At 60.5% G+C, this 41,446-nt stretch carries 35 protein-coding genes and 1 riboswitch (1 of these 36 running past the window's edge); of the genes, 17 read left to right on the top strand and 18 right to left on the bottom strand.

All coding sequences use genetic code 11. The annotated features are described in order from the left end of the window. The first annotated feature begins 297 nt into the window (after nucleotides 1-297). Together ACSQ83_RS26925 and ACSQ83_RS26920 are read left to right on the top strand one after the other, a co-directional pair. Nucleotides 298-1,776: an NAD-dependent succinate-semialdehyde dehydrogenase gene (locus ACSQ83_RS26925; protein ID WP_436230260.1), complete on the top strand. Its 1,479-nt coding sequence runs from the start codon at nucleotides 298-300 to the stop codon at nucleotides 1,774-1,776. A gap of 65 nt (nucleotides 1,777-1,841) precedes the next feature. Further along, nucleotides 1,842-3,227: an aspartate aminotransferase family protein gene (locus tag ACSQ83_RS26920; RefSeq protein ID WP_436230257.1), complete on the top strand. Its 1,386-nt coding sequence runs from the start codon at nucleotides 1,842-1,844 to the stop codon at nucleotides 3,225-3,227. A gap of 176 nt (nucleotides 3,228-3,403) precedes the next feature. Here the strand turns inward: ACSQ83_RS26920 and ACSQ83_RS26915 are convergent, their stop codons facing one another. Continuing rightward, complete coding sequence (locus ACSQ83_RS26915; RefSeq protein WP_436230256.1) at nucleotides 3,404-3,691, bottom strand: DUF6723 family protein; 288 nt, start codon at nucleotides 3,689-3,691, stop codon at nucleotides 3,404-3,406. A gap of 397 nt (nucleotides 3,692-4,088) precedes the next feature. On the opposite strand from ACSQ83_RS26915, the gene ACSQ83_RS26910 reads away from it, so the two are divergent. Next, complete coding sequence (locus tag ACSQ83_RS26910; RefSeq protein WP_414949921.1) at nucleotides 4,089-4,586, top strand: DUF421 domain-containing protein; 498 nt, start codon at nucleotides 4,089-4,091, stop codon at nucleotides 4,584-4,586. A gap of 237 nt (nucleotides 4,587-4,823) precedes the next feature. Further along, entirely contained in the window at nucleotides 4,824-8,063 is a 3,240-nt protein-coding gene (locus ACSQ83_RS26905) for a PAS domain S-box protein (RefSeq protein ID WP_436230255.1), read from the top strand. Between the two features lie 47 nt (nucleotides 8,064-8,110). On the opposite strand, the gene ACSQ83_RS26900 is transcribed toward ACSQ83_RS26905, so the two are convergent. The 10 genes from ACSQ83_RS26900 to ACSQ83_RS26855 form a co-directional block, all read right to left on the bottom strand. Further along, complete coding sequence (locus ACSQ83_RS26900; RefSeq protein ID WP_436230254.1) at nucleotides 8,111-8,602, bottom strand: low affinity iron permease family protein; 492 nt, start codon at nucleotides 8,600-8,602, stop codon at nucleotides 8,111-8,113. Nucleotides 8,603-8,770: 168 nt separating this feature from the next. After that, nucleotides 8,771-10,024, bottom strand: coding sequence for an MFS transporter (locus ACSQ83_RS26895; RefSeq protein ID WP_436230253.1), 1,254 nt, complete (start codon nucleotides 10,022-10,024; stop codon nucleotides 8,771-8,773). A 258-nt stretch (nucleotides 10,025-10,282) separates the two neighbouring features. Continuing rightward, on the bottom strand, nucleotides 10,283-10,423 hold the full coding sequence (locus tag ACSQ83_RS26890; RefSeq protein WP_414949925.1) for a YlcI/YnfO family protein: 141 nt from the start codon (nucleotides 10,421-10,423) through the stop codon (nucleotides 10,283-10,285). 186 nt (nucleotides 10,424-10,609) lie between these two features. Next, a complete protein-coding gene (locus tag ACSQ83_RS26885; RefSeq protein ID WP_436230252.1) occupies nucleotides 10,610-11,116 on the bottom strand; it encodes a 6,7-dimethyl-8-ribityllumazine synthase in 507 nt (168 codons plus the stop codon). 85 nt (nucleotides 11,117-11,201) lie between these two features. After that, nucleotides 11,202-11,396, bottom strand: a riboswitch (FMN riboswitch). A 116-nt stretch (nucleotides 11,397-11,512) separates the two neighbouring features. Next, nucleotides 11,513-12,364: an ABC transporter permease subunit gene (locus ACSQ83_RS26880; protein ID WP_414949927.1), complete on the bottom strand. Its 852-nt coding sequence runs from the start codon at nucleotides 12,362-12,364 to the stop codon at nucleotides 11,513-11,515. Then, nucleotides 12,364-13,155, bottom strand: coding sequence for a taurine ABC transporter ATP-binding protein (locus ACSQ83_RS26875; RefSeq protein WP_436230251.1), 792 nt, complete (start codon nucleotides 13,153-13,155; stop codon nucleotides 12,364-12,366). Before ACSQ83_RS26875 ends, ACSQ83_RS26880 begins: the two co-directional genes overlap by 1 nt. Beyond that, nucleotides 13,152-14,171, bottom strand: coding sequence for a taurine ABC transporter substrate-binding protein (tauA, locus tag ACSQ83_RS26870; protein ID WP_414949929.1), 1,020 nt, complete (start codon nucleotides 14,169-14,171; stop codon nucleotides 13,152-13,154). The genes ACSQ83_RS26875 and tauA overlap by 4 nt, the downstream gene beginning before the upstream one ends. A 145-nt stretch (nucleotides 14,172-14,316) precedes the next feature. Beyond that, nucleotides 14,317-15,129, bottom strand: coding sequence for an amino acid ABC transporter permease (locus tag ACSQ83_RS26865; RefSeq protein WP_436230250.1), 813 nt, complete (start codon nucleotides 15,127-15,129; stop codon nucleotides 14,317-14,319). After that, complete coding sequence (locus ACSQ83_RS26860) at nucleotides 15,119-15,862, bottom strand: ABC transporter permease subunit (protein ID WP_436230249.1); 744 nt, start codon at nucleotides 15,860-15,862, stop codon at nucleotides 15,119-15,121. Before ACSQ83_RS26860 ends, ACSQ83_RS26865 begins: the two co-directional genes overlap by 11 nt. A 1-nt stretch (nucleotide 15,863) precedes the next feature. After that, the gene (locus ACSQ83_RS26855; RefSeq protein WP_436230248.1) at nucleotides 15,864-16,700 is read right to left on the bottom strand and encodes a transporter substrate-binding domain-containing protein; all 837 of its coding nucleotides are present in this window, start codon (nucleotides 16,698-16,700) and stop codon (nucleotides 15,864-15,866) included. A 318-nt stretch (nucleotides 16,701-17,018) separates the two neighbouring features. On the opposite strand from ACSQ83_RS26855, the gene ACSQ83_RS26850 reads away from it, so the two are divergent. The 9 genes from ACSQ83_RS26850 to ACSQ83_RS26810 all read left to right on the top strand — a co-directional run bounded on the left by ACSQ83_RS26850 (nucleotide 17,019) and on the right by ACSQ83_RS26810 (nucleotide 27,084). Further along, a complete protein-coding gene (locus ACSQ83_RS26850) occupies nucleotides 17,019-17,912 on the top strand; it encodes an amino acid ABC transporter ATP-binding protein (protein WP_436230247.1) in 894 nt (297 codons plus the stop codon). Nucleotides 17,913-17,944: 32 nt separating this feature from the next. Further along, on the top strand, nucleotides 17,945-18,571 hold the full coding sequence (locus tag ACSQ83_RS26845; protein ID WP_436230246.1) for a cysteine dioxygenase: 627 nt from the start codon (nucleotides 17,945-17,947) through the stop codon (nucleotides 18,569-18,571). Beyond that, nucleotides 18,571-19,758, top strand: coding sequence for a cystathionine beta-lyase (gene metC / locus ACSQ83_RS26840; protein WP_414949936.1), 1,188 nt, complete (start codon nucleotides 18,571-18,573; stop codon nucleotides 19,756-19,758). The genes ACSQ83_RS26845 and metC overlap by 1 nt, the downstream gene beginning before the upstream one ends. Before the next feature lie 33 nt (nucleotides 19,759-19,791). Further along, entirely contained in the window at nucleotides 19,792-21,414 is a 1,623-nt protein-coding gene (locus ACSQ83_RS26835; protein ID WP_436230245.1) for a rhodanese-like domain-containing protein, read from the top strand. After that, nucleotides 21,411-22,232 (top strand): transporter substrate-binding domain-containing protein, encoded by an 822-nt coding sequence (locus ACSQ83_RS26830; RefSeq protein ID WP_436230244.1) that lies wholly within the window; start codon nucleotides 21,411-21,413, stop codon nucleotides 22,230-22,232. The genes ACSQ83_RS26835 and ACSQ83_RS26830 overlap by 4 nt, the downstream gene beginning before the upstream one ends. 131 nt (nucleotides 22,233-22,363) lie before the next feature. After that, a complete protein-coding gene (locus ACSQ83_RS26825; RefSeq protein ID WP_436230243.1) occupies nucleotides 22,364-23,806 on the top strand; it encodes an NAD(P)-binding domain-containing protein in 1,443 nt (480 codons plus the stop codon). Nucleotides 23,807-23,984: 178 nt separating this feature from the next. Further along, nucleotides 23,985-25,076, top strand: a complete 1,092-nt coding sequence (locus tag ACSQ83_RS26820) for an ABC transporter permease (protein WP_436230242.1) — start codon at nucleotides 23,985-23,987, stop codon at nucleotides 25,074-25,076. Continuing rightward, nucleotides 25,070-25,954 (top strand): ABC transporter ATP-binding protein, encoded by an 885-nt coding sequence (locus ACSQ83_RS26815; protein ID WP_414949942.1) that lies wholly within the window; start codon nucleotides 25,070-25,072, stop codon nucleotides 25,952-25,954. The genes ACSQ83_RS26820 and ACSQ83_RS26815 overlap by 7 nt, the downstream gene beginning before the upstream one ends. A 74-nt stretch (nucleotides 25,955-26,028) precedes the next feature. After that, the gene (locus tag ACSQ83_RS26810) at nucleotides 26,029-27,084 is read left to right on the top strand and encodes an ABC transporter substrate-binding protein (RefSeq protein ID WP_436230241.1); all 1,056 of its coding nucleotides are present in this window, start codon (nucleotides 26,029-26,031) and stop codon (nucleotides 27,082-27,084) included. A 1,129-nt stretch (nucleotides 27,085-28,213) separates the two neighbouring features. Here ACSQ83_RS26810 and ACSQ83_RS26805 read toward each other — a convergent pair. Further along, complete coding sequence (locus ACSQ83_RS26805) at nucleotides 28,214-29,695, bottom strand: PLP-dependent aminotransferase family protein (RefSeq protein ID WP_436230240.1); 1,482 nt, start codon at nucleotides 29,693-29,695, stop codon at nucleotides 28,214-28,216. A 160-nt stretch (nucleotides 29,696-29,855) separates the two neighbouring features. Here ACSQ83_RS26805 and ACSQ83_RS26800 point away from each other — a divergent pair, with 160 nt between their 5' ends. Beyond that, on the top strand, nucleotides 29,856-30,578 hold the full coding sequence (locus ACSQ83_RS26800; protein ID WP_436230239.1) for a GNAT family N-acetyltransferase: 723 nt from the start codon (nucleotides 29,856-29,858) through the stop codon (nucleotides 30,576-30,578). 304 nt (nucleotides 30,579-30,882) lie between these two features. After that, complete coding sequence (gene ggt / locus ACSQ83_RS26795; RefSeq protein WP_436230259.1) at nucleotides 30,883-32,505, top strand: gamma-glutamyltransferase; 1,623 nt, start codon at nucleotides 30,883-30,885, stop codon at nucleotides 32,503-32,505. 109 nt (nucleotides 32,506-32,614) lie between these two features. Here ggt and ACSQ83_RS26790 read toward each other — a convergent pair whose 3' ends face one another. The 3 genes from ACSQ83_RS26790 to ACSQ83_RS26780 form a co-directional block, all read right to left on the bottom strand. Continuing rightward, entirely contained in the window at nucleotides 32,615-33,925 is a 1,311-nt protein-coding gene (locus tag ACSQ83_RS26790; protein ID WP_436230238.1) for a UDP-N-acetylglucosamine 1-carboxyvinyltransferase, read from the bottom strand. Nucleotides 33,926-34,056: 131 nt separating this feature from the next. Continuing rightward, nucleotides 34,057-34,797, bottom strand: a complete 741-nt coding sequence (locus tag ACSQ83_RS26785; protein ID WP_436230237.1) for a hypothetical protein — start codon at nucleotides 34,795-34,797, stop codon at nucleotides 34,057-34,059. Nucleotides 34,798-35,014: 217 nt separating this feature from the next. Further along, on the bottom strand, nucleotides 35,015-35,575 hold the full coding sequence (locus ACSQ83_RS26780; RefSeq protein WP_436230236.1) for a TetR/AcrR family transcriptional regulator C-terminal ligand-binding domain-containing protein: 561 nt from the start codon (nucleotides 35,573-35,575) through the stop codon (nucleotides 35,015-35,017). A 133-nt stretch (nucleotides 35,576-35,708) separates the two neighbouring features. Between ACSQ83_RS26780 and ACSQ83_RS26775 the strand changes: the two genes are divergently transcribed. Continuing rightward, entirely contained in the window at nucleotides 35,709-36,914 is a 1,206-nt protein-coding gene (locus tag ACSQ83_RS26775; protein ID WP_436230235.1) for an MFS transporter, read from the top strand. A gap of 51 nt (nucleotides 36,915-36,965) precedes the next feature. Here the strand turns inward: ACSQ83_RS26775 and ACSQ83_RS26770 are convergent, their stop codons facing one another. Both ACSQ83_RS26770 and ACSQ83_RS26765 read right to left on the bottom strand, forming a co-directional pair. Beyond that, on the bottom strand, nucleotides 36,966-38,192 hold the full coding sequence (locus ACSQ83_RS26770) for an MFS transporter (RefSeq protein WP_436230234.1): 1,227 nt from the start codon (nucleotides 38,190-38,192) through the stop codon (nucleotides 36,966-36,968). A gap of 4 nt (nucleotides 38,193-38,196) precedes the next feature. Continuing rightward, nucleotides 38,197-39,162: a helix-turn-helix domain-containing protein gene (locus ACSQ83_RS26765; RefSeq protein ID WP_436230233.1), complete on the bottom strand. Its 966-nt coding sequence runs from the start codon at nucleotides 39,160-39,162 to the stop codon at nucleotides 38,197-38,199. A gap of 211 nt (nucleotides 39,163-39,373) precedes the next feature. On the opposite strand from ACSQ83_RS26765, the gene ACSQ83_RS26760 reads away from it, so the two are divergent. Then, a complete protein-coding gene (locus tag ACSQ83_RS26760) occupies nucleotides 39,374-40,255 on the top strand; it encodes an NAD(P)H-binding protein (protein ID WP_436230232.1) in 882 nt (293 codons plus the stop codon). Nucleotides 40,256-40,462: 207 nt separating this feature from the next. Here ACSQ83_RS26760 and ACSQ83_RS26755 read toward each other — a convergent pair whose 3' ends face one another. Next, on the bottom strand, nucleotides 40,463-41,446 hold the final stretch of the coding sequence (locus ACSQ83_RS26755; RefSeq protein WP_436230231.1) for a 2Fe-2S iron-sulfur cluster-binding protein. The gene runs 1,101 nt beyond the window's last position; 984 of the gene's 2,085 nt are visible here — the last part of the coding sequence; the start codon falls outside the window, past its right edge — the gene reads right to left on this strand; it ends in the stop codon at nucleotides 40,463-40,465.

The raw sequence follows: 41,446 nt of genomic DNA, 5'->3' as shown, positions 1-41,446 counted from the left end.
CATTCATAGGTGCCCCAAAAGCACGGTGCTCGCCAGAGCGGAGGATGTGTGAACCCCTCTTTCTCGCGAATCCTGACAGTAAAACGCTTCGCCCCGTACGCTCTCGGGCTAGCACTTCATTCGTTGGTAGGGTCGTTGAGCAGAAACCCACTCAGCATCAATCCCCGGTTCATCAAAATATATCGCGGAAACAACCCGCAACACAGAAAAAACACCACGCATAACGGTTTAGATCGAAAAAATCGCATGGCCACGAGGGCGAAAATGGACGTCATACAGCGCAATCAGGAGACACTCATGTTGCTGGGTCATCCCGTTCTCTTTAAATCACTTTGCTATGTCGATGGCCGATGGATTCATAGCGACAGCGCCGCATCCATCGCCGTGCAAAATCCCGCCGACCAAGAAGTAATCGGTCACGTACCCTTGCTAGACCGCGCGCAAATTGAAGCTGCAATCGGCGCCGCGCACCGCGCATTCGAGTCCTGGCGATGGGTCCCGCAAGATCGCCGCAGCGCAATCCTGCTCCGCTGGCACGAACTGATCCTGCGCCATCAACACGACCTCGCCGGCATCCTGTCGCTGGAACAAGGCAAACCTCTAGCCGAATCAAAGGGCGAGATCGCCTACGCAGCAAGCTTCATCGAGTGGTACGCCAACGACGCAAAACGCCTCTGCGGCCGCACCATTCCAACGCACATCAATGGCGCTCACCTAGGCACCGTCTTGGAGCCCGTCGGCGTCGCCGCGCTGATCACGCCGTGGAATTTTCCGGTCGCAATGATCACGCGTAAAGCGGCTGCCGCACTTGCCGCAGGGTGTACGGCCATCGTCAAGCCCGCGCACGAAACACCTTTCTCAGCACTCGCGCTGGCGCAACTCGCGGAAGAGGCAGGTTTTCCCGCAGGCGTGTTCAACGTGGTGCTGGGCGAACCGCAAATGGCCATGGAAACACTGGTACGCGACGTGCGCGTGCGGGCAGTCAGCTTCACAGGGTCTACTCGGGTAGGCGGCCTCGTCGCGCGCGCGGCTGCCGAGTCTGGCATCAAGAAATTGGCGCTGGAACTGGGCGGCAACGCACCGTTCATCGTGACGGAAGACGCTGATCTCGATCAAGCCGTCAAGGTCGCAATTGGCGCGAAGTTCCAGACGTCAGGACAGGATTGCTGCGCCGCAAATCGCATCTTCGTGGCCGCGCCTTTGTATGAACAGTTTGTCCAGCAATACAGCGAAGCAGTGCGCGCGCTGAAAGTTGGACCAGCCTTCGAGGCAGGCGTGGAGGTGGGGCCCCTTATGCATCAGGCTGCCTTCGATACCACCGCCGCCCGCGTCGCCGACGCCCAGGCGAAGGGCGCGCGCATTACCGCAGGCGGGCAAGCACATGCGCTTGGCGGATGGTTCTTCGAGCCGACCGTGGTGGCGGACGCAGCACCCGGCATGCGTATCTACGATGAAGAAAACTTCGCACCGACATCGGCAATATCGCCGTTCAACACGCTGGATGAAGTGGTGTCCAAAGCCAACGATACGGAGCACGGGCTGGCTGCCTACGTCTGTGCCACGCGCATGGACACGATCTTCCAACTGGTACGCCGGCTCGACTTCGCGATGATCTCGGTCAACGGCGTCAAGTTCACGGGTGCCCCCATCCCGTTCGGCGGCATGAAGGCGTCGGGCCTCGGCCGTGAAGGGGGATCGGAAGGTTTCGAACCGTTCGTCGAAACCAAATATTTTTGCCTCGGCAACCTCGGCCTGCCGCTGAGCGTCACGGCTTAACGGCATCGCGCAAGTTACACGAACCACACGAACAACCCGAATCACAGCAATCCAAGGAGCAACTCATGACACCACAACTCGAGCAACAGTTCAGCGAAGACCGCGCACACTTCATGCACCCGTCGACCCACGCGCACGATCACGCGAGCGGCGCTCTTCCGGGCAAGATCATTCGTGGAGCAAAGGGTATTCGCATCGAGGATCACGAGGGCAAAAGCTATATAGACGCCTTCGCAGGCCTGTACTGCGTGAACATTGGCTATGGCCGCACCGAAGTGGCCGATGCGATCTACGAGCAAGCCAAGAAGCTGGCGTATTACCACACGTACGTGGGCCATTCCACCGACACCATCATTGAGCTGTCGTCGCGGATTATCGACTGGTCGCCAGCAGGGATGAAGAAGGTTTATTACGGCATGTCCGGTTCGGACGCGAACGAAACGCAGATCAAGATCGTCTGGTATTACAACAATGTGCTGGGCCGTCCGAACAAGAAGAAGATCATTTCCCGCGATCGCGGTTATCACGGTTCGGGCATCGTGACGGGTAGTCTGACCGGCCTGCCGAGCTTTCATCAGCATTTCGATTTACCGATCGATCGCGTGAAGCATACGGTCTGTCCGCACTGGTACCGGAAGGCGCCGGACGGCATGAACGAAACGCAGTTTGTCGCCTATTGCGTGGAAGAACTCGAGAAGCTGATCGCGCGCGAAGGCGCCGACACCATCGCGGCTTTCATCGGCGAACCGGTAATGGGAACGGGCGGCATCATTGCTCCGCCGGAGGGCTATTGGGCCGCGATCCAGCAGGTCCTGAAGAAGCACGACATCCTGCTGATCTCCGACGAAGTGGTATGCGGCTTCGGCCGCCTCGGCTCGAAAATGGGCGCGCAGCACTACGGCATGCAACCCGACCTGATCACCGTCGCGAAGGGTCTAACGAGCGCCTATGCGCCGCTGTCGGGCGTGATCGTGGGCGAGCGGGTGTGGGACGTGATCGAGAAGGGCTCTCAGGAACATGGTCCCATGGGACACGGCTGGACCTATTCGGGCCACCCCATTTGCGCGGCTGCCGCTATCGCCAACCTGAATATCCTCGAGCGCGAGAACCTGACGCAAAAGGCGGCCGATGTGGGCGCTTATCTTGGCGCGCAGTTGCATGCTGCATTCGACCAGCATCCGCTAGTGGGTGAAGTCCGTCAGACCGGCATGCTGGCCGCGCTTGAGTTCATGGCGGACAAGGCAGGACGCAAGCCCTTCGATGCCGCGCTGAAAGTTGGACCGAAGGTGTCGGCGGCTGCGTTGCGTCGTGGAGTAATTGCGCGGGCCATGCCGCACGGCGATATTCTCGGTTTCGCGCCACCGCTCGTGACCACGCGGGCAGACGTGGACGAGATCGTCGGTATCGTGCGCGAAGCCGTGGATGAAGTCGCCGCGCAGACGATTGCCTGACACTAACGCCAAACCCACGCAAACCGGTTCCACAAGCATCGATAAATCTTGCCGCCGGCTTCGTGCCGGCGGTTTTTTTGCTGCATCAGACCAGCTCGGCACAACACGGTTCAGCGCAGCCAAGCCATGCTCGATTTCAACCGAACATCCACATAACGCCGCGACGCCCTTTCCTCTCAATCCTCCGGGTTCGCGATATCACTGGCGACAATCTGTTCGCCATGCATGACTGCCGCCTCGCGCGCGGCTTCCCGCGAGGGATACGGCCCCAGCACCGGAGATCCCTGAAAAGGGAACAACATGCGGCCGTCGGTTTTTCTAACAACCTTTAGTGTTCCTACGAACAATCCGCCGGCATTGATCTGATACGACGCATACACCGCGAAGTCCTCGGGGCTCATGCTTCCGGGCGATCCCCGGCTTTGCAGCTGGGTCATGGATAAGACAAGTTTCGGTTTTTTCATGGCTTTGTACGTGTTTCAATCGTGCCCGTGTAAAGGCGTGGCGTGCGTCCAGTCAAGCGCTGAAGCGGTCGATTTTTCCGGGTGCTGAACATCACGACGTTCACTTAAATTTCACAGCACTCAACGTTTAGCAATTCCTGGTCCGCTCGCGCAGTACGCTTCTTGCGAAGGAAAGCGGAACCAGCACAAAGCGCTTTCCGATGGCGCAATGCAGCACGTCCCAAGTTCTTTGCTTGTCCAGAATCCACGCCATTTGGACGAATGCGGCGTGGTGCCTGGCGTGAGGATCGAGGAACAGTCATCGTCAAGCCGGGCGGACACGTGTCAGCATGCGCGCAACTTGAACGCGTTTCGGCCCACGTGAAGTCATGCTCATTTGATAAGAAAAGGAAAGCACATGGACGCCTTTATCGCAGTGTTCGGCACCGGCCAAGACCTCGACTCGCTACAGATGGCCGCTCGCGCGGTCGCGGTCTTCATCGGCGCGCTGGTCTGTATCCGAATCTCCGGCCGACGTTCTTTCGGTCAGCGCTCTCCGTTCGACTATGTCGTTGCCATTCTTCTTGGCGCGACGCTGAGCCGCGTGATCGTTGGTGCTTCGCCCGCAGTCCCCACGGTGGTCGCCTCCTTCGTGATTGTGTTGCTGCACCGGGTGCTTGCATGGGGCTGCCTGCATTCACCGATGCTGGAGCGGCTGGTGGGCGGGACCGAGCGGGAGTTGTATCGCGACGGACGCTTCGACGAGAAGCAGATGTCCGCTGCCCTCATCACGCGCACCGACCTGCTCGAAACAGCGCGGCAGCAACTAGGCGCCAACGACCTTTCCGGGATCCGCGCGGCAACACTCGAGCGCAACGGAGAGATCAGCCTGATTCGTGACAAGGACACCCGCTAGGTACCTCCGCGAACCCCGGCCTTACGCGGGCCAGGAGCGAGGAAAGCGGGGCCAAGAGATCAGAGCCAGCAAGAAATGTCCCCGACAGGTGCGCTTGAAAAGTTTGCGCTGGAAACGTTGATGACGTCCTGCGAGCGGGATTTTGGAAGGTAAAATAAGCGCCTATCTATAGACGTTTAGAACTCTGCAACGCTGACGAGCGTCGTACGGTCAGACGTTGCTTATCGACCCCCGCACATGAACGAAAGACAACCGACCAATGGCCTGGGCCACGCCTTCCTGGAGGGCGGCGGCGAGGTCGCCAGGATCATCGCTTCAAGAGACTGGTCCACTTCGCCATTGGGACCGATCGAAGGCTGGTCGACCACGCTGACCGGCACCATCGCCCTGATTTTGCAGTCGCCTGTTCCCATCGTGACGCTCTGGGGTGTCGATGGCGTCATGCTCTACAACGACGCCTATTCCGTTTTCGCGGGCGGCCGCCATCCTCAGCTTCTCGGCTCCAAGGTACGGGAAGGGTGGTCGGAGATCGCGGACTTCAACGACAACGTGATGAAGGTCGGGTTAGCCGGCCGGACGCTGCGATACGAAGACCAGGAACTCACGCTGCACCGGCACGGACGCGGCGAGCAAGTGTGGATGAACCTGGACTATTCGCCCATTCGCGACGAACGGGGCGTGCCGGTCGCGGTCATCGCGATCGTCGTGGAGACCACCGCGAAGGTGCGCGCGGAGCGCTGGCTGAGCGGCGAGCGCGAACGATTGCGGCGGATGTTCGAACAGGCGCCCGGGTTCATGGCCATGCTGACCGGTCCCGACCACGTCATCGAACTGACGAACGCCTCCTTCACGCAACTGGTCGGCGACCGCACGATCCTGGGCAAGCCGGTGCAGGAGGGATTACCCGAACTGCGCGGGCAAGGGTTTGTAGAGATCCTGGACCGGGTCTACGCCTCTGGAATGCCCGTCTCGGGCAGCGCGCAGTCCATCGTGCTCAACCGGCTTCCTGGCGCCCCTGCGGAGCAGCGCTACGTCGACTTCGTTTATCAGCCGGTGCGCAACGAAGCCGGCGCCGTGATCGGCATCTTCATTCAGGGAACCGACGTGACGGATCGCCTCGTGGCGGAGCGCGCGGTTCATGAAAGCGAGCAGAAATTCCGCACCTTCGCCCAGGCCATGCCGAACCATGTCTGGTCGGCGGACCCCAACGGTCAGCTCGACTGGTTCAACGACCGGGTCTACGAGTACAGCGGTGCGGCGCAGGCCACGCTGGACGGTCAGGCGTGGGGCAACATCATTCATCACGATGACCTGCCGGCCACCGTTGGACAGTGGGTGGACGCAGTGGCATCGGGCACGACTTACGAATGCGAGTTCCGGATTCGACGAGCCGATGGCGTATACCGCTGGCATATCGCCCGGGCGCTGCCTATTCGCGACAACGTCCAGCGCATTATTCGATGGATCGGAACGAACACCGACATCGAAGACCAGAAGTCCGCAGCACGCGCTCTGGAGCGCCTGAACAAGACCCTGGAACAGCAGGTGGCGGAAAGTGTTGCCGACCGGGACCGCATGTGGCGGCTTTCTACCGACCTGATGCTGGTCGCCGATTTCCAATCGAATATCGTGGCGGTGAATCCGGCCTGGCAACAGATCCTCGGCTGGGATGAGAAGACGCTTATCGGCCATTCGCTGCTTGAGTTCGTGCATCCCGATGACCGGGTTTCGACGCTCGCCGAATTGGGCGAACTCAGCGGGGGTATCCGCACGTTCAAGTTTGTGAACCGCTATCAGCGGCAGGATGGGACGTATGTCACGCTGTCGTGGACGGCCGTGCCCGATGACCGTTTCATCCATGCCGTGGGCCGCGACATTACTGCGGATCGTGAAGCCGCAGACGCGCTGCGGCGAACCGAACTCGCGCTCCAGCAGGCGCAAAAAATGGAGACCATCGGCAAGCTCACCGGCGGCGTCGCGCACGATTTCAATAACCTGCTGCAGGTCATTTCAGGCAACTTGCAACTGCTTGCGTCGGACGTGGCGGGCAGCGAGCGGGCAGAGCGGCGCGTGGCAAATGCGCTTGCCGGCGTGAGCCGCGGCGCGAAGCTGGCGAGCCAGTTGCTGGCCTTCGGCCGCCGGCAAGCGCTCGAGCCGAAGACGATCAGGATCGGACGGCTTATCACCGGCATGGAGGACATGTTGCGGCGCAGTCTGGGCGAAGCTATCGAGATCGAGACCGTTGTTTCCGCCGGCCTGTGGAACACATTCGTCGATCCCACCCAAGTTGAAAACGCAGTCCTCAATCTCGCCATCAACGCGCGCGATGCCATGGACAACGCGGGCAAGCTGACCCTGGAAGTAGGCAACGCTTTCCTCGACGACCGCTATGCACTTGATCATGCCGAAGTGACCCCCGGACAATACGTGATGCTCGCGGTGACGGACACCGGCTGCGGGATGACACCTGAAGTACTGGCCCAGGCCTATGAGCCGTTCTTCTCCACCAAGCCGGAAGGCAAGGGCTCGGGCCTGGGACTCTCCATGGTTTACGGATTCGTTAAGCAGTCCGGTGGACACGTGAAGATCTACAGCGAACCGGGCCACGGCACGACAGTGAAATTGTATTTGCCGCGAACCCATGACAAGGAAGATCTCGGGGCGGTGCTTGAAAGCACGCCGGTTCTGGGCGGCGCCGAGACGATCCTGGTGGCTGAAGACGATGAACAAGTCCGGGTGACGGTCGTGGAGATGTTGTCCGAACTGGGCTATCGCGTGCTCAAGGCGAGCGATGCCAGCAGCGCGCTTGCAATCATCGAAAGCGGCGCGCCAATCGATCTGTTGTTTACCGACGTTGTCATGCCGGGTCCCCTGCGAAGTCCCGAATTGGCTCGCCGCGCGCGGCAGCTCATTCCCGGCATCGCGGTACTGTTTACGTCCGGCTATACGGAAAATGCGATTGTCCATGGCGGCCGGCTGGATGCCGGCGTTGAACTGCTCGGCAAGCCCTACACGCGGGAGGCGCTTGCGAGAAAGATCCGGCATGTTCTGGCAAATCAAACCCAGCGTGCCGCACTCAAGGTGGTGGCGGCGCCTTCGAGCGTACCGACAGCGGCCACGCTAAGTGCGCCTTCGGGACGCTCGCTAAGCATCTTGTTCGTTGAAGACGATGACCTGATCCGCTCCAATACGAGCGAGTTGCTCATGAGGCTGGGGCATGTAGTCCACGAGGCTGCCAACGCACAAACGGCTTTGGCACTGATTCAGAAAGAGGCGGTGGATTTGCTCATCACGGACGTTGGCTTGCCCGGTATGTCGGGCGAAGAACTCGCTATACAAGCCCGGGTTTTGCGCGGTGACCTGACCGTCATATTTGCAACCGGCCACGATCACGTTTCAAACGTGTCCGGATACTTTGTCTTGCGAAAACCCTACGACACGGCGAGCATCGCTGCGCTCTTGCGGCAGATGCAATGACCGCAGGAGGACATTTTCCCCCTTGCTTTCCCTTGCTATAAGCAAGCTTAAGAGGGTGCGTTGGCGGCAGGTGCCTCATCGGCTCCTGCCGCTTTCCGCAGGTAAGCAGCAGCCAGTCGCCGAAGCTCTTCTTCAGACGCATCCTCAATCCCGATCAGATGATTGTCCGCAGACCGGTGAGACGCAAGCAGCTCATTGAGTTTCAGGTGAAGCGCCACGCTGTCCTTGTTCTGGCCTTGCTGGATCAGGAACACCATGATGAACGTGACAATGGTCGTCCCGGTATTGATCACCAGTTGCCAGTTCTCCGAGTAGTGGAAAATCGGCCCGGTCACTGCCCAGATCACAACGCTGATAACCGCAAGGCCGAACGCCACGGGAGAGCCGGTCCAGCGGGTCACGGCGCTCGCGAAAATATCGAAGGCGCGGGTAACGGGGTGACGGGTCGCGTAAGCGGGACTCGATGTGTCAGGGACAGTGCCCAGCGCGTCCGTTGACGATTGCAATTGCGGGCCTGGGTGCGAAGTTTGCTTTCGCATCGCTTTCTCCTGTTGTCTGTGCTTCGTGTCCATCGAAGCATCAGCAAAAATCATTCCGGATAAGCGCTGCGTGTGGAGTGCCGTCTTGCGAGTTGGTTCGCATGACCTCAAGTCGGCGCAATCATGACGAGGCGCTTTCAGGCACCCTCAGGCTCCCCTCAGGCACCTTTAAGCGCCTTCAGGCAGCGCGGCCAGTTGAGTGACCGGCGAGACCACGATAACGCCTAACTGGATTGCAAAAGCGACGGTCGACATCAGCAGGCATGCGCCTACGCCGGTCTCCGTTGCAAGCGCCGCGCCGAGCAACGCACCAACAGGACGCGCTCCATAAGTTGCGGTGCTCATGATGGCTGACACCCTGCCGAGCATGGCGTGAGGCGTGATTGCCTGACGCAACGTGGTTGAACCAATCGTCCACAGCACCGGACCGGCGCCGAGCAAAAAGAAACTCACGCAGACCATCCATACTTGCGGAAAAAACAAGGTTGCGCTTATCAATAGAGATGCGAGGAAGCCGCACATAGGGCCGATAACGAGTGTCCGTCCAAAGCAGATTCGCCTCGACACTTCGGGTCCTGCCAGCGCGCCGGCCACCATGCCCGCACCATAGGCCGCCAGGCTCACGCCAATCACCCATGACGACATATGCAGGCGGTGCGCCGCGTAAGCCACGTAGACTGCCTGCAACACGAAATAGCCCAGGTTAAAGAAAACTGCGGTCAGGAGAATGGGACGTAGCAGCGGGTCGCGGAATACGAACGCGGCGCCCTCGCGGACCTCGGCGAGAAAATGCCTGCCGGTTCTGGGCAGATGCGCCGAGACCGGCAGTGCGCGTAACAGCACAACGGCGAACGCCGACAGCATGGTCGCTAATGCATAAGCCCACCCCGCTCCCACGGAGCCCACGAGCACTCCGCCTATCGCGGGACCGGCCGAATACGCCACGCTTCTGGCCAACTCGATGCGGCCATTCGCTGCCGGCAGTGCATCGCGCGGGACGAGAGAGGGAACGAGCGAAGGCGCTGCAACGCTGTAAGCGACCGTACCCGCTGCGCCGATAAAACCGCAGACAGCAAGCATCGGCAACGTGAGGAGATGGGCTCCGATCAGCAGGAGGATCGTAATCATTGCCAGCACGCGAACGGCTTCTGCGCTTGCCATCAGTCCACGTCGGGAATGACGGTCGGCATAGACGCCCATCGGTAATGAGAGGAGCAGAAAGGGTAATGTCTGGGCGGTTTGCAGCAAGCCGGTTTGCGCGGCGCTTGCGCCTAGCAGGAACACTGCAACTAGCGGTGCGGCGGCAAGACTGATCTGCTCGGCGGACTGCGCCAGCAGATTCGACCAGGCTAATCGATGGAATGCGGACGGCAGGATAATGCGGTGAGCGCGCTTGTTAAGCTCGTTTTGCGAAGAAGGCATGAAGTGGGACTCCTTGGGAGGTGGCCCAATCATCATGGTGCGCAGGGACGCACGATACGCCCCGGATCTTGCGCTTACGTTCGGCAACGTTCAAATGCTAACGATTGCGTCGTGGACAGTCAGTGGTAGTCGTCTTCCAACTGGTGCCGTACTGTCGCGAGCCGTTTACTCAGGCGAGAAAGCATTTCCTCGGCCGACATGTAGTCGCCGCTGCGCTTAGCGTCGTCCCGTGACGCGAGTCCTCGAGCAACGAACTCACTATGCTGCTGGCGACGCAGGATCTTCTCGCGAATCGCTTGTTTGACAAAACCGGAGAGACTCACCTTCCTGCAAGACGCTTTCGGCTGCCTCGCGCAATTCTGGTTCGACTCGTACAGACGGGAAAGTGGCTGTTTTCATGATTCACGCTCCATGCGCTGAAATGGCGATGCATGGTCATGTGTTTTGGAAATGAATGCAAGCAAATCCGATTAGAGGCTGCACTGGATCAGGCAGCTTCCGCGTCCCGAGCATGCTGTCATTGCAAAAAGCGCCACGCAGGCTGACATCCCCGCGTGGCGCTTTTGAGTTTGCATCCGACCTACATCATCGGACGTTTGCCAGCGCTGCGATCTTACGAATGGTATCGGCGCAAGCAGTAGCCGCCTCAACGCCCTTCACGACGAAATGCTCGTGGAAGAACTTCGTGTGTTCTTCGCCAGAGTGAAAGTGATGCGGCGTCAGTACAGCGGACAAGACCGGCGTGCCCGTTTCCAGTTGCACTTGCATCAAGCCGTTGATGACAGCCTGCGCCACGAACTCGTGCCGATAGATACCGCCATCGACCACAAGACCCGCTGCAACAATAGCCGCGTAACCGCCGCGTTGAGCGAGCAGCTTCGCATGCAGGGGGATTTCGAAAGCCCCGGCGACTTCGTAGAGATCGATGTCATCGCGGCTGAATCCCTGGGCCTGGATGGCGCTAAGGAAGGACGCTTTGCATTGGTCGACAATGTCGCGATGCCAGCACGATTGAATGAACGCGATGCGTGCACGGGGCTTGGCTGCCGAGCTAACGGCAGGATTACTTTCGAGGGTCGTTGCGAGCGTCATAAATTTAAGCCTGTTTGTGTGAACAGGGCGAAGGACGGCACGTCTCCTCTAACGCAAATGCTTTCGCGCGAGCGGACACATGCCATCCCGTTCTCTTTCATCCGGACTATGACCGTCGGCCCCGGAATCAAACCGGGTCTGCTGACCTTCGCGTTTCGCCACGCCTTCACGCAAAATGGACGGAAGATTCAAGGCAAAACACAAAGCGCTCGCGGGCTACGCGCAGAAGCTGTACGCGATTACCGCCGGTGGGGAGTTTCACCCCGCCCCGAGAACTCGTTCTTAGTGAACGGAACGTAAATTATCACGATTTTTAAAAATACGCCGTACTTAGCTAGCTATTCAACGACGGCAATGGGGTTTCTTCCGAACCATCATGCCCACGACGGGCACTCGCTAAGCCTTCCCGCGCCAGGGAACCAACCGCCGCTCCAGGGCGCGCATACCGAGATCGAAAGTCCACGCGATCAAGCCGATCAGCACGATCCCCATCACCACGACATCGGTTCTGAGAAAGCTCGACGCGTTCAACACCATCTGCCCAAGTCCAGCCGTTGCCGCCACCATCTCGGCCGCGACGAGCGTGGTCCAGCCAAATCCGATCGCAATCCGCAAGCCGGTCAGGATCTCGGGCAACGCGGCGGGCAGCACGACAAACCGCACAACCTGCGCGAAGCTCCCGCCAAGTGAATACGCGGCGTTCACCTGCTCGGCGGTTGCGCTTCGCGCACCGGCGCGTGCAGCCATCGCGATCGGAGCGAAGCAAGCGAGGTAGATCACGATCAGCTTCGCGGTTTCATCGATACCGAACCAGATCACGACCAGCGGCAAATACGCGAGCGGCGGCAGCGGCCGGTAAAACTCCAGGGGCGGATCGAGCAGGCCTCGCGCAATGCGGCTGACGCCCATCAGGATGCCGACAGGCACGGCCGTCACGCTCGCCAATGCGAACGCGCCGAACACGCGAATGGCGCTCCACAGCAAATGCTCGGACAGCGGCAAGCCGCCTTGAATACGGCCATTCCATGCGTCAATGAATGCGCTCCACACCGCTTGCGGTGAGGGCAGGAAAAGCGGCGCTACCCAATGAAATGACGTTGCCGCCCACCAGAGCGCGGCAATGGCTGCAACTGACAACACGCTCAATGCAGCTGTCGGACCTTCACCTGGAAGGCCACGACGCGGTTTGCGTTTTAGCTTAGGCCGCGACACGGCTGCAGCGGTTGGTAACGAGTCGATCGAACTCATCAGGTCACCTCCTGCAGCGTAGCGTGAGATCCGTCATGCAATCGTCGAACCAGCCGCTCGCGCCACTCGATAAATTCGGGCGACGACTTCACCGCGCGGGCATCGCGAGATTCAAGAAACTGCCGCGCGAACGTTAATGTGTGGCTTTCCGCGATGCGTCCAGGACCCGGTGTCATCAAGACCAGCCGCGTGGCAAGAAACAACGCTTCCTCCACGCTGTGCGTGATGAACAAAATGGTCTTGCGGGTGCGGCCCCAGACATCGAGCACGAGTTCCTGCATGGTCTCGCGAGTCAATGCATCGAGTGCGCCCATGGGTTCATCCATCAGTAACACTTGAGGATCGCTGGCAAGCGCGCGTGCGATTCCCACGCGTTGCTGCATCCCGCCCGAGAGCGCGTAGACGCGCGCGTTCGCGTGCTTTTCCAGGCCCACCAGCGCCAGCGTGTCGCGCGCAATCTCACGACGCCGCGTGCGCCCGACACCTTGAAAACGAAGCCCGAGCGCGACGTTGTCGATCACGTCGAGCCATGGCATCAATGCATATTTCTGAAAGACGACGCCACGTTCGGCACCGGGTCCGATGACCGGCTCGCCGTTCAGCCGCGCCTCGCCCGCAGTCGGATCGATGAAACCTGCGAGACAGTTCAGCAGCGTCGTCTTACCGCATCCGGAAGCACCGAGCGCGACCACGAACTCACCGCTGTCGATCTGCAGATCGACGCCCTCCAGAGCGGCTGATGTCGCGCCTTCATAGGTCACGCCGAGGCCGCGAATGTCCAGCGTGCTCATCGCGATGCTTGCTGCACGAAGCGCGGGTCAACGCCAACCGAATAGTCGGGCAGCAGGTTCTGGATCGTGCCTTGCGTCTTCAGGAAGGCTGCCGTTGCCGCCAGCGACTTCGCCGCGCCCGACTGAGCGCCACCGCCAAGCCAGGCCGGCGAAGCCTGCTCGGCGAGGGTCGGGAAGGCATACAGCGCGAGACTCGCAGGCACGTCGGCAGCCGTTGCTCCCGATTCCTGCGCTACACCTTCAACTTCCTTCGACCCGGCTGTCCAGGCGGATTTATTGTTCCGATACTGCGTGTCGGTCGCGGCAAGCACCTTGACGAGGTTAGTCACGAACGCTTCGTTATCCTGGGCAAATTTGCGGCTGACGGCGAAACCGTCGAAGGTCGCCTTGCCGGTTTCCTTCGCAACTTCACCCGACGTAATCAGCACCTTGCCGTTCTTCTTGACCTTCGCCAGCACCGGATCCCAGATATAAGTGGCGTCAATGTCGCCGCGTTCCCAGGCCGCAGCCACTTCAGGCGGCCGCAGGTTCAGGATCTTCACCGTCGACGGATCGACGCCGGCATTTTGCAATGCGACAAGCGCATGGAAGTGCGAGGTGGAGACGAACGGCAGGCCAATCTTCTTGCCTTTGAGATCGCTTATCTTCGTCACGCCGGAGCCGTCGCGGGCAACGAGCGCTTCGGCGTCGTTGATGTTGTCGAGGATCCAGAACAAGGAGATGTCCACGCCTTGCGAGAGGCCGGCCGCGATCGGGCTGGACCCGGCTTCGCCCAGTTGAATCGACCCGGACGCGAGTGCGCGGATTACGTCCGCACCGCTGCCGAGCTTGCGATACGTCACCTTATAGCCCGTCGCTTTTTCCACTGCGCCGCTCACTTGAGCGTAGCGCCATGGTACGACCATGTCCTGGTAACCGATCACGACTTCTCGCGATTGAGCATGAGCGGCGCTGGCGGCTACGGCGAAAAGTGCAACCCCGGCGCACGCGCGGAGAGAGGAGAAAAAGCGTTTCATCGGAAGCCCCGGTTCAAGAGTGTCTTGTGGAAGGGTTTCGACTATAAGCAATCCGCGCTCAAGCGGTTAGAAGCATTCGTGCGTTGCAAATGACGTTGTTCAAGCGTTGCTTTTCATGTTGCGTTGGAAGGTTTTACTCAGTGCTTCATACAGTCCTCAGGCGTTTTTCAAACGTGCGCGTGAGCCACGAAATGGGATAGCAGTAGGCGAAGAAAATCACGAGCGTCGCGACGTAGGTCAGCACCGTAAAGCTGCTGCGCGCGACCGTGCTGCTGGCGATCTGCGCGGTGTCCAGCAAGTCGTGAATGCCGACCAGCGATGACAACGCGGTCCCCATGGTGATGATGGCGTACACGTTCATCCAAGGCGGCAACATGCGGCGTATGCATTGCGGCACGACTAACTTCAGCAGGATCTGCGAACGGGAAAACGCAAGCGAAGCCGCCGTTTCCCATTGCGCTGAAGGGATGGAGGACACCGCGCCGCGAAATACTTCCGCTATGTTCGCGCTTGCCGGGAGAGCGAGCCCGAGCATGACCTTGAGCCAGTCGGGAAACGGCACGATGGCGCCGAACACATGGATCTCGAAGGGAAACACATAGGTGGTGAAGTAGATCAGCACGAGCCACGGCGCGTTGCGAAACGCGACAATCCACACTCTCGCCAGCTTCCCGACGAACGATTTCGACATTGCGAGCGCACCCGCGAGCAGGCCGATCAACGTTCCTATGAAGATTGCGCCGATACTGATCAGCACGTTCATCGCAAAGCCGTGCGCCAGCGCCGGCGCCCATTCGACGAGGCGTGCCAGCGTCTCGCCGCGCGAGCCGGTATCGGGCGCGAGCGACCACAATACGGCGCCCGTCGCCAGCACGCCGAGTACGGCATAGAGGCCGGGCAGCAAGCGGTTGAGGTTGAGCGCGAGCTTGCCCACGGTGGAAGCCGAATCAGTAGCCATAACCGGGAATCCTGTAACGGCGCTCGAGCCAGCGGCCGGCGAGCGTGACGAGCCAGGTGAGCACGCCGAAGAACGCGAGAATCAGCAGCATCAACGCGAGCACGTTGTCGCGCTGGGTCCAGATCATGATGGACTGGTAGGTGACGTCGCCCACCGCAATCGCCGATGCCACCGCCGACGCTTTCACCAGTTCCACCATGTTGTTAGCGAGTGCCGGCAGCGCCGCGCGCAACGCGAGCGGCAGCTCGATGCGCCAGAAACGGGTGGCGCGGCTAAAGCCGAGCGAAGCCGCGCCTTCCAGTGTTTGAGAAGGCAGTGCGTCAAATCCGGCACGCAGCGCTTCGGCGTGAAACGCCGCCTTGTGCAGCGACAACACGAGTACGACCCAGAAGAACGGCTTGAACGGGTTATCGATACCGCGCGCATGCAGCCACTGCGTAATCAGCATGTTGAGCACGAGAAACGCGCAGTAGAGCTGCACCAGCGTGGGCGTATTGCGGGTGACTTCAATGAAACCGCGCGCCAGCCCGGCGATCAGCCGGTTGCGCCCGCGCAGTGCGAGCAGCAGCACGAGCCCGGCAATGGCGCTGGCGGTCATGGTCGAAACGATGATCTCGATGCTGACACCCAGCCCCTGCACGAACGGCACGCGCTCGTAGTCGTCGAGCAGGAAGCGGTAGTCGAGCCCGATACGCGCTGTCGCCGTAATGAAGCCGTGCAGCAGCGTCTCCATGCTAGTTCTCCGCGGGCAATTGGCGGTGCCACTCGGCCAGCGCGGGCGACGGCGGGTTGAGGCCGTTCTTCGCCTCGGTCGCAATAAACCAGCCGTTACGATGCAGATCGCGCACGAATGTATCGAGTTTGGCGGCGGTGTCGTGTTCGCCCTGACGGACCCAGATCACCGACGGCGCGGGTTCTATCTCAGGTTGCAGCACGCGGTAGTCATGCCACTCAGGGTCACTCTGCAATAGCGGATAAAGCAGTGGCGCAGCGTCATGAACGGCTGCGACACAACTGCCGCCACGCAACGCAAGCAGCGACTGGGAAGCGCCTGGAAAGGCTCGCGGGATCGCGCCGTAGCGTTCGACTACCGGGCGGATATAACTGCTGCCCTGCGAGATGCAAACCGGCTTGCCGCGCAGGTCTTCCCAGCGCGTAATACCGCTTGTTTTAAGGGTGATTGCCGTTCCGCCGACGCGGTAATAGGGCGTGGCCACGTGATCCAGAATCTCGCCGCGCTGGGCGTTGTACTCCATGTTCGCGATCAGGATGTCGACCTTGCCCTGCTGGAGAAACTGAACCCGCGTGGAAGGCAACACCGACACCAGTTGCACCTTCGCGCCCAGGCGTTTGCCGAGTTCGTTCGCGAGGTCCACGTTAAAACCCCGGGGTTGTTGCGTCGCGGGATCGAGTGAACCGAACGGACTGCCGCCGATCAGCACACCGACCGCAAGTTCGTGACGGGAGTTGATTCTGTCGAGGGTGGCATCCGCGTGTGCGGCAAAGGATGCTGCCGTGGCCGATGCGAGCAGGAGAGGCGTAAGCAAGCGGCGCAGGTTCGTCAGGGTCATGGCGTTGCATAGGATCGGGAGAGCCAGACAGAATAGTTAAGCGCCTGCGGGTCTCCAAGGAAGCGAATCTGCTAAGCAAATTACCGGGGCAGCGGATAAGGGTCTTAAGAGCTACGCGGAGAGTGGAGCGCATCCTTAGCAAGGAGGCTGCTATCGATTCGACGAATGCTTGGTTATCGAAAAAGGGCGCGGTTCTTAAAATCTTCGTTCCAGCATGCTTTTGTGCGCTCGAGAATTAAGAAGGAACCCCGCGATGACACAGTTGATTCGTTCGAGACGTAGGGTCAGCGCTCCTGCAGCAACGCCCGTGGAGGCCGCATGAGTCTGCTAGCACTCGCGCTCGATCCGCTTCAGGACTCTCAACCCCTCGCCTATGCGCCAGCGCGACCGGGCGCTGCGGGAAGCGCCGATCCCGTGCTCGTTTCGTTGCGCGACGTCCACCTCTCTTACGGGACGGTGCCAGTGCTCAAGGGTATCGATCTGCGCGTGCGGCGCGGCGAAGCCGTCTCTATCATCGGACCATCCGGCTCCGGTAAGTCCACGCTTCTACGTGTGATCAACGGCCTTATCGCGCCGCAGCAGGGCGAAGTGCATGTCGATGGAATCGATGTCCGCGCGCAGCATACCGATGCGCAGAAGATTGCGCTGCGCAAGCGCATTGGCTTCGTGTTCCAGCAATACAACCTGTTTCCGCACTTGAACGTGCTTGCCAACCTCACCATTGCGCCCATGAGTGTGCTTGGGCGAAGCCGCGCGGAAGCCGAGCACGACGCGCACGCTCTGCTTGCGAAGGTCAGGTTAGCTGACAAGGCCCATGCGTATCCGGGCGAGCTATCTGGCGGGCAGCAGCAGCGTGTTGCTATTGCACGGACATTGGCCATGCGTCCCGACCTGATTCTCTTCGATGAAGTGACCTCTGCACTCGATCCTGAGACGGTGGGTGAAGTGCTGACGGTGATTGGCGAACTCGTGGACGATGGCCAGACCTGCGTGCTCGTCACGCATGAAATGCGCTTTGCCGAAGATGTCAGCGACGAAGTGTTTTTCACGGAGGGCGGCGTGATTGTCGAGCACGGCGCTCCGTCGCAGATTTTCAGCGCGCCGGAGAATGAACGCACGCGGCTGTTCCTGCGACGGGCGCGCGGCGATGACCGGCGCGCGCTGCGCAAACGCTCGCGAAACAGTGCGGCGCTCGCTTTGGCTGCTCCCTGAACGCGCAAGACTTATCCTGAACTCATTCCTAAATGACCGCAACCACCACTCCCGATCAAACTGGCGAACGCCAGGCCGCTGTTTCCGTTTTGCTGGGCCACGTACGTCATATCGTGGCCCAGCAGGGAGTGACCCGCGGCGCGCTCGATGACATCAGCGCGCACTTGCAGGCATTCGCTGCGAACCACGCCGAGTTGTTTACTGCGGCAGACTTTCCGCCGCCGCAAGCGGGCAGCGGCGACACGTCGACGCGATATCGGTTGAATCCCGGCGAGGACGGTTTCGCGCTTTATCTGAACTCGCTGCTGCCGGGCAAGACCACGATTCCGCATAACCACGACACTTGGGCTGTCATCGCGGCGCTTGAGGGCGAAGAGTTGAATCGCGTGTATCAGCGCACGGACGATGGCACGGACTCCGAACGTGCCACGCTCGATATCGAGCGTGAAGTCGTGGTGCGTCCAGGTACGCCGATCGCGTTCCTGCCCGAAGACATTCATAGCATCCACGTAACGGGCGCCGCACCCACGCTGCATTTTCATCTCTATGGGCGGCCGCTGGAGACGTTATCTGGCCGGCTGGGTTATGAACTCGAAACCGGGCGTGTAGTGCGCTATAACACGACCCACATGCACCGTGGCACGCAGGCGGTTGGCTGATGAGTCCGCCGCTGCTGCGTAAAGCTACTCGCTTGATGCGTGCCGGTGCGCCGACGTTCACGGATGGCGCTGCGCCAGTCAATGTGCCCGTTGAACGCACAAGCACGGTGCGTTTCGAGAACACGTCGAGCCACGCGACGCTGCATAAAAGGCGTGACGCGGGTGAGGCGGTCAGCACGTACGGCCGGCATGGCACACAGACGCATCGGGCGCTGGAAGCGGCTATCGGGGAACTGGAAGAGGCGCGTGACGTGCTGCTTGCGCCCTCTGGTTTGTCGGCAATTTCACTGGTGTTCATTGGCCTGTTGTCACCGGGCGATCACGTGCTGGTTCACGACGGTGTATACGGGCCCGTTCGAGAACGGATAGAACCGCTGTTGACGCGACTGGGCGTTGAGTTCACCTATTTCAGCGCAACAGAGGGTTTGCCGCATAAGCTGCTTCGCGCCAATACGCGACTCATCTATGCGGAGTCGCCGAGTTCGTTTCTCTACGAGATCATCGACCTGCCGGCGCTTGCGGATTTCGCGCACGAGGAAGGAGTCTTGCTCGCCGCCGACAACACGTGGGGCGCGGGCTTGCTCTATCAACCGCTGGCGCTGGGCGCGGATATCTCCATTCAGGCTGTGACCAAGTATCTGGGCGGACACTCTGACTTGATGCAGGGCGCTGTATCGACCGCCGATGCAGCCATCGGGCATCGCTTGAGAGAAACTCACGACGCACTGGGCTTAAGCGTCAGCGCCGACGACGCTTACCTCGCATTGCGCGGCATCCGTACGTTGCCCGTACGCCTCGCGCAACACGCGCGCGGCGCGTTTGCCGTTGCGTCGTATCTGCAACGCGTGAAGCAAGTCACACGGGTCTTCCATCCAGCGTTGGCGAATGATCCTGGACATGCATTGTGGTCGCGAGATTTCCACGGCGCAAACGGGCTGGTCTCGTTCGCTGTACGCGACGCCGATACCAGCCAGGCTGCTGCGTTTATCGACGCGTTGAAGCTGTTCAGTATTGGCGCCTCATGGGGCGGTTATGAAAGCCTCGCCCTGATTGCACCGCCGCGGCGTTTGCGTTCCCAGAGTTATTGGCAGGGACCGGAAGCCGTGATCCGGTTGCACATTGGGCTGGAGGATGCGGACGATCTCATCCTTGACCTTGCTCAAGCGTTTCGCAGCGTGCTGTCCTAAAGGCAGTTCCTTACTCATTTTGACCCTTCCCCGATGACCTTAATCCAAAACGACGCTGCTTTCATCGATGCATCGAGTGTCCGCGCATGGCTCAACGATGAAGCCGAAATCGCCTTGCTCGATGTCCGCGAAGCCGGGCAATTCGGTGAAGGACATCCGTTCTTCGCCGTCCCGTTGCCGTATAGCCGGCTCGAAATAGACGCGCCGCGACTGGTGCCAAGGCCCGACACGCGAATCGTCCTGCTTGACGACGGCGAAGGTATCGCGGTGCACGCTGCACGTCGCTTGAGAGCGCTTGGTTACACGAATATCTCTATCCTGCGCGACGGTACCCCCGGCTGGCTGGCAGCGGGTTATACGCTGTTTAAAGGGGTTAACCTGCCATCGAAGACCTTTGGCGAACTCGTTGAACACGCGCACGGGACGCCGCATTTGTCGCCGGAAGAACTCGCGGCTTTGATCAAAGAAGGGCAGGCCCATGCGTTGTTCGACGGACGCACGCCCGATGAACATCGGAAGATGACAATCCCCGGCGCTGTTTCTGTGCCGAACGGCGAGCTGGCGTATCGGATCGGAACGCTTGTTGCAGACCCAACGACGCCGATTGTGATCCATTGCGCCGGACGTACTCGCAGCATTATCGGCGCGCAGACCTTGCGTAACCTGGGCGTGCTGAATCCGGTGATCGCATTGGAGAATGGCACGCAAGGCTGGGCGCTTGCGGGGCTCAAGCTCGAACATGGCAGTGAGCGCCGCTACCCTGATGTTTTGAACGAAGCTGCGGTCGCTGACGCGCAAGCGCGCGCGGTCAAGCTTGCCGCGCGCTTCCACGTTGCAACGTTCGATGCTTCCGCCGCACAAGAATGGCTGGCTGATTCGCACCGGGCGACTTTTCTCATCGATGTCCGTACGCCTGAAGAATTCGCACGCGATGGTCTGCCAAACGCCATTCACGCCCCCGGAGGGCAATTGGTGCAGGCGACCGACCAGACCATCGGTGTGCGGCGTGCCCGCGTTTTGCTGGTTGATTACGACGGCGTGCGTGCTCCCGTCATCGCTACATGGCTCGTGCAATTGGGCTTTGAGGCCGCGTTAATCGATGCCCGCAATGCCACTTCGCTGCACGTTGATAAGCAGATTGCGTCGCCACAATCGTCCTTGCCGCTGCTCGACGCAGCCGCGTTGCGCGAAGCCGCAACGGGGCATGTATTGCTGCTCGATCTGCGGTCGAGTGCCGCCTACAAGCGCGAACATGCTGCTGGCGCACACTGGTCGATTCGCCCGCTTCTTGCGAAAACACTCGCCTCGCTTAAGGCCGAACCGGGCGACACGCTGCTGCTATTCGCAGACGAACCTGCAGTAGCGGGCATTGCTGCAACGGACCTGCGCGAGTTGGGATTCACGTCGCTTTATCTTGCCGCCAGTGGAGTCGATACGTGGAGAGAAGCGGGCTTAGCGCTTGCATCGACACCGGATGTTCCCGCCGATGCAGAGCGCATCGACTATCTCTTCTTTGTCCACGATCGCCACGATGGCAACCTCCAGGCCGCTCGCGACTATCTCGATTGGGAGACCGGTCTGATCGCACAGTGCGCGCCTGACGAACTCGCTGTATTTCGTATCGATGCACCCGCAACAGAAAGTCCCGGCCAATGAAATTTCGCTTCACCGCCTTCTTAAGCGTTTCCCTGACGACGCTTGCGCTCTCGCAAACCGTTCACGCCGATGCCACCCTCGACCGGATCAAGGCACGCGGGACGCTTACCGTCGGAGTCGTGCTCGACGGCACCTACGGTTCGCTCGATCCGCAGACTCGCGAGCCCGTCGGTTACAACGTCGAACTTGCGCAAGATCTCGCCCGGCGGCTCGGCGTGAAATTTGAAGCGGTGGAAGTCACCCCTCCGAACCGCGTGCAATTTCTGCAGCAGGGCAAGGTCGATGCGCTGATCGCCAGCATGCAGTACACGAAAGAGCGCGACGAGATACTGAGTCATGTGCCCACGCCGTTCGAGGAGATCGGCGGCTCCGCGATGGTGCACAAGGGCGCGGGTATCCACAGTTGGAACGATCTGCGCGGCAAGCCTGTTTGCGTATCGCAAGGCAGCAACTACACGCGTCCGCTGATTGAACAATACGGGGCACAGGTCAAGGGTTTCAAGGGCATGCCCGAAGCGCTACTGGCGCTGCGCGGCGGGACGTGCGTGGCATCGGTTCATGTGACGCCCGGTATCCAGGCGCGGCTCGCGAGTACCTCGGGCGAGTGGCAGGACTATGAATCGCCGATACCTGACCAACTGATTCCGTCGCCGTCGGTGATCTGGGTGCGCAAGGGCGAGACCGACACGGTCGCGGCGCTCGACAAGATCGTGAAGGAGTGGCACCGGAGCGGTTTTCTCATCGATGAAGGGAATAAGTGGCACATGCCTCCCTCACAGCAATTGCTCGCGTGGCATCGGGAGTATTCGTCGAAATAAGGCGCAGAGCTGGCCATAGCTAATGCGTTCCGAAAAAAGCGTCTAAGCAAAGTTGAATTGTTTGGTTGCCAGTGCGCGCGTCCCTTTTCAATATCTTGAACATTCCTCCATTTCCTGATTGAACCCGCTCGATGACAACCACGCCCAATCCCGATGCAAACGCGCTCGACGCACTGCGACTGCTAGGTCCCGACCCGGATAACTGGGTGCCGGACCGGGCAGGCATTGACCATAACGTCGTGATCGTCGGCGGCGGACAGACGGGCGCCGCATTCGCATTCGCGCTTCGGCGCGCGGGTATTGGCAAGGTGTCAGTGATCGATGCGGCAGCCGACGACGCAGGCGCGGGTGTCTGGACGAATCGGGCGCGCATGAACAAATTGCGTACACCGAAGGCGCTGATCGGACCTGAACTCAGCGTCGCGGGGTTGAGCTTCCAGGCGTGGTTTGAAGCGCGTTGGGGCGCGGCGGCTTATGCGGATATCGACCGGATTCCGCGCGAGCGCTGGGCTGAATATCTTGGGTGGTATCGGCATTTCCTGAAGATCCCGATTCGCTATGGCACCCGGCTCGCACGCATAGAACCGGTGGACTCGCACTTCCGGTTGCGCTTGCTGAACGCGGCGGGGGAGGAGCATGTGGAGACCGCACGCAAGGTCATCTTGTGCAACGGCGTAGCGGGTAACGGCGCTGCGCAAATACCGCCCGTGTTGTATGAAAACCTGCCGCGCTCGCTCTATGCACATACGTCCGAGGCTATCGATTTCAACGCGCTCAACGGGAAAGTGGTCGCGGTGATTGGCGGTGCGGCATCTGCCTTCGACGCGGCCGCCACGGCGCTGGAAACGGGCGCCGCGCAAGTGCATCTGTTTGTGCGCCGCGCTGCGATTCCCGCCGTACCTGTTACCCGGACTCGGGCATATCCGGGCGCGTACGACAACTATCCCGCGTTACCGGACGCATTGCGTTGGCGTCAGGCATTACGCTTTCGGCAGGCGGGCTCGACGCCGCCGGTCGATGCCGTGGAGCGCGTGACGAAGCATCCGAACTTCCATCTGCATCTTGGCGCGGCCTGGACGCATGCGAGCGCGGAGGGTGGGCGGATTGCAGCCCGAGTGGGAAACGAACAATTCCACGTCGACTTTGCCATCGCGGGGACGGGCTACCTTATCGATCCGGCCGTGCGTCCCGAGCTTTCAGCGATATCGAAGGATATTTTGCTGTGGCGCGACCGGTATGTCCCCGCAGATAACGAGCGCGATGACTATCTCGGCGCCCATCCCTATCTTGGTGCGGCGCTTGAGTATCTGGAAAAAATTCCTGGAACGGCGCTGCATCTTGCGAACCTTCACGTCTATAACCCCGCGGGCCTGGTTAGCTTCGGCGTGCCTGTAGGCGACGTGCCGAGCATGAAACGCGATATCCCGGCGGTGGTGAGCCGGATCAGCCGCGATCTGTTTCTCGCCGATCTTGATCGTCATGAAGCGCGTCTGAATGGCGACATCCCTCCGGATTTTAGCGAGACGCTCTATGCGCATAGCGTGTGGCAGGGCGAGAAGGCTGACATCGTCTGAACAAATCGTGCAATCGATTAAGCGTGTGGCTTCATAAACATATCGCAAACGAATAATTGTTAAGAGGCCGAAGCGTCGTTAGTCTTGACGTTTGTAGCTTTCCAGCGCGCCGTGGCAAAACCACGCTCCAGAGCCAGCGCGCCGGGCTTATATCAACGTCACGAGGGCCTTCCCCATCATGTCCGGCACTCCTCATTTAGATCCGGCGTCGGGACATCCCGGCGTCGGGTTCCAGCAGCATGCGCCAAGCATCCGGACGCAATCAGCCCGCGTCAGCGCGGTGTCTTTGAACCCGGTGGGCACGAGTTTGCTGCCGGCGTGGCTGGCAGCGTTCGCATGGCTTGCCAGTGCAGGCCTGACACGCTGGTGGCCCGACGCGGATGAGTGGCCGTACACCGGCCATCTGCTCGTGCTCAAACTCGTGCTCGCATTGACAGCGTTGTTGATCGGCGTGGCTGCGCGCAGAAGCCTGTTGGCGCGCCAACCCGATACGGCGCAACCCCGCGCTGAACGCTGGCTCAAGGCTATGCCCTGGCTAGTCGCGCTCGCGGTGGGCGTGGCCGCCTGGGAAGTACTTACTGCGAAACTCGAATGGCTGCCCCGGCCGTTTTTTGCACCCCCTCAAGCACTGATCGCAGTTTATTTCGATGATTTCCCGCGCCTTGGTTCGAGCGTTGCTCATTCGTTCGGATTGCTTGCTTATGGTTATGTGATCGGCGCGGTGGTGGGATTTGTGACGGGCGTTGGCATCGGCTGGTCGCGGGCGGTGGGGTACTGGCTGCATCCGGTATTGCGGCTGATCGGTCCGTTACCAGCTACCGCATGGTTGCCGCTGGCGTTCTTTTTCTTTCCATCGAGCTTCAGCGCAAGCGTGTTCCTGATCGCGCTTGCGACCGGCTTTCCCGTGGCTGTGCTGACGTGGTCGGGTGTCGCCGGAGTCAACAGCGCGTTCTACGATATTGCCCGCACGCTGGGCGCACGGCCCGGTTTCCTGATCCTGAAGGTTGCCATACCAGCCGCGTTGCCGTCGGTGTTCGTCGGACTTTTCATGGGATTGGGCGCGTCGTTTTCCGTGCTGATCGTGGCCGAGATGATGGGTGTCAAAGCAGGGCTCGGCTGGTATTTGCAATGGGCGCAGGGATGGGCGGCTTATTCGAACATGTATGCGGCGTTGCTGGTGATGGCGTTGATGTGTTCCGGGCTCATCACGTTGCTGTTCCGCTTTAGAGACCGGTTACTTGCCTGGCAGAAGGGGTTGTTGAAATGGTAAGCACGCAAGGCGTGGCGCAAGAGACTGTGCAAGCGGCGCAATCAGCGCAACCGGCATTCAGGGCAGCCGCAGCCGGCGCGCGTATCGACGTCACTGAAGTCAGTCATCGATTCTCGCTGCACGGCGCAGCGTTGCCCGTTCTCGACGATGTCAGCTTCTCTGTCGCCCCGGGTGAATTCGTCGCGTTGCTCGGGCCGAGCGGCTGCGGCAAGTCGACCTTGCTCAGGCTCGTGGCCGGACTTGATGCGCCGGCTGTCGGTACCGTGTCGTCCAACGGCGTGGCTATACGTGGACCGGACCCGTCGCGGGTCGTGGTGTTTCAGGACCCGACGTTGTATCCGTGGCGTACGGTACGCGGCAATGTTGGCTTGGGCCCCGAGGCGCAACGAAGGCGCAAGCGGTTTCCGTGGAGCACGGCGCGCTCCTCGATTGAGCCTCTTCCCGAAGGTGCGCGTTCGGCGGAACAGCGCATAGACGCAGCGTTGCAACTGGTCGGCCTGACCGACTTTGCGGCGGCGTATCCGCATCAGTTGTCGGGTGGCATGGCGCAGCGTGTTGCACTGGCGCGGGCGCTGGTCAACGATCCCGAGTTGCTGGTGCTCGATGAGCCATTCGGCAAGCTGGACTCTCTCACGCGGCTGCGCATGCAGGGCGAACTGGTGAAGTTGTGGCTGGACGCGCGCTTCTCTGTCCTGCTCGTGACACACGATGTGGAAGAGGCGTTGTTCTTGGCGAACCGGGTGATTGTTTTCAGCGAGCGTCCGGCACGCGTGACTGCGGAAGTGCGTAATGACGCGCCCTATCCGCGTCATCGCGATGATCCCAAGCTAGTCGAACTCAGGCGCGAAGTGCTGGCATTACTTGGTCTGGTTGCTTGAGTCGGTAAGCAAGTTTCCCGATCAGAATTACACAAACAAAACATCAATAACGAACGACCCGTGGAGAATGTTTGATGAATCGTCCTGATGCCGATAGCGGCGCGAGAGTCATCGTGCCGGAGAACCTGTCGCGGCGCGACTGGTTGCGAAAGACCGTGTGGACCGCGGGGGCGGCGGCACTTGGCGGGGCATCGTTTGGCCTTGCCGGACTGCCTGCGCGTGCTGATGACGGCAAGTTGAAACAATTGAAGTTATCGTGGAATGCCGGATCGATTTGTACCGCGCCGGTACCGGTGGCGGTCAAGCAGGGCTTCTTTGCCAAGCGCGGCCTGGACGTTGAGCTGATCAACTTTGCTGGCTCGACGGACCAGTTGCTTGAGGCCATTGCAACCGGCAAGTCGGATGCTGGGGTGGGCATGGCGCTGCGCTGGATCAAGCCGCTGGAACAGGGTTTCGATGTCAAGCTCACTGCCGGGATTCACGGCGGCTGCATGCGTTTGCTTGCCACGCGCAGTTCGGGAATTGTCGATTTGCAGGGTTTGCGCGGGAAGACGATTGGTGTCAGCGACATGGCGAGTCCCACCAAGAATTTCTTCGCGGTTGTGTTCAAGAAGCTTGGCATTGATCCGGACAGTCAGGTTCAGTGGAGGCAGTATCCGGCCAACCTGTTGGGTGAGGCATTGAAGAAGGGTGAGGTCCACGCCATTGCGGATGGAGATCCGACAATCTGGATGCTGCGGGAGTCGGATCATCTGTATGAAGTGTCGAATAATTTGTGCGGTGAGTATCAAACGCGTGTGTGTTGCGTGCTTGGCGTGCGTGGGTCGCTGGTGAGGAAGGATCGTGCGGCGGCTCAGGGATTGACACAGGCTTTGCTCGATGCAACGGAATGGACTGCGAATCATCCGGGGGATGCGGCGGCGATCTTTGCGCAGTATGCGCCGCAAGCGGATGTGGCGCAGTTGACTGCCATGCTCAAGAGTCATACGGATCATCATCATCCGACGGGGGATGCGTTTAAGAAGGAAATTGCGTTGTACGCGGACGATTTGAAGACGGTGGGTGTGTTGAGCAGCGGGACGGATTCGAGCCGCTTTGCTAATCGGGTGTTTTCTGATGTTCTGGTGTAATTTCGCTCGCGCCGGTGGGCGGGGGGTGGGCGGTGCGGGGTTCTTGCGTTAGCGGTCGGGGTCTATGCCGGGTTGCTGCTTTCCAGGTCTTCGCGAGTTATACGTTGGTTGTTTTCTTTATCACTATTAGCCACTGCGCGTGGCGGCGCGTCATTTCTTTGTCCAAAGCGACAAAGAAACGAAGCAAAGAAAACGCTTTCACCGCTCTACCCTAAGTGTCCACAGCGTGCAGTTTTGATTCATAGGTGCCCCAAAAGCACGGTGCTCGCAAGAGCGGAGGATGTGTGAAACCCTCCTTCTCGCGAATCCTGACAGTAAAACGCTTCGCCCCGTACGCTCTCGGGCAAGCACCCGTGCCCCACGGACCGGCACGGCCTCACGCGTACTCATGGATGCGCTCTCCCAGACCGCGACACGTCACCGCCCGCGCTCTCGGGCAAACACGATTTGCCATGGTACCTACACGACCTCACGTGCATCCAATGCTTCGGTTCTTCGTGGACCAACTGCCTGATCCGCGCAGTCATATTCGTGACTTACAGCCTGTGTACCACGGCGTCAGTTTTGGCGAGCCAGCTAGTGGGCTGTCCTTATTTCGTTGGTTACGGCCTCATGCGATTTGGTGGCTTTGTTTCGAGGAGGGTTGGCTAGGTGGTTCGGTGTGCGTACAAATTCGGTGATTGGTTTTCCGCGGATAGCGCGGGGCGCCCCTTGGGCAGGTTCAGTCAATGGTGCTTGCCCGAGAGCGTACGGGGCGAAGCGTTTTACTGTCAGGATTCGCGAGAAGGAGGGGTTCAAACATCCTTCGCTCTTGCGAGCACCGTGCTTTTGGGGCACCCATGAAATGGAACTGCACGCTGTGGACACTTAGGGTAGAGCTGTTAAAAGCGTTTTCTTTGCTTCGTTTCTTTGTCGCTAAGGACCAAGAAATGACGCGCCGCCACGCGCAGTGGCTAATAGTGATAAAGAAAACAGCTAACACCGAACGCGCAAAGACCTGGAAAGCAGCACCCCGGCATAGACCCAGCCCCGCTAACGCCAGAACCTAGCAATCCAGCACTAACCCAACCACTCCGCCCCAAACCCTCCCGTCCACCGCCACGAGCGAACCTAGGCGGGCGCAAGCGAACTACACCAGTGCGAACGAACCACCCACCACCCTACTCAAAGCCCGAACCAAAGGCTCAAACAACTCCGCCGATGTATTCCCATACCCGAGCACAAGACCGTTATCCCCAGCCATAGGCTGCAGCGCAAAACTTGACAACGGCGTGGGCGCCATACCATGCTGCCGCGCCGCATCGGCGATCTCCTTGTCCGGATAACACGCCGGCAACCGTACCGTTAAATGCAAACCGCAATACCCGCCTTCAATCACATGCGTCACCGGCATGTGCCGCGTCAAGGCATCTCTCAACGCATGCTGCCGGTCACGATACAAACGCCGCATACGCCCCAAGTGCCGACTAAACTGACCACTTTCAATAAACTCCGCCAACGCAAGTTGCTCATATCGATGACCACCTCGCAACATGTCGTCCAGCGGCGCGCGCATCTGCGCGACCAAAGTCTCCGGCAGCACAAGAAACCCCAGTCGCAACGACGGAAACATCGTCTTGCTGAACGTACCCACATACAGCACCGGCGCCTGCGCCACTAAACCCTGCATCGCACCAATCGGCTCGCCCGCGTGGCGGAATTCACTGTCGTAATCATCCTCGATAATCCACGCGCCATGCTGCTGCGCCTTCGCGATCAGCTCAAGCCGACGCGCAACGGTCAGCACCGCGCCCGCCGGATATTGGTGCGAAGGCGTCGTGTAGATCAACCGTGGCGGCTGCGACTTCCAGTCGCTTTCATGAGCGATCAGACCATCGGCGTCAACGCGCATCGGCACCATGCGCAGGTCGCCCGCACGCATCGCCGCCTTCGCTCCCCGATAACCCGGGTCTTCGATCCAGGCCGTATCGCCGGCATTGGTCAACAAGCGCACGCACAGCGACAGCGCCTCTTGCGCGCCCTCGGTAATCACAACCTGAGCCGGCTCACATCGCACGCCCCACGCTAAACCCAAGTGCCGCGAAATCGATGCGCGCAACGCCGGCTCACCCAAAGGATCGCCGTAACCAAGCGCCGATGGCCCCGCGTTTCGAATCGCACGATCGATCGCACGGCGCCAAGCAGCCAGCGGAAAATGCGACAAGGCCGGCACACCCGGGCGCAATGCGGCGCTCCAGTCGGACGGCGGCGCGGCAGCCTGAATGCGCGTCAGCCGCTGCGCAATGGCGGGCGCCGGCGGCGCAGCGCGCTTGCCTTGCAGCGGCGCCGGACGCGACAACGTGGCTACCCGCGTACCTTGCCGGTCTGGTTGCACATACCCCTCCGCCGCCAGCAGGTCGTACGCGGCAGTCACGGTGTTGCGGGAGATCGCCAACGACTCCGCCAGCGCGCGCGAACCCGGCAGACGGCTCCCTGGCGCGAGATGGCCGCGAAGAATGGCTTCCTTGTATCGATGATGCAACTGGCGTTGCATAGGCGCCGCGCCAGGACCTTTGGCGAGCGGCGCCTCAAGCGGAGTTTGCGGCACAGGCGACGAAGCGGCGGTTGTCATAGGCGCATCAGGAAAATTGCGAAAGCCACGAACGTGGAGCCATGAAAAATAGGGAATGTGGCACTTTTTAAGGTTCCATGATTCGCGTACGTTAGCACATGCTTCGCCTGCGTTTAAGCTCCTGTTTTACGATTGCCACCCTGTCGCCCAAGGAACCGTTATGCCCAGCACCTTGAATCAGTATCAGCAACCCATCGGCGAATCCTTGCCCCACTGGACGGCGCGCGTGCACCCGCCGCGCAACGCTATCGAAGGCCAATATTGCCGGCTTGAGCCGCTCGAACCGCACCACGCAGCCGATCTGTTCACTGCCTTCAGTCAAGCTCCGGATGGCCGTGACTGGACCTACATGCCGGTAGGCCCGTTCGACGATGCAGCGAGCTACCTCGAGTACGTCGAACGCGCCGCGGTCAGTCCTGATCCCCAGCACTATGCAGTCATCGACCTGAAGCGGGGAACCGCGATCGGCACGCTGTCGCTGATGCGGATCGACCGGGCGAATGGGGTTATCGAAGTCGGCAACGTGGCGTTCTCGCCGCTGCTCAAACGCACGCCGATCTCGACAGAAGCCCAGTTCCTGTTAATGAAACATGCGTTCGATGAACTCGGCTATCGCCGCTACGAATGGAAGTGCGACGCGTTGAACGCGCCTTCGCGCCAAGCGGCTGCGCGGCTGGGTTTTCAGTTCGAAGGCATCTTCCGGCAGGCCGTGCTCTACAAGGGACGCACACGCGATACCGCGTGGTTTTCAATCATCGACAGCGAATGGCCCGCAGTGCGCGCGGCGTTCGAACTCTGGCTCGCGCCCGAGAATTTCGATGCCGAAGGCGGGCAGCGCAAGTCGTTGACCGACCTGCGCGCTCAGCTAACCAAAGCAGCTTAAGCCCCGTTTTTCTACTGCGGCTTTTGCGGGTTTCCGTTTGTAATCTTTGTTGGTATTGTGCGCGGTGACTTGGCGGCCTGCTCGAGACGGGACGCCAGGTCACTGCTGCACGAGCGTTCTCACGCCTTTCGCACGTCTCTCACAGGTTCCTCGCAGGTTCCACGCAGTTTCCATCTACTCAGCAACGGACATTCAAACAATGAAATTCGATCGTCTAGCCCAGTCGCTTCTTGCGGCGGCGCTCGCCATTTGCTATGCCGGCGCGCAGGCCGCTTCGCAAGCCCCGGTAGCCGCCGAGAACGGCATGGTCGTTACTGCCCAGCATCTCGCCACGCGCATTGGCGTCGACGTGCTCAAGGACGGCGGTAACGCAATCGATGCGGCCGTCGCCGTCGGCTACGCCCTCGCGGTGGTCTACCCGGCGGCCGGCAACATTGGCGGCGGCGGTTTCATGACGATCCAGCTCGCCGATGGCCGCCGGACCTTCCTCGATTTTCGCGAAAAAGCGCCGCTGGCCGCCACCGCGAACATGTACCTGGATAAGGACGGCAACGTCATCCCGAACCTGAGCACGAAGGGTTATCTGGCCGTCGGCGTGCCGGGCACGGTGTCCGGCATGGAAATGGCGCTGACGAAATACGGCACCATGAAGCGCGCCGATGTCATCGCACCGGCCATCAAATATGCTCAAGAGGGCTTCGTGCTCGACCAGGGCGACGTCGATATCCTCGGGACCGCAACTGACGACTTCAAGAAGGATCCGCAGGGCTCCGGCGCGATCTTCCTGAACCACGGCGAACCGTACCAGGTCGGCGAGCGGCTCGTGCAACGAGACCTCGCGAAGACCTTGCGCGAGATCAGCGCCAAGGGTCCGGACGGCTTCTACAAGGGCTGGGTCGCCAATGCACTCGTCTCGTCGACGCAAGCCGGCAAGGGCATCATCACGCAGGCCGATCTCGACCAGTACAAGACGCGCGAACTCGCGCCGGTCGAGTGCGATTATCGTGGTTACCACGTGGTCTCGGCGCCGCCGCCGAGCTCGGGCGGCGTCGCTATCTGCGAGATCATGAATATCCTCGAAGGCTATCCGATGCAAAGCCTCGGCTTCCGTTCAGCCCAGGCCATGCAGTATCAGATCGAGGCCATGCGTCATGCTTATGTGGACCGCAACAGCTATCTGGGCGACCCTGATTTCGTGAAGAATCCGCTGGACCGTCTGCTCGACAAGAACTACGCGGCCAAGATCCGCGAAGCAATCAATCCGAACAAGGCGGGAGTCTCGCAGGAGATCAAGCCGGGTGTCGCGCCGCATGAAGGCACCAACACGACCCATTATTCGATCGTCGATAAATGGGGCAACGCGGTGTCGGTGACCTATACGCTGAACGACTGGTTCGGCTCGGGCGTGATGGCAAACAAGACGGGTGTGATGCTCAACGACGAGATGGATGACTTCACGTCGAAGATCGGTGTGCCGAACATGTACGGGCTGGTGCAGGGTGAGGCCAACGCGATTGGACCGGGGCGTCGTCCGTTGTCGTCCATGAGCCCGACGATCGTCACGAAGGACGGCAAGACCGTGATGGTGGTCGGCACGCCGGGCGGCAGCCGCATCATTACTGCGACGCTGCTGACCATGCTTAACGTGATCGACTATGGGATGAACATTCAAGAGGCTGTCGATGCGCCGCGATTCCATCAGCAATGGCTGCCGGAAACGACGAATCTCGAGCGCTTCACGCTGAGCCCCGACACGCAGAAGATCCTCGAAGGATGGGGTCAGAAGTTCTCGGGTCCGCAACCGGCCAATCACGTTGCGGCAATCCTGGTGGGCGCGCCGTCGCTGGGCGGCAAGCCGGTCGGCAAGAATCGCTTCTATGGCGCGAACGATCCGCGTCGTAACTCGGGACTCGCGCTCGGATATTGATTTGATGTGATGTAGAGGAAGCCGTGCCGGTGGATGTTTGATCAACGCGGCATGGTTCAAGCCTGAAGGCGTCGCGACTACCGGTCGCGACGCCTTTTTACTTCTTGCGTCACTCGCTGCTGGTCCACTCCACGTCTGCGCCGACCGAGCGCAAGTTTTCCACGAAGCGCGGATGTGCACGGCGGATCGGCAGTGCGTTGATGATCTCCGAACGCCCCTTGATGCTCGCCGCGACCATCAGCAACGCAATCGCCACGCGGATGATGTACGGGCTCTCCACTTTCGCGGGACTCAAGGGCAGGCCGCCGAACGTGATCAACCGATGCGGGTCCGACAGGAACACGTGCGCGCCAAATTTCGATAGTTCCGTCGACCAGCCCATGGCGCCGTCGTAGACCTTGTTCCAGAACATCGCGCTGCCTTCGGCTTTCACGCCGAGCGCAATGAAGATGGGCAGCAAATCGACCGGCAGATACGGCCAGGGCGCAGCTTCCACCTTGGTGAGGATGTTCTGCGTGAACGGCCGGCGCACGCGCAATGGCCCGTCCTGGAATGCACGCGACCAGCCGTCCTTATGTTCCACGTTCACACCGAATTTCGCGAAGGTCCGGTCGATCAGCGGGAACTGGTCGGGCGCAGTATTCCTCACCGCGATGTCACCGCCCGTGATCGCGCCGAGCGCGAGGAAGGTCGCAATCTCGTGGAAGTCCTCGCTGAACCGAAACTCTCCGCCACTGAGCTTGCGGCCGCCCGTGATGCCAGTCACGCTCAAACGCGATGTGCCAATGCCTTCGATGGGCACGCCAAGCATCGCAAGGAAACGGCAAAACTCCTGCACGTGCGGTTCCGATGCCGCGTTGACCAGCGTCGACGTACCGTACGCCGCGGCCGCGCAGAGCGCGAAGTTCTCGGTGGTGGTGACCGAGGCATAGTCCAGCCAGTGATGATTCGCGGTCATCTGCCTGGCGCTTCGCACGATCAGCGAGTCGGTCGTGCGCTCGACCTGTGCGCCAAAACGCTCGAATACCTCCACATGCGGATCGATTTCGCGAACGCCCAGCGTGCAGCCCTTGACGTCGTTTTCCAGTCGCGCCACGCCGAAGCGCGCAAGCAAAGGCGGCACGAGCATGATGGAAGATCGCATCTCTTCGGGCAAATGATGCGCGACGGGATCGAAGGTGGTTGCGTGATGATGCAGGTTGAGAATGCCGGTGGAGAAGTCCATCGACACGTTGCTGCCCAGCGTACGGAAAATCTCGAGGATCTTTTTGACGTCGGTGATTTCGGGGACGCCGATAAGTCGCAGGGGCTGGTCAGTCAGCAGCGTGGCGCAAAGGATGGGGAGGACAGCATTTTTATTGGCGGACGGCGTGATTTCCCCGCGTAGGGGGACGCCGCCATGCACGATCAGATTCGACATGTTCGCTAGAGGCTCGTGGAAGAAGCGAGGGGACAATGATGCCACCGTGTGATGCACAAGGGCGAGATGTTGAGACTAATTTTGGCAAGGGGCAAGGGGTCGTATCAACTGCGCAACGTGGAACGCATGCGTTAACCGGGCTTAACCAGATTCCGGCGCTCATGCCGATTGCGCAGCAGACCGGCAGCCACCGCGCCGATCACCAGCGACGCGTACAGCATCAGGAGATCACGACGCCAGTCATCCAGCGAGTCCCGATGTGCCATCAGTTTTGGATCAGCGGCGGGAAGATGGGCGTTGGCCGCTTCCACCGTCCGCGTCATGTGCATGAAGCCGGCCGCCGATAGCAGCGGCAACCCGATGAGCAACGCCAGCAACGCGGGCCTTGAGCGGCGCATGAAATCGTGATGGCGATAACGTAGCCAGAGTCCGAGACATCCATGCACCCAGCCCGGCGCAAGCAACGCAAGTTGCAAACCCTGTGTGCCGCTCGAAATCAGGGAAATCACTATTTTTTCGTAGTCCGGTTCGAAGCCGTAAAGCGAGGCGGCGAGGCGCGTTCCCACTGCATGGCGGATCAGCAGCAGAGGCAGGCTGAGTCCTGCCCAAAGTCGAATCCATTCGGCGACGGGCAGCACCCAGTGACGACGTCCGTAGAGTGTGCGCAAGGCCAGCGAGAAATGCAGCGCGGCGGAGCCGTAGAGCAGGATCGTACCGGGCAGGCTGTGCCAGAGCGTGATGGCGAGCATCAGACCGCGTCCCGCCAGATCAAGCGACCAGATACCGAGCGCATGGTTGACGAGATGGAGGAACAAGTAGGTTAGGAGCACCACGCCCGACCCGAGTTGCAGATGACGCGAAATCGGTTGCATCGCCATTCCCTTAGACCTCGGACGTGAATGGGTACGTTGTACACAATCGTTATTCCATGCGCAACCGCGTCCATAAGACGTGTTAACAAGACTGCCCGCCCGCCGGATTTATTCCGCCTGGGACCCGATTGTGGAATACGTCGTGCTCGCTTGAAAGCTATTCACTATGGTCGGCATGCCTAAGCAGATGAGTTGCATGCGCTTCGTGAAATGCTTATCAGCTCGCTGCCAGCAATGTCGCCATGCGGCTACGGGCGAATGCCGGGTCGATCGGGACATCGTCGAAGAGCAGGCGATAAATAAGCGGCGCGACCACGCTATCCATCACGATATCGATATCGGGTGGCGTCTCACCGCGTTCGACCGCCCGGTCCAGGATCATCTGGATCTGCGAGCGCGTAATGGCCGCGCACTGGCAAGCAGGGCTGCGGGCGTCGTTGCTTGCCAGTACATCGCGAGTCATGGCGCGGCCGGGTTCCGACGACATCTCCTCCTGGTATCCCTGCGCCCAGGTTTCCAGATCGCTGCGCAGCGAACCCGTGTCGGCCGGTCCGTTATCCGGATGAAACCGCTGCAGGGCGACATCGGCGAGAAGGCTCGGCAGATCTCCCCAGCGCCGGTAAATGGTGGACGGCGTCACCCCGGCGCGCGCCGCGACCTGCGGCACAGTGATTTCCTCGCGCGCCATTTCGTCCAGCAGCGACCTGACTGCGTGATGCACGGACTCCTGCACTCGCGCGCTGCGTCCACCGGGTCTTAACCCTTCTCGTGTTGCCATTGCCTGTCTTCTCCGCTCCGCGTTGTTCGCTCGTATCGATTAAATTCGTTAAAGCTAAAAAGTTGCATTAACGCAAAACAGCGCGCACAATTCACTAAAGCAATTATTTTGCGTTTATTTTCCGGAGCGTGCAATGGCCGTTAATACCGATCCTCCGTTTCTTCCCGACAGGGCGCGTTACGCGTTGCCGCTTTATGCGTTCATCGCGGCATTGTTCTTCGCCGCGTCCAGTGCGCCGACACCGCTTTACCGGCTGTATCAGGAGGCATGGGGGTTCTCATCGGCGACATTGACGCTGGTGTTCAGCGTCTACGCATTCAGCCTGCTGGCCGCGCTGCTGACGACCGGGTCGTTGTCCGATCACATTGGCCGTCGACCGGCGATTATCGGGGGCGTGGCGCTGGAGGTCGTGGCCATGCTGATCTTCGCTAGCGCGCACAGCGTCCAGGTGCTGATCCTCGCACGGGTCCTTCAGGGTTTTGCAACCGGTACGGCCACGAGCGCGCTGGGCGCTGCGATTCTCGATGCAAGCCGTACTCGCGGTTCGCTGGTCAATACGCTTTCGCCGATGTTAGGCATGGGCGTGGGCGCGCTCGGCACGAGCCTGCTGGTCGACTATGCGCCCGCGCCCATGCAGACCGTCTATTTCATGCTGGTCGCGATATTCGTGCTTCAGGCGGTAGGCGTGTGGATGCTGCCGGAGACGGTGAGCCGCAGCCCCGGCACTCTGGCTTCGCTAGTGCCGCGCGTGCGTGTGCCCCGGGCGGCGCGCGCGGCGATGTTGCGCATTGCACCGGTCAACGTCGCGGTATGGGCGCTGGGCGGGTTCTATCTATCGCTAGGGCCGACGCTTGCTCGCGCCGTGACTGGCAACACCGATGTCATGACGGGCGGCTGGGTGGTGTTTGCTTTAACGGTTGGCGGCTTGGCAGCGGTGCTGCTGTTGCGCGCGTTGAGCGCGCCCCGGTTGCTGATGACAGGCGCGGTTGTCCTCGCGGCCGGATTGGTAGTGACGCTAACGGGCGTGCATGCGGGGAATGCGGCGATCTTTTTCGCCGGGACTGCCCTGGCCGGCATGGGTTTTGGGTCGGCGTTTCAAGGCGCATTGCGCTCGGTCTTACCGCTCGCTGAAGCGCACGAACGCGCGGGGCTGATGGCTGCGTTTTACGTGCTGAGTTATCTCGCGTTCAGCGTGCCGGCGATTATCGCGGGGACGATGGCCCATGTCGTCGGCTTGCGTCTGACGACCGACGTATACGGCATTACGCTCGTGGCGCTGGCGGGAATGACCGTTGTTGCCAGCGGGTGGGGAAGGGGGCGGCGGATGGTTGGCGGATAGCGGGTACGCCGTGGGCGTTTGCTTATCGAAGGGCAAATAACACGGGATGTGTTACTTGCGCGCGCTTGCCGGGCTGAACCAAAAAGCGAGCGCGCCAACGGTAAGCGGGAGCGCCGTAACAACAAACAACCTGGAGTAGAGATCAGCACTCGACACGCCCGTCACGCGCGCATGCTCGGCGATCAAGCCAAAGATACTGCTTGCCAGCGCCACGCCCAAAAATACGAGACTATTCAGCAAACCTAAGCCCAGCCCCAACTTGTTCGGCGCAATGATCGACCGCGCCTGCGACATGACCAGCGGGTGAATACAGCCGACCGACAACAACAGGCAGATGGCAGCAACGCTCAGGATCGGGCTTCGTTGCGGCATGAACGCGAGCAAGAGTGCCGAGAGAATGCCGGCCGCTTGCCAGCCAAGTGACAACGATTTGGGAGGCCATCGCCGCACGAAAAATGGAATGCAAAACGATGCGCCTATGCCGCCAATACTCATGACGGTCATCGCATTGCCGCGTGCCATCACGTCGAAGCCGAATACATCGGCTAGATACGGTCCGCCCCACGACGTGCGGAATGTTCCACCCACCGACATCGCCAGGCACACCGGCATCAACGTCCACAAGCCGCTTGTGCGGGCGGGCGGTACGGTCTTTGCGGGCGCTTCTTTATGCAAAGGTTTTTCGTCGCGTCGACGTACGAAGAAGATAACGCCGAGCGTCGCCAGCAGCATCAGCATGGCTGATAACGCCATCACCGGGCGCCAGCCAAAGTTGGCTGTTCCCCAGCTTAGCGGGAACGCCGCGAGCAATCCTCCCGCCATGCCGATAGCGCTGGCCGTGGTGATCGACCGCACATCGCGTGGTCCGGCGCCGTGGCGCAGGACGTGGTTGAGCAGTCCCATGAAAACGGGCGCGCAACCGATCCCGATTCCGGCCTGCGCGACGATGGCGAGACGCGGGTCGGTCGTGACCGAGACGACGCCGGCGCTCAGCGTGCCCACGCTCATCAGGACTGCCGTGGGATAACGCACGCCGTACCGGTCGAACATGAAGCCGACAGGAATTTGTGCTGCGGCGAAGACGAGAAAAAACGCGCCGGAGAACCAGCCGAACATTTGCGGAGTGAAATGAAAATCCGCGATGAGCTGTGTCGAAATCACGGCCACATAGCTGCGGAAAAACTGGCTTAGTACATAGCTGAACGTTAAGGCCCACAAACCGTAATCGGTTGAACGCTCGGAGGTGGGGACAAACGGAGTGCCTGAAATTTCGGTCATCGACTCAACGTGAAAGCGATTTCTTATGCGTGGTGAATGTTGTATTCGTTGTACTTGCCAGAGTGGCGACAGCGCGGCCGTCTTTGACAAGCTCGCGCGGCGTCAATCCGAGCAGCCGGTTCATCCAGTGCGCCATATGGCTCTGATGGGAAAAACCCGTTTCAAGCGCCACCTGGCTGGTGCTGAGCTTGCCTTGCAACAGGAGTGCTTTTGCGCGTTCGACGCGACGCTGCACGACGTATCGATGCACCGGCATGCCAAGCGTCTCGCGAAACAGCACTTTGAAATGCGGCACGCTAAGTTGGGCCAACGCGGCGAGTTCGTCAAGCGTTAGGCGCTGGTCCAGATTGCTTTCAATAAAGTCGATCACATTGGTAGCCGTTCGCGGCGCCAAGGTGCGCCGGCGCCCCTCAAGCGTGGCGATGGCACCATCGGCGCTATTGCCCGCTAGCCGGATCACCATCGCTGTGCACAGGCTTTCTGCAAAGAGCGAATCGGACGCATCGCCGGCTTCGAGTTCTGCTTGCAGCGCCCACGCCAGATGTTGAAAACGCGCGTCGCGCATCTGGAGTTGCGGACGAATCGCGCTTGCACCGGATGTCAATTCGAGTTGCTCGAGCGTCTTCTGCGTGAACGATTCGCTGATCCAGATGCTGAGGATTGTGCAGTCCGATTCATCGGTCCATTGGCCTTCGAGTCCTGCGGGAATGACGTCGGCATCGCCGTGCGCCTGAACGCGTGCATAGCGGCGTTGCTCGCACAGGCAGCGCGCCATGACCGGCGCCCCGACATGCACGCCAACGCGGTGATGCGGCATGGCCGGAATCCGGTGCGTGCCCGCCGATATTCCCAGCAGCGCCGCACCAAAACCCTTCCAGCCGCGACCGCTGCTGGAGCGCAAATTGACGCGGGAGCCCGAAAGCGGCATAGGCATAGGCGAAGGCAACGGCAATGGTGTCACGGCATTCATGGCAGGTCCTCGCATAGGTCGGCAAGCGAGCATTGTGCGGGGTTTTTCGTCAATTTGCTCGACGTCGTGATGAAGCGGCATCTTGCACTCGGCCATTTTGCGGCGGCGCCGCAATCAATCATCCGTATCTGCGCATGCTGATCCTTCCCTGCGCGCCCGGAACGCTCAACCTCCTTACGATGACCTCATCGAGACCAACAAGGAGTTGAACGTGTTCGTCATATTCGGAGCATCGGGCAAGGTAGGGCGCGTGAGCGCGGCATCGCTTCGCACGGAAGGCCATGCGGTCCGAGCCGTGGTTCGCAATGAAGCTCAAGGCGAGCGGCTTGGGCGCATCGGTTGCGAGATCGTGCTTGCCGATCTGCTGAACCCGGCATCGGTGGCAAGAGCCATAGAAGGCGCGGATGCGGTACAGGTCCTGTGTCCACTCCCGGCAGGCGATGCACATCCCGGCAGCACGATGCATCGCATGATCGACGTTGTAGCGAATGCCTTGCGCGCCAATCCACCGTCTCATGTGTTGGCGCTGTCCGACTATGGCGCGGAACTTGACCACGGTACAGGCATCACATTGCTATTTCATGCGCTGGAAAAGCAGTTGCGAACATCGGTTCAAAACCTGACATTGTTGCGCGCAGCGGAGCATATGCAGAACTGGGCACGCGTGATACCGGCCGCGCTGGCAACGGGGAAGTTGCCGAGCCTGCATCATCCATTGACCAAGCGCTTTCCAGCCGTGGCGGCGCAGGACGTGGGGCTGCTCGCGGCAGAACTGCTGGTGGGGACGCCACGCGGGGTAGTGAGCATTGAAGGTCCGCGACGCGTCTGTGCGCTCGATGTCGCCCGCGCGCTAAGCGAGGTGACCCGGCGTGAGATCAGCGCGCACGAAGTACCACGCAATGATTGGCCGGCGATGCTGCTGCGCGCCGGTCTTGGCGCCGGCCATGCACAGCTCATCATGGATCTCTACGATACGCACAACGCGGGCCGCATCGACGTGGAAGAGGGAATTGGCGAGCGGCGTTTCGGGACGACCGAACTCAGCGATGTCCTGGCTGCGCTGCTCCCGGACACCGCAGCGGCGGCTGGCTAAATGAGCCGGCCGACACTGAAGAAAGCGATGCATTCACCTACCAGATCCGAAACTCACCCGCGCCGCATTACGCGTGCGTGGCTAGCGGTCATCATCGGCGTTGCCGGGCTGGTTGGCGGGTATCAGTTTCAGCGCATGTTAAGCGCTCTGCCTGACAGCAATGAAGACTTCATTTTCTTCTGAATACATGCAACTCCCGCGCCGCTCTCACAGGTCCAGCACCACCGCCGACTCTTCTCCCGACCCCATCCTCGCGGGGATTGCGCTGCATATCAACGCATGTCCCTCCGGGATCGCTCCCTCGCATGGCACGGGATAGGTCACGTCCCCCGACACCACGCGCGTCGCGCACGTACCGCACACGCCGGACCGGCAATTCGACGCGACCGGCACGCCATTCGCCTCTGCAAAATCCAGCAAGCTTCCGTCTTCCGGGGACCACCGCGCGTCGCGCTGCGTACGCATGAACACCACCTTCGATGACCGCTCCAGATCGCGTGGCGCAACGGCCTTCGTCACGGTCAATGCCGCCTCAGCGCTTTGTGTCCGCGTGACACTCGCCGGTCCGAACGCTTCGAAGCGAATCCGGTCATCGGCCACGTTGAGTGCACGCAAGCCGGTGTACATATCCTGCATGAACGCGCCGGGACCGCAGAGGTAAAAGTCGTAGTCACCAAACGGCAACACGCTCTTGAGATAGGCAATATCAACACGGCCCACGGGACCTGCATCGGCCTGACTGTCGCGCAGATGCACCGAGAGGTCCGAGTGTAATTGCTCAGCAGCCCTGAGTTCTTCTGCGAACGGGTGTTCGTCGGATCGGCGAGCACCGTGGATAAAATAAATGTGCTCGGGCTGCGCACGCCCGCTCTTATCGGTAAGCAAGCTATTAAGCATGGCGACCATCGGCGTAATGCCAATGCCTGCAGACAGCAGGACCACTGCGCGGCCGCTCGACCGATCGAGTACGAACGCGCCGCCCGGCGCCTTGGCCTCGATCTCCATGCCCGCCTTGATGTTCTCATGCAGCCATGTCGATGCCGTACCCTCGCGCTTTACCGTGATCCGATACAGCGAGCTTTGGTGGGCATCGGAGAGCGTATAGGTTCTGATCAACGGCGCATCGAGCCCTGGAACGTGCAGGCGGATCGGCAGGAACTGGCCGGGTTCGTATGCAGGAAGCGCTGAGCC

The organism is Caballeronia sp. LjRoot29 (assembly GCF_964252755.1).
Lineage (GTDB): Bacteria > Pseudomonadota > Gammaproteobacteria > Burkholderiales > Burkholderiaceae > Caballeronia.
Note: the sequence above shows the minus strand (reverse complement) of the source record. Positions and strands in the feature narration are given on the sequence as shown.

Excerpts from the sequence above, each read along its gene's own strand:
- ACSQ83_RS26925 (WP_436230260.1), top strand. The coding sequence starts at position 298 with ATGTTGCTGGGTCATCCCGTTCTCTTTAAATCACTTTGCTATGTCGAT.
- ACSQ83_RS26920 (WP_436230257.1), top strand. The coding sequence starts at position 1,842 with ATGACACCACAACTCGAGCAACAGTTCAGCGAAGACCGCGCACACTTC.
- ACSQ83_RS26915 (WP_436230256.1), bottom strand. The coding sequence starts at position 3,691 with ATGAAAAAACCGAAACTTGTCTTATCCATGACCCAGCTGCAAAGCCGG.
- ACSQ83_RS26910 (WP_414949921.1), top strand. The coding sequence starts at position 4,089 with ATGGACGCCTTTATCGCAGTGTTCGGCACCGGCCAAGACCTCGACTCG.
- ACSQ83_RS26905 (WP_436230255.1), top strand. The coding sequence starts at position 4,824 with ATGAACGAAAGACAACCGACCAATGGCCTGGGCCACGCCTTCCTGGAG.
- ACSQ83_RS26900 (WP_436230254.1), bottom strand. The coding sequence starts at position 8,602 with ATGCGAAAGCAAACTTCGCACCCAGGCCCGCAATTGCAATCGTCAACG.
- ACSQ83_RS26895 (WP_436230253.1), bottom strand. The coding sequence starts at position 10,024 with ATGCCTTCTTCGCAAAACGAGCTTAACAAGCGCGCTCACCGCATTATC.
- ACSQ83_RS26890 (WP_414949925.1), bottom strand. The coding sequence starts at position 10,423 with ATGAAAACAGCCACTTTCCCGTCTGTACGAGTCGAACCAGAATTGCGC.
- ACSQ83_RS26885 (WP_436230252.1), bottom strand. The coding sequence starts at position 11,116 with ATGACGCTCGCAACGACCCTCGAAAGTAATCCTGCCGTTAGCTCGGCA.
- ACSQ83_RS26880 (WP_414949927.1), bottom strand. The coding sequence starts at position 12,364 with ATGAGTTCGATCGACTCGTTACCAACCGCTGCAGCCGTGTCGCGGCCT.
- ACSQ83_RS26875 (WP_436230251.1), bottom strand. The coding sequence starts at position 13,155 with ATGAGCACGCTGGACATTCGCGGCCTCGGCGTGACCTATGAAGGCGCG.
- tauA (WP_414949929.1), bottom strand. The coding sequence starts at position 14,171 with ATGAAACGCTTTTTCTCCTCTCTCCGCGCGTGCGCCGGGGTTGCACTT.
- ACSQ83_RS26865 (WP_436230250.1), bottom strand. The coding sequence starts at position 15,129 with ATGGCTACTGATTCGGCTTCCACCGTGGGCAAGCTCGCGCTCAACCTC.
- ACSQ83_RS26860 (WP_436230249.1), bottom strand. The coding sequence starts at position 15,862 with ATGGAGACGCTGCTGCACGGCTTCATTACGGCGACAGCGCGTATCGGG.
- ACSQ83_RS26855 (WP_436230248.1), bottom strand. The coding sequence starts at position 16,700 with ATGACCCTGACGAACCTGCGCCGCTTGCTTACGCCTCTCCTGCTCGCA.
- ACSQ83_RS26850 (WP_436230247.1), top strand. The coding sequence starts at position 17,019 with ATGAGTCTGCTAGCACTCGCGCTCGATCCGCTTCAGGACTCTCAACCC.
- ACSQ83_RS26845 (WP_436230246.1), top strand. The coding sequence starts at position 17,945 with ATGACCGCAACCACCACTCCCGATCAAACTGGCGAACGCCAGGCCGCT.
- metC (WP_414949936.1), top strand. The coding sequence starts at position 18,571 with ATGAGTCCGCCGCTGCTGCGTAAAGCTACTCGCTTGATGCGTGCCGGT.
- ACSQ83_RS26835 (WP_436230245.1), top strand. The coding sequence starts at position 19,792 with ATGACCTTAATCCAAAACGACGCTGCTTTCATCGATGCATCGAGTGTC.
- ACSQ83_RS26830 (WP_436230244.1), top strand. The coding sequence starts at position 21,411 with ATGAAATTTCGCTTCACCGCCTTCTTAAGCGTTTCCCTGACGACGCTT.
- ACSQ83_RS26825 (WP_436230243.1), top strand. The coding sequence starts at position 22,364 with ATGACAACCACGCCCAATCCCGATGCAAACGCGCTCGACGCACTGCGA.
- ACSQ83_RS26820 (WP_436230242.1), top strand. The coding sequence starts at position 23,985 with ATGTCCGGCACTCCTCATTTAGATCCGGCGTCGGGACATCCCGGCGTC.
- ACSQ83_RS26815 (WP_414949942.1), top strand. The coding sequence starts at position 25,070 with ATGGTAAGCACGCAAGGCGTGGCGCAAGAGACTGTGCAAGCGGCGCAA.
- ACSQ83_RS26810 (WP_436230241.1), top strand. The coding sequence starts at position 26,029 with ATGAATCGTCCTGATGCCGATAGCGGCGCGAGAGTCATCGTGCCGGAG.
- ACSQ83_RS26805 (WP_436230240.1), bottom strand. The coding sequence starts at position 29,695 with ATGACAACCGCCGCTTCGTCGCCTGTGCCGCAAACTCCGCTTGAGGCG.
- ACSQ83_RS26800 (WP_436230239.1), top strand. The coding sequence starts at position 29,856 with ATGCCCAGCACCTTGAATCAGTATCAGCAACCCATCGGCGAATCCTTG.
- ggt (WP_436230259.1), top strand. The coding sequence starts at position 30,883 with ATGGTCGTTACTGCCCAGCATCTCGCCACGCGCATTGGCGTCGACGTG.
- ACSQ83_RS26790 (WP_436230238.1), bottom strand. The coding sequence starts at position 33,925 with ATGTCGAATCTGATCGTGCATGGCGGCGTCCCCCTACGCGGGGAAATC.
- ACSQ83_RS26785 (WP_436230237.1), bottom strand. The coding sequence starts at position 34,797 with ATGCAACCGATTTCGCGTCATCTGCAACTCGGGTCGGGCGTGGTGCTC.
- ACSQ83_RS26780 (WP_436230236.1), bottom strand. The coding sequence starts at position 35,575 with ATGGCAACACGAGAAGGGTTAAGACCCGGTGGACGCAGCGCGCGAGTG.
- ACSQ83_RS26775 (WP_436230235.1), top strand. The coding sequence starts at position 35,709 with ATGGCCGTTAATACCGATCCTCCGTTTCTTCCCGACAGGGCGCGTTAC.
- ACSQ83_RS26770 (WP_436230234.1), bottom strand. The coding sequence starts at position 38,192 with ATGACCGAAATTTCAGGCACTCCGTTTGTCCCCACCTCCGAGCGTTCA.
- ACSQ83_RS26765 (WP_436230233.1), bottom strand. The coding sequence starts at position 39,162 with ATGAATGCCGTGACACCATTGCCGTTGCCTTCGCCTATGCCTATGCCG.